This is a genomic window from Myxococcus sp. CA023 (assembly GCF_010998615.1).
Classification (GTDB): Bacteria; Myxococcota; Myxococcia; order Myxococcales; family Myxococcaceae; genus Myxococcus.
Genome location: NZ_JAAEAH010000043.1, coordinates 1 through 57,041, shown reverse-complemented (window position 1 = coordinate 57,041; position 57,041 = coordinate 1). Strand labels below are relative to the sequence as shown.

The 57,041-nt window shown below is 68.5% G+C and carries 47 protein-coding genes; 20 read left to right on the top strand and 27 right to left on the bottom strand.

What is annotated here, in order from left to right; genetic code table 11:
• Positions 1-6: 6 nt before the first annotated feature.
• The 6 genes from F8M74_RS19865 (at position 7) to hemH (ending at position 8,352) form a co-directional block, all read left to right on the top strand.
• Positions 7-324: an SWIB/MDM2 domain-containing protein gene (locus F8M74_RS19865; protein WP_011551643.1), complete on the top strand. Its 318-nt coding sequence runs from the start codon at positions 7-9 to the stop codon at positions 322-324.
• 165 nt (positions 325-489) lie between these two features.
• A complete protein-coding gene (gene treY / locus F8M74_RS19860; RefSeq protein ID WP_141255557.1) occupies positions 490-3,591 on the top strand; it encodes a malto-oligosyltrehalose synthase in 3,102 nt (1,033 codons plus the stop codon).
• Complete coding sequence (glgX, locus tag F8M74_RS19855; RefSeq protein ID WP_141255556.1) at positions 3,588-5,729, top strand: glycogen debranching protein GlgX; 2,142 nt, start codon at positions 3,588-3,590, stop codon at positions 5,727-5,729. The genes treY and glgX overlap by 4 nt, the downstream gene beginning before the upstream one ends.
• A gap of 127 nt (positions 5,730-5,856) precedes the next feature.
• The gene (locus F8M74_RS19850; protein ID WP_141255555.1) at positions 5,857-6,807 is read left to right on the top strand and encodes a TerC family protein; all 951 of its coding nucleotides are present in this window, start codon (positions 5,857-5,859) and stop codon (positions 6,805-6,807) included.
• A 70-nt stretch (positions 6,808-6,877) separates the two neighbouring features.
• Entirely contained in the window at positions 6,878-7,264 is a 387-nt protein-coding gene (gene apaG / locus F8M74_RS19845) for a Co2+/Mg2+ efflux protein ApaG (RefSeq protein WP_141255554.1), read from the top strand.
• Entirely contained in the window at positions 7,264-8,352 is a 1,089-nt protein-coding gene (gene hemH, locus F8M74_RS19840) for a ferrochelatase (protein WP_141255553.1), read from the top strand. The genes apaG and hemH overlap by 1 nt, the downstream gene beginning before the upstream one ends.
• On the opposite strand, the gene F8M74_RS19835 is transcribed toward hemH, so the two are convergent.
• On the bottom strand, positions 8,303-9,322 hold the full coding sequence (locus tag F8M74_RS19835; protein ID WP_141255552.1) for a hypothetical protein: 1,020 nt from the start codon (positions 9,320-9,322) through the stop codon (positions 8,303-8,305). The two genes, hemH and F8M74_RS19835, sit on opposite strands and share 50 nt — an antisense overlap.
• 48 nt (positions 9,323-9,370) lie before the next feature.
• Positions 9,371-9,961, bottom strand: a complete 591-nt coding sequence (locus F8M74_RS19830; RefSeq protein ID WP_228559845.1) for a hypothetical protein — start codon at positions 9,959-9,961, stop codon at positions 9,371-9,373.
• Between the two features lie 184 nt (positions 9,962-10,145).
• Between F8M74_RS19830 and F8M74_RS19825 the strand changes: the two genes are divergently transcribed.
• Positions 10,146-13,691, top strand: a complete 3,546-nt coding sequence (locus F8M74_RS19825) for a DEAD/DEAH box helicase (RefSeq protein ID WP_171410326.1) — start codon at positions 10,146-10,148, stop codon at positions 13,689-13,691.
• A gap of 759 nt (positions 13,692-14,450) precedes the next feature.
• On the opposite strand, the gene F8M74_RS19820 is transcribed toward F8M74_RS19825, so the two are convergent.
• The 4 genes from F8M74_RS19820 to F8M74_RS19805 all read right to left on the bottom strand — a co-directional run bounded on the left by F8M74_RS19820 (position 14,451) and on the right by F8M74_RS19805 (position 18,031).
• Positions 14,451-14,957, bottom strand: a complete 507-nt coding sequence (locus tag F8M74_RS19820) for a HEAT repeat domain-containing protein (RefSeq protein ID WP_141255550.1) — start codon at positions 14,955-14,957, stop codon at positions 14,451-14,453.
• A 660-nt stretch (positions 14,958-15,617) separates the two neighbouring features.
• Complete coding sequence (locus F8M74_RS19815; protein WP_141255549.1) at positions 15,618-16,361, bottom strand: double-CXXCG motif protein; 744 nt, start codon at positions 16,359-16,361, stop codon at positions 15,618-15,620.
• Between the two features lie 82 nt (positions 16,362-16,443).
• Positions 16,444-16,986, bottom strand: a complete 543-nt coding sequence (locus F8M74_RS19810; RefSeq protein WP_141279638.1) for a hypothetical protein — start codon at positions 16,984-16,986, stop codon at positions 16,444-16,446.
• An 82-nt stretch (positions 16,987-17,068) separates the two neighbouring features.
• Positions 17,069-18,031, bottom strand: coding sequence for an L-threonylcarbamoyladenylate synthase (locus F8M74_RS19805; RefSeq protein ID WP_141255547.1), 963 nt, complete (start codon positions 18,029-18,031; stop codon positions 17,069-17,071).
• A 31-nt stretch (positions 18,032-18,062) separates the two neighbouring features.
• On the opposite strand from F8M74_RS19805, the gene F8M74_RS19800 reads away from it, so the two are divergent.
• The 5 genes from F8M74_RS19800 (at position 18,063) to F8M74_RS19780 (ending at position 24,155) form a co-directional block, all read left to right on the top strand.
• The gene (locus tag F8M74_RS19800; RefSeq protein WP_141255546.1) at positions 18,063-19,484 is read left to right on the top strand and encodes a TIGR01777 family oxidoreductase; all 1,422 of its coding nucleotides are present in this window, start codon (positions 18,063-18,065) and stop codon (positions 19,482-19,484) included.
• Positions 19,485-19,556: 72 nt separating this feature from the next.
• Positions 19,557-20,486 (top strand): ABC transporter ATP-binding protein, encoded by a 930-nt coding sequence (locus tag F8M74_RS19795; protein WP_141255545.1) that lies wholly within the window; start codon positions 19,557-19,559, stop codon positions 20,484-20,486.
• Entirely contained in the window at positions 20,483-21,205 is a 723-nt protein-coding gene (locus tag F8M74_RS19790) for an ABC transporter permease (RefSeq protein WP_011551659.1), read from the top strand. Before F8M74_RS19795 ends, F8M74_RS19790 begins: the two co-directional genes overlap by 4 nt.
• Positions 21,202-23,070: a Gldg family protein gene (locus tag F8M74_RS19785; RefSeq protein ID WP_141255544.1), complete on the top strand. Its 1,869-nt coding sequence runs from the start codon at positions 21,202-21,204 to the stop codon at positions 23,068-23,070. The genes F8M74_RS19790 and F8M74_RS19785 overlap by 4 nt, the downstream gene beginning before the upstream one ends.
• Positions 23,067-24,155, top strand: a complete 1,089-nt coding sequence (locus F8M74_RS19780; protein WP_141255543.1) for a hypothetical protein — start codon at positions 23,067-23,069, stop codon at positions 24,153-24,155. The genes F8M74_RS19785 and F8M74_RS19780 overlap by 4 nt, the downstream gene beginning before the upstream one ends.
• Before the next feature lie 17 nt (positions 24,156-24,172).
• On the opposite strand, the gene F8M74_RS37920 is transcribed toward F8M74_RS19780, so the two are convergent.
• The 4 genes from F8M74_RS37920 to F8M74_RS19760 all read right to left on the bottom strand — a co-directional run bounded on the left by F8M74_RS37920 (position 24,173) and on the right by F8M74_RS19760 (position 27,290).
• Positions 24,173-24,361 (bottom strand): GvpL/GvpF family gas vesicle protein, encoded by a 189-nt coding sequence (locus F8M74_RS37920; RefSeq protein WP_239004966.1) that lies wholly within the window; start codon positions 24,359-24,361, stop codon positions 24,173-24,175.
• Between the two features lie 220 nt (positions 24,362-24,581).
• Positions 24,582-24,992 carry a response regulator gene (locus F8M74_RS19770; protein WP_011551663.1) on the bottom strand — a complete coding sequence of 137 codons (411 nt, stop codon included), beginning with the start codon at positions 24,990-24,992 and terminating at the stop codon, positions 24,582-24,584.
• Positions 24,989-27,109, bottom strand: coding sequence for an ATP-binding protein (locus F8M74_RS19765; protein ID WP_163884495.1), 2,121 nt, complete (start codon positions 27,107-27,109; stop codon positions 24,989-24,991). The genes F8M74_RS19770 and F8M74_RS19765 overlap by 4 nt, the downstream gene beginning before the upstream one ends.
• The gene (locus tag F8M74_RS19760; protein ID WP_141258543.1) at positions 27,099-27,290 is read right to left on the bottom strand and encodes a hypothetical protein; all 192 of its coding nucleotides are present in this window, start codon (positions 27,288-27,290) and stop codon (positions 27,099-27,101) included. The genes F8M74_RS19765 and F8M74_RS19760 overlap by 11 nt, the downstream gene beginning before the upstream one ends.
• 215 nt (positions 27,291-27,505) lie before the next feature.
• Here F8M74_RS19760 and F8M74_RS19755 point away from each other — a divergent pair, with 215 nt between their 5' ends.
• The 3 genes from F8M74_RS19755 (at position 27,506) to F8M74_RS19745 (ending at position 30,215) form a co-directional block, all read left to right on the top strand.
• Complete coding sequence (locus F8M74_RS19755) at positions 27,506-29,020, top strand: FAD-dependent oxidoreductase (protein ID WP_141258544.1); 1,515 nt, start codon at positions 27,506-27,508, stop codon at positions 29,018-29,020.
• Positions 29,021-29,095: 75 nt separating this feature from the next.
• Entirely contained in the window at positions 29,096-29,470 is a 375-nt protein-coding gene (locus tag F8M74_RS19750; protein ID WP_228560799.1) for a hemerythrin domain-containing protein, read from the top strand.
• Positions 29,471-29,540: 70 nt separating this feature from the next.
• A complete protein-coding gene (locus F8M74_RS19745) occupies positions 29,541-30,215 on the top strand; it encodes a DNA-3-methyladenine glycosylase (RefSeq protein WP_141258546.1) in 675 nt (224 codons plus the stop codon).
• A 21-nt stretch (positions 30,216-30,236) separates the two neighbouring features.
• Here F8M74_RS19745 and F8M74_RS19740 read toward each other — a convergent pair whose 3' ends face one another.
• The gene (locus F8M74_RS19740) at positions 30,237-31,502 is read right to left on the bottom strand and encodes an MFS transporter (RefSeq protein ID WP_141258547.1); all 1,266 of its coding nucleotides are present in this window, start codon (positions 31,500-31,502) and stop codon (positions 30,237-30,239) included.
• Positions 31,503-31,742: 240 nt separating this feature from the next.
• Between F8M74_RS19740 and F8M74_RS19735 the strand changes: the two genes are divergently transcribed.
• Positions 31,743-33,140: an APC family permease gene (locus F8M74_RS19735; RefSeq protein ID WP_228560797.1), complete on the top strand. Its 1,398-nt coding sequence runs from the start codon at positions 31,743-31,745 to the stop codon at positions 33,138-33,140.
• Positions 33,137-33,742, top strand: coding sequence for a cyclopropane-fatty-acyl-phospholipid synthase family protein (locus F8M74_RS19730; RefSeq protein WP_141258549.1), 606 nt, complete (start codon positions 33,137-33,139; stop codon positions 33,740-33,742). The genes F8M74_RS19735 and F8M74_RS19730 overlap by 4 nt, the downstream gene beginning before the upstream one ends.
• A gap of 59 nt (positions 33,743-33,801) precedes the next feature.
• Here F8M74_RS19730 and F8M74_RS19725 read toward each other — a convergent pair whose 3' ends face one another.
• From F8M74_RS19725 to F8M74_RS19705, 5 genes are all read right to left on the bottom strand, one after another.
• Entirely contained in the window at positions 33,802-35,091 is a 1,290-nt protein-coding gene (locus F8M74_RS19725) for a pyridoxal phosphate-dependent aminotransferase (protein WP_141258550.1), read from the bottom strand.
• A 54-nt stretch (positions 35,092-35,145) separates the two neighbouring features.
• Positions 35,146-35,952 (bottom strand): hypothetical protein, encoded by an 807-nt coding sequence (locus F8M74_RS19720; RefSeq protein WP_228560795.1) that lies wholly within the window; start codon positions 35,950-35,952, stop codon positions 35,146-35,148.
• A gap of 177 nt (positions 35,953-36,129) precedes the next feature.
• A complete protein-coding gene (dps, locus tag F8M74_RS19715; protein ID WP_239005001.1) occupies positions 36,130-36,606 on the bottom strand; it encodes a DNA starvation/stationary phase protection protein Dps in 477 nt (158 codons plus the stop codon).
• Between the two features lie 131 nt (positions 36,607-36,737).
• Positions 36,738-37,262, bottom strand: coding sequence for a carboxymuconolactone decarboxylase family protein (locus F8M74_RS19710; protein WP_141258552.1), 525 nt, complete (start codon positions 37,260-37,262; stop codon positions 36,738-36,740).
• A 6-nt stretch (positions 37,263-37,268) separates the two neighbouring features.
• Complete coding sequence (locus tag F8M74_RS19705) at positions 37,269-37,823, bottom strand: peroxiredoxin (protein ID WP_141258553.1); 555 nt, start codon at positions 37,821-37,823, stop codon at positions 37,269-37,271.
• Between the two features lie 562 nt (positions 37,824-38,385).
• Between F8M74_RS19705 and F8M74_RS19700 the strand changes: the two genes are divergently transcribed.
• A complete protein-coding gene (locus tag F8M74_RS19700) occupies positions 38,386-39,981 on the top strand; it encodes a sigma 54-interacting transcriptional regulator (RefSeq protein ID WP_141258554.1) in 1,596 nt (531 codons plus the stop codon).
• Positions 39,982-39,998: 17 nt separating this feature from the next.
• Here F8M74_RS19700 and F8M74_RS19695 read toward each other — a convergent pair whose 3' ends face one another.
• The 4 genes from F8M74_RS19695 to F8M74_RS19680 all read right to left on the bottom strand — a co-directional run bounded on the left by F8M74_RS19695 (position 39,999) and on the right by F8M74_RS19680 (position 45,391).
• Positions 39,999-41,363 carry a hypothetical protein gene (locus F8M74_RS19695; RefSeq protein ID WP_141607837.1) on the bottom strand — a complete coding sequence of 455 codons (1,365 nt, stop codon included), beginning with the start codon at positions 41,361-41,363 and terminating at the stop codon, positions 39,999-40,001.
• Positions 41,364-41,417: 54 nt separating this feature from the next.
• Positions 41,418-42,311 carry a biotin-dependent carboxyltransferase family protein gene (locus F8M74_RS19690; RefSeq protein WP_141258329.1) on the bottom strand — a complete coding sequence of 298 codons (894 nt, stop codon included), beginning with the start codon at positions 42,309-42,311 and terminating at the stop codon, positions 41,418-41,420.
• Entirely contained in the window at positions 42,308-43,597 is a 1,290-nt protein-coding gene (locus F8M74_RS19685; protein WP_171410583.1) for a LamB/YcsF family protein, read from the bottom strand. The genes F8M74_RS19690 and F8M74_RS19685 overlap by 4 nt, the downstream gene beginning before the upstream one ends.
• Before the next feature lie 252 nt (positions 43,598-43,849).
• Positions 43,850-45,391: a cytochrome c gene (locus F8M74_RS19680; RefSeq protein ID WP_141258333.1), complete on the bottom strand. Its 1,542-nt coding sequence runs from the start codon at positions 45,389-45,391 to the stop codon at positions 43,850-43,852.
• 139 nt (positions 45,392-45,530) lie between these two features.
• On the opposite strand from F8M74_RS19680, the gene F8M74_RS19675 reads away from it, so the two are divergent.
• Positions 45,531-46,667 (top strand): aminotransferase class V-fold PLP-dependent enzyme, encoded by a 1,137-nt coding sequence (locus F8M74_RS19675; RefSeq protein WP_141258335.1) that lies wholly within the window; start codon positions 45,531-45,533, stop codon positions 46,665-46,667.
• 12 nt (positions 46,668-46,679) lie between these two features.
• Here F8M74_RS19675 and cysK read toward each other — a convergent pair whose 3' ends face one another.
• Positions 46,680-47,600, bottom strand: coding sequence for a cysteine synthase A (gene cysK / locus F8M74_RS19670; RefSeq protein ID WP_141258337.1), 921 nt, complete (start codon positions 47,598-47,600; stop codon positions 46,680-46,682).
• Between the two features lie 21 nt (positions 47,601-47,621).
• Complete coding sequence (gene epsC / locus F8M74_RS19665; RefSeq protein WP_011551683.1) at positions 47,622-48,467, bottom strand: serine O-acetyltransferase EpsC; 846 nt, start codon at positions 48,465-48,467, stop codon at positions 47,622-47,624.
• Positions 48,468-48,676: 209 nt separating this feature from the next.
• Here epsC and F8M74_RS19660 point away from each other — a divergent pair, with 209 nt between their 5' ends.
• The gene (locus F8M74_RS19660) at positions 48,677-50,326 is read left to right on the top strand and encodes an AMP-binding protein (RefSeq protein ID WP_141258339.1); all 1,650 of its coding nucleotides are present in this window, start codon (positions 48,677-48,679) and stop codon (positions 50,324-50,326) included.
• On the opposite strand, the gene F8M74_RS19655 is transcribed toward F8M74_RS19660, so the two are convergent.
• The 5 genes from F8M74_RS19655 to F8M74_RS19635 all read right to left on the bottom strand — a co-directional run bounded on the left by F8M74_RS19655 (position 50,313) and on the right by F8M74_RS19635 (position 56,930).
• Positions 50,313-50,828, bottom strand: a complete 516-nt coding sequence (locus tag F8M74_RS19655; RefSeq protein WP_141258341.1) for a TfoX/Sxy family protein — start codon at positions 50,826-50,828, stop codon at positions 50,313-50,315. The two genes, F8M74_RS19660 and F8M74_RS19655, sit on opposite strands and share 14 nt — an antisense overlap.
• Positions 50,829-50,900: 72 nt before the next feature.
• Positions 50,901-53,924: a collagen binding domain-containing protein gene (locus F8M74_RS19650; RefSeq protein WP_141258343.1), complete on the bottom strand. Its 3,024-nt coding sequence runs from the start codon at positions 53,922-53,924 to the stop codon at positions 50,901-50,903.
• A gap of 9 nt (positions 53,925-53,933) precedes the next feature.
• Positions 53,934-54,305, bottom strand: a complete 372-nt coding sequence (locus F8M74_RS19645; RefSeq protein ID WP_141341900.1) for a hypothetical protein — start codon at positions 54,303-54,305, stop codon at positions 53,934-53,936.
• Positions 54,306-54,559: 254 nt separating this feature from the next.
• Complete coding sequence (locus tag F8M74_RS19640) at positions 54,560-55,744, bottom strand: serine/threonine-protein kinase (RefSeq protein WP_141258346.1); 1,185 nt, start codon at positions 55,742-55,744, stop codon at positions 54,560-54,562.
• Between the two features lie 28 nt (positions 55,745-55,772).
• Positions 55,773-56,930 (bottom strand): hypothetical protein, encoded by a 1,158-nt coding sequence (locus tag F8M74_RS19635; RefSeq protein WP_141258348.1) that lies wholly within the window; start codon positions 56,928-56,930, stop codon positions 55,773-55,775.
• Positions 56,931-57,041 lie beyond the last annotated feature (111 nt).

Genomic DNA, 57,041 nt, shown 5'->3' with positions numbered 1-57,041 from the left:
AGACGAATGGCCGCCAAGAAAGCTGCTGCGAAGAAGGCTCCCGCCGCGAAGAAGGCTCCCGCTGCGAAGAAGCGCACGCCGAACGCGTCGTTCATGAAGGAGATGACGCCGTCTGCCGCGCTCGCTGAGATCGTCGGCGCGAAGCCGCTGCCGCGCACCGAGGTTGTCAAGAAGCTCTGGGCCTACATCAAGAAGCAGGGCCTGCAGGACGCGAAGAACAAGCGGCAGATCAACGCCGACGACAAGCTCAAGCCCATCTTTGGTGGCAAGAAGAGCGTCACCATGTTCGAGATGACGGCGCTGGTGAACAAGCAGCTGAGCTGAGCATTGGCCGGGGCCTCCCGGTGGCCGTACTCGGGGCTCGCCGCGACAAGCGGCGGGCCCTTTGCATTTCCAGGGGGTGGCGTGTCGGCGCGGAGCGTTGGATAGAGGGCGGACGCGTTTCTGCGTGCTGGCGGTCGGCGCGCGGGCGGCCTACCTCTGCGCCACATGTTGCTCGACGCCTTGGAAGAAGAGGGGGCCGCCTCGAATGGGGCGGGTGGCGCCACGATGACGGCGGAGGCCCTGGCCGAAGGGCTCTACGCGCGCGTCCAGTCGGAGTTGGATGCGCGTCCGCACACACCCCTGTCCACGTACCGAGTGCAGTTCCACCAGGGCTTCACCTTCGAGGACGCGCGGCAGGTGGTGCCGTACCTGGCCCGCCTGGGGGTGAGTGACCTTTATGCCTCGCCCTATTTGAAGGCCACGCCGGGAAGCACGCACGGCTACGACTGCGTGGACCACCAACAGTTGAATCCCGAAGTCGGGACGCCCGAATCGCACGCGGCGCTCTGCGCGGCGCTGCGTGAGCAGGGCATGGGGCAGGTGCTGGACGTGGTGCCCAACCACATGGGCATCGAGCGGGACAACCGCCTGTGGTTCGACGTGCTGGAGAACGGCCCGTCCTCCGTCTACGCGAAGTTCTTCGACATCGACTGGTCGCCGGTGAAGGAGGAGCTGCGGGACAGGGTGTTGCTGCCGATTCTGGGGGACCAGTACGGCATCGTCCTGGAGCGAGGGGAGCTGAAGCTGTCCTTCCGCGACGGCGCCTTCTTCCTCCATTACTACGACCACCTGCTGCCGGTGGCGCCGCGTCAGTACTCCCGCATCCTCCGCCATGGTCTGGAGCGGATGGAGTCGCGGCTGGGGGGGGAGCACCCCGGCATGCTGGAGTTCCTGTCCATCCTCACCGCCATCGACTACCTGCCCTCGCGCACGGAGGTGGAGCGGCCGAAGGTGGTGGAGCGCCACCGGGAGAAGGAGGTCGTCAAGCGCCGGCTGGCCGCGGTGACGGCGGAGTTCCCAGAGATGCTGGCCTACATCGAGGACAACGTCCGCGTCTTCAATGGCGAGTCGGGCAACCCGCGCTCATACGACCTGCTGGACTCGGTGCTGGCGGCGTGCAGCTACCGGTTGGCGCACTGGCGGGTGGCGGGCGAGGAAATCAATTACCGGCGCTTCTTCGACATCAACGGCCTGGCCGCGCTGCGCGAGGAGGACCCGGACGTCTTCCAGGAGGCGCACGCGCTCATCTTCCGCTGGCTGCGCGAGGGGCTCGTCACGGGGCTGCGCATCGACCACCCGGACGGCCTCTTCGACCCGACCGCCTACTTCCTGGACCTGCAGGAGGCGTACTTCGTGGAGCGGGCCCACGCGCTCTTTCTCCAGACGCATGCGGAGGATGACACGCGCTGGCCGGCGGTGGAGTCCACGCTGCGCGAGCGCTGGCGCGCGGAGGTGACGCAGCAGCCGGACAGCCGGCTGCGCAAGGCGCTGTACGTGGTGGTGGAGAAGATTCAGGGCGGCCGCGAGCGCATGCCCGAATCCTGGGCCGTGCACGGCACCACGGGCTACCGCTACGCCAACGCGGTGAGCGGCCTGTTCGTCCAGCCGGACGCGGAGAAGGCGCTGACGGAGACGTACGAGCGCTTCGTGGGAGGGCAGGCGGACTTCGCCGAGCTCGTCTATCAGCAGAAGCTGCTCATCATGCGCGTGTCCATGGCCAGCGAAATCAACGTGCTGGCGCACGCGCTCAACGGTATCTCGGAGATGAACCGGCGCACGCGCGACTTCACGCTCAACTCGCTGCGTCGGGCGCTGGTGGAGTTCATCGCCCTGTTCCCCGTCTACCGCACCTACGTGGACGGCTGGCGCCCGGAGCTGGACGGGCGCGACGTGCAGTACATCGAGTGGACCATCCAGCGCGCCAAGGAGCGCAACGCCACCACCAACGCGTCCATCTTCGACTTCCTGCGCGACATCCTCCTGCGCCGCTACCCGGAGCACGCGGACGTGCGCGAGCGGGCGGACATGCTGCGCTTCGCCATGAAGCTGCAACAGGTGACGGGGCCCGTCATGGCCAAGGGCCTGGAGGACACCGTCTTCTACATCTACAACCGGCTGGTGAGTCTCAACGAGGTGGGCGGCGAGCCGGAGCGCTTCGGCGTCCACGCCAACACCTTCCACCTGCGCAACCAGGAGCGCTCGGAGCGGTGGCCGTCCAGCCAACTCACCTCCAGCACCCATGACACCAAGCGCAGCGAGGACGTGCGCGCGCGCATCAACGTGCTGACCGAGGTGCCGGAGGAGTGGCGCAAGCGGGTGAAGAAGTGGGCCCGCCAGACGGAGAAGGCGGTGTCTCAGCTGCCGTCCGGTCCGGCGCCCACGGCCAATGACATGTACCTCTTCTTCCAGACGGTGGTGGGGGCGTGGCCCATGGGCGACTCCCACTCCGCGGAGGAGATGGCGGACTTCCAGCGCCGGGTGCGCGAGTACATGGGCAAGGCCATCAAGGAGGCCAAGGTCCGCACCTCGTGGACCAACCCCGACAGCGCCTATGACGACGCGGTGGCGCGCTACGTGGACGCTTGCTTCGACTCGAAGGTGGCGGGCTCCTTCCTGGCGGACGTGCGGGACTTCAAGCGCTTCATCGAGCGCGCGGGCCAGTACAACGCACTGGGGCAACTGCTGCTGAAGATGGCCTCGCCCGGCGTGGTGGACACCTACCAGGGCTGTGAGCTGTGGGACTTGTCGCTGGTGGACCCGGACAACCGGCGGCCGGTGGACTTCGCGCTGCGCGCGCGGCTGCTGGAGACGCTGGACGCCGAGGCGGAGAAGGACCGGGCCGCGCTGAGCGCACGGCTGGCGGCGAACCTCGATGACGGCCAGGTGAAGCTCTACGTCCTGACGGAGTCCCTGCGGCTGCGCCAGCGGCAGGCGGCCCTCTTCCGGAAGGGTGGCTACCGGGCGATCGAGCTGACCGGCGCCCGGGCGAAAGCGGCGGTGGCCTTCGCCCGCGAGCACGGCGACACGGTGTTGGTGGCCTGCGCGCCGCGTTACACCCTGTCCGCCCTGCAGTCCCCCGAAGGGCTGGCGGGCGCTTACGGCAGCACGTTCCTGGACCTTCCGGAGGCATATGCGGGCATGATGTTCCGCGATGTGTTCACCGGACGTCAGGTGCGGCCCGAGCGTGGACCGGGTGGTGCGGTGTTGCCCCTGGGGCCGCTCCTGGCGGAGTTTCCGGTGATTCTGCTGGAGAGGAGCGCCGGATGAGGAGGGCCGAGGTGCTTCCAGGGAAGCCGTATCCCCTGGGCGCCACGTTTGATGGGCAGGGCGTCAACTTCGCGGTTTTCAGCGAGCACGCGAAGAAGGTCGAGGTCTGTCTCTTCGACCCGGAGGACCCCGCGAAGGAGACGCGCCGCTTTCCCTTGCTGGAGACGACGCACCAGGTGTGGCACGGCTACGTGCCTGGCCTGGCCGCGGGCGCCCTCTACGGACTGCGCGTGCACGGGCCCTACGAGCCGAAGAAGGGGCTGCGCTTCAACCCCCACAAGCTGCTGGTGGACCCGTATGCCCGAGCCATCCACGGCCAGGTGGACTACCAGGCCCCCATCTACGCCTATACGCCGGGCACCAAGGAGGACGACCTCGCGTTCGACACGCGCGATGACGCGGCCGCCGTGCCCAAGGGGGTGGTGATGGGCGCGGACACCTTCGACTGGGAGGGCGATGCCCCGCCTCGCGTGCCGTGGCACGACACGCTCATCTATGAAGTCCACGTGAAGGGCTTCACCAAGCTGCACCCGCGCGTCCCGGAGGCGCTGCGGGGCACCTACGCGGGGCTGGCGCACCCGGCCAGCATCGAGCACCTGAAGAAGGTGGGCGTCACCGCGGTGGAGCTGCTGCCCATCCAGCACATCGTTGACGAGCCCTTCCTCATCCAGCGCGAGAAGGTCAATTACTGGGGCTACAACACGCTGGGGTTCTTCGCGCCGGACGCGCGCTACAGCGGCTCGGGTTCGCTGGGCGGGCAGGTGGACGAGTTCAAGCGCATGGTGAAGCAACTGCACCGCGCTGGCATCGAGGTGCTGCTCGACGTCGTCTACAACCACACCTGCGAAGGCAACCAGTTGGGCCCCACGCTGTCCTTCAAGGGCGTGGACAACGCGGCGTACTACCGGCTCACGGAGAAGGACCCGCGCTACTACCTGGACGTCACCGGGTGCGGGAACTCGTGGAACGCCACGCACCCGTACGCGCTGAAGCTCGTCGCCGACTCCCTGCGCTATTGGGTGGAGGAGATGCACGTGGACGGGTTCCGCTTCGACCTGGCCACCACGCTGGGAAGAGACAGACACGGCTACGACACCCGCGCCGCCTTCTTCCAAATCATCCACCAGGACCCGGTACTCAGCCGGGTGAAGCTCATCTCCGAACCCTGGGACGTGGGCGACTTCGGCTACCAGGTGGGCAACTTCCCGGTGCTGTGGAGCGAGTGGAACGGCAAGTACCGCGACACCATCCGCCGCTACTGGAAGGGCGATGACCGGCAGGCGGCGGAGATTGGCTACCGCCTCACCGGCAGCTCGGACCTGTTCTCACTGTCCGGCCGCATGCCCTCCGCGAGCGTGAACTTCGTCACCGCGCACGACGGCTTCACGTTGCACGACCTCGTCACGTACAACGACAAGCACAACGAGGCGAACGGTGAGGAGAACCGCGACGGCGCCAACGACAACCACTCCTGGAACTGCGGGGTGGAGGGCGAGACGACCGACGCCAAGATCAACGCGCTGCGCGAACAGCAGAAGCGCAACTTCCTGGCCACGCTCTTCTTGTCCCAGGGCGTGCCCATGCTGGTGGCCGGCGACGAGATGGGCCGCACGCAGAAGGGCAACAACAACGCCTACTGCCAGGACAATGAGCTGTCGTGGGTGGACTGGGCGCTGAACGACACGCAGCGCGCGCTGCTGGACTTCACCTGCGCCCTGACCAAGCTGCGGCGCGAACAGCCGGTGTTGCACAAGCGGCGCTTCTTCCGCGGCGCCCATATGTGGGACAGCGAGCTGAAGGACCTGGCGTGGTTCCGGCCCGACGGCAAGGAGATGTGCAAGGACGACTGGGAGAAGCCCTACGTGCGCTCCCTGGGGTTCCTGCTGGGCGGTGACGCCATCACCGCGCCGGACGATGAAGGGAACCGGATTGTGGGGGACACCATCCTGGTGCTGATGAACGCCCACCACGAGCCCATCACCTTCATGCTGCCCCCCGTCGAATGGGGCGCGGACTGGGAGCTGGTGGTGGACACGGCGTTGGCGGGGGAGTCGCCTCGTACGCATACGCCGGCGGGGGGCACCGTGCAGGTGGTGGGCCGCTCCCTGGCGGTGCTGCGCCGCCCAGCGACGGAGTAGCCCCCGCGGGGCCGGAAGGGGCCCGCTGGACGAAAGGAGGAGGTCTAGCGGGTTTCACGCGGGGGTCGACGCCCAGGCATCCCGCCGGTAGGGTGCGCCCCGTCGTACCCTGCAACAGGATTGCTACGTGAACACGCAAGTCGCGCTCTGGGTGGGTTTCAACGTCTTCGTCCTCGCGATGCTCGCGCTGGACCTCGGGCTGTTCCATCGCAAGGACCATGCGGTGACGCCGAAGGAGGCGGGCCTCTGGACGCTGGTGTGGATTACCCTCAGCCTGATTTTCTGCGCGGGCATCTGGCACTACCAGGGGCCCACCGTGGGGCTCCAGTGGTTGACGGCGTACGTGGTGGAGTACGCGCTCTCCGTCGACAACCTCTTCGTCTTCCTGATGGTGTTCAGCTACTTCCGGGTGGCGCCCGAGCACCAGCACCGGGTGCTCTTCTGGGGCATCCTGGGCGCGTTCGTCATGCGCGCTGGCCTCATCATCGCCGGCACGGCGCTGGTGAAGCAGTTCCACTGGCTCATCTACCTGTTCGGCGCGTTCCTCGTCTTCACCGCGGTGAAGATGCTGGTGTCCAAGGACGAGGAGATTGACCCGGAGCAGAAGGGCATCGTGAAGTTCGCGCGCCGGGTGCTGCCGGTGGCCCGGTTGGGTGAAGGCAGCCGCTTTCGGGTGACGGAGGATGGCCGGCGCAAGTTCACGCCGCTGTTCATCGTGCTGCTGGTGGTGGAAGCCACGGACCTGCTCTTCGCGCTGGACTCCATCCCCGCGGTGCTGGGCATCAGCCAGGACGCCTTCATCATCTACACGTCCAACGTGTGCGCCATCCTGGGCCTGCGCTCGCTGTTCTTCGTCGTGGCCAGCCTGATGGAGAAGTTCCACTTCCTGAAGGTGGGCCTGAGCGCCATCCTGGGCTTCGTGGGCGTGAAGATGCTCATCACCTTCTTCGACATCCACGTCCCCATCGGCATCTCGCTGGGCGTGATTGCCGGCGTGCTGGTGGCGGCCATCATCGCCTCGCTGGTGTGGCCGAAGCAGCCCGAGCCCGGACAGGACCGGGAAAGCGCCAAGACCTAGGCAGGGCGCTGGGGCTCCCAACCCAGCGTTTTCCTTGCAAGTGGCCGCCGTTGCCGCCAAATCTGGGGGCATGTCCTCCAGCGCCACCACCGACGGCATCCGCATCACCGTGAAGCCCGCCTACTGGCCGGAGCGCAGCGCTCCGGAGTCCGGGCAGTTCGCCTTCATGTACACGGTGGAGATTGCCAACGAGGGCGACGCGCCGGCGCAGCTCAAGGCGCGCCATTGGGTCATCACCGATGCCACGGGCAAGGTGGAAGAGGTGAAGGGCGAGGGCGTGGTGGGCCGCCAGCCCAACCTGGGGCCCGGAGAGCGGTTCGAGTACACGAGTTGGGCCATGCTGCGCACGCCCTTCGGCACCATGCGCGGCACCTATGACATGGTGCGGCCGGACGGCACGCACTTCGAAGCGCGCATCGCCGAGTTCGCGCTCACCCTTCCCAACTCCCTGCACTGATGCCAACGCCCACTTCGAAGCGAGGGCTGCTGCTCGTCAACCTGGGGACGCCGGATGCCCCGCAGACGGGGCCCGTGCGCCGCTACCTGCGCGAGTTCCTCAATGACCCGCGCGTCATCGACATCCACCCGCTGGGCCGCTGGGCGCTGCTCAACTTCATCATCCTCCCGATGCGTCCCGCGAAGAGCGCGGAGGCGTACCGCAAAATCTGGATGAAGGAGGGCTCGCCGCTGCTCGTGTACAGCCAGGCCCTGGCGGCCCAGGTGGCCGAGCGGCTTGCGGGGGAGTACGAGGTGGTGCTGGCCATGCGGTATGGCTCGCCCTCCATCCCCGACGGCATCGCGGCGCTCAAGGCGCGCGGCGTGTCGGAGTTCACCGTGCTGCCGCTGTACCCGCAGGAGGCCGCGTCCTCCACCGCGTCCTCGCTGGCGCGCACCTACGAGGTGCTGGCCCAGTCGTGGGACGTGCCCTTCGTGCGCGCGGTGCCGGCCTTCTTCGAGCACCCAGGCTTCCTGGATGCCTTCACCGCAGTGGCGCGGCCGGTGATTGACGACGCGCGCGCCGACTACGTCCTCTTCAGCTTCCATGGCCTGCCGGAGCGGCACATGCGCAAGAGCGACCCGACGGGGACGCACTGCCTGTCCACCGCCTCGTGCTGCGACGCCATGACGGACGCCAACCGCCACTGCTATCGCGCGCAGAGCTACGCGACGGCGCGGGGGCTGGCCCAGCGGCTGGGCCTGCCAGCGGATGGGTGGAGCGTGTCCTTCCAGTCGCGGCTGGGCCGCACGCCGTGGGTGAAGCCGTACACGGACGTGGTGTTGCCGGAGCTGGCGAAGAAGGGCGTGAAGCGCTTGGCGGTGATGTGCCCGGCCTTCGTGGCGGACTGCCTGGAGACGCTGGAGGAGATTGGCCTCCGCGCGCGGGAGCAGTTTGTGGAGGCGGGAGGGGAGTCGCTGACGCTGGTCCCCTCCCTCAACGCCCACCCGGCCTGGGTGGACGCCGTGGTGCGCATGGTGCGCGAGTCGGACGGGCCGCCTACTGCTGTGGCTGGGCCGTCGGCGCCGGCGCCGATTCCACCGCGGTGAGGCGCAGCTTCAGGGCGCCAGTGGGCACCTGGACCGCGGCGGTGGGGAAGCCGCCCTTCGTCACCGACGTGACGGTGCCTTCCCAGGAGCGCCACCGCCCGGCCTTCACCAGGAACTCGCCGCGGCCGGTGATGTTCACCTCGGCGCTGGCGCTGGTTTCGGGCGTGGCCCGGGGCCGGGGGCGTTCCGAGTCGTCCGCCTCCGCGTCTTCCTCCGCGGCGCGTGCGGGCGAGGTGGGGGGCTCATCCTTCGCGCGGACCTTGCCGGCCAGCTTCTCGGAGATGTCGTACTCCAGCGTGGCCACCTGCTCGCCCCCGTCGGCGGGCGTCAGGCTGGCGAGCTTCACGCGGTTGCTCCGCTCGGGCTGGCCGGCCTGGAACTGGGGCCCCAGCGCCTCCATGAGGATCAGCTCGGTGCCGAGCGACCACGTGTCACCGGTGCCCACCGGATCTCTCGGCAGCTCCAGGACCAGGGTGGCGGTGTTGCGGGTGGCGCCCTGCAGGCCGTCGAGCACGAAGCCGCGCTCGCTCAGCGTGGCCGTGTCCGCGTCGGCGTTGCTGCCCACGGGGACGACGCGGAGGCGGTAGTCACCCGAGTCGGTCCGCTCCATGAAGTAGGTGACGGGCCCGGGCAGGGCCGCGGGGGCAACGGCGACGGGCGCGGGCTTCTCCTTGCCCTTGCCCTTGGCGCTCTTGGGGGACGTGACTGCCTCGGTGCTGGCGGGCGCGCCGCCGGTGCGCTCGATGTCGAGCCGGTACGACGTGGGCGCGCCCTGGGGAATCTTCCACCGGAGGACCACCTTCGACGGGTCCACGGGCGGCTCCGCGGCAGCCGCGGGAGCGGCCTCCGCGGGAGGCGGGGCGTCCTTCATCCCCGGCGGGCGGGGAATGGGCTCCATCTTCCCACGAGGCTCTTCCTTGCAGGCGGTCAGTGACAGGGCGACGACCAGACCAAACACGCTTTGCTTCACGCGGGGACGCTCCTTGGCAGCCCTCGCGGGATATCGAAGCAGGCGAGGTCATTCAAGTACGTCACCCGGCCGCTTCGAGGACGAATGGGCGAGATACACGTCGACCTGCGTCTTGACGCGTCCGGCGAAGTCTGGGTCGAGCCGCTCCATGATGGCCCATTCGAGTTCAAGGTCCCTGCGGAGGTTGGGCCTGGCGGAGCGCACCAGCACGGGCTCGGTGGAGAGCAGGACCGTGGGCATGATGTTCTGCTTCTCCTCGGGGGCCGTCATGGTCGTCGTCTCCGGCGTCGGCAGCGACTGCGTCCGGGCGGGCATGTTGGCGGCCATATGGTATGCGCGCACGGTGAACCGGCCGTCGGGACGCTTGTGCCCCTCGACGTAGACGCGGGACCAGTGGGTGAAGACGTCGTAGTTGCCGGAGACCTTCCACGGCGTGATGAGGAACATCGGGTCCGTGCTGGGTAGCAGGGCATAGCCGCGCTCACTCAGAATCGCCTCGGCGGCCTTCATGACCTGCCGTGCGGGCATGTCGTACACCACATAGCTGCTCGTGCGCTCCAGCAGCGTCTTGCGTTGGTTCGTGCAACCCACCAGTGCGAGCAGCGTGAGGATGCTTACGAACGCGGGGGTCATCGTCATCGGCGGGCCTCCGTGTGGGACGCGGGACGTGTGTCGTTGGGTGAAAACGCCACGGCCAGGGGGGCCATATCGGCAGGGACATACGGAAAGTGGAGCGGGGCCGTGCAGGGGCAGCCAGCCGTCTTGCGTCCTCGCGTCACGGGTCTGCTTGCGTTTCGTGCGTGCTTTGCGAAGAAGCGGGTGCATGTCCGAGCCGCCTGAGAAGCCCGTGACTCCCTTGTTCGATACGACCCGTGACGCGCTGGCGTGGCTGCGGGCGCAGGGGCTCGAGCACTTGTCGCGGCTGAGCCTGGCGGTGCTGATGCCGCTGGTGGAAGCGGCCTGGTTGCCCCAGGCACGTCCCGTGCTCGCCCGCCGAAGGCTCGTGGAGTTGCTGAGCACGGACTCGCTGGCGCGTTGGATGACGGAGGCGATGCCGTCTCCTCGGATGAAGGAGCTGCTGCCCACGCTCGCCTGGCGCTTCGTGGAGGCGGAGCGGCTCGGCGCGGAGGCGTCGCGGGCTTCGCTCGAGGAGCGGCTCGCTCCGCCCGCCGAGTCCCGCACGCACCGCGTCCATGGTCTGCTGCTGGCGCTGCGTGCGCGCGTTCCAGCGTCCGTCGCTCCCCGGCCCATGCACGCGCTGGTGCCGGATCTGATGCAGTACGACGCTCCGCTCCCGGGCTTCCGCCTTCGCGAGACGCGCATCTCCGAGCTGCCAGTGGGGGCGCATGCGGGCTTCATCCTTCCCGAGGCCCGGCTGATTTTCGCTCCCACCGAGGTGACGGGGGACTGCTCCTGTGGCGCGACGTTCTGCGTCCACCTGTTGGCGGCCATCGACACGGCGTTGCTGTGGTTGCGCCAGCCCTGGTCCGAGTCCTTTGGAGAGGAGCTGGAGGAACTGGTCCGTCCCGGTTGGGAGCGCGCGCTGCGGGCGCTGGAGCGAGCCGTTGACGACAGTCCCGGTGGGCCCGGAGGCGGCGAGGTCTCCTGGCGGCTGGACGTCATCAACGGGTACGGCGTGGAGCTCGCGGCCTACGTGCACAAGCGCAACAAGAAGGGACAGCGCAGCACGGGCGCGAAGGTGAGCCGGCGCAAGCTGCTGCAGGACCATGGCTCGCAATTGTCGGCGGCGGACGCGCGCCTGGCGGCGTTGCTGCCGGAGTCGGAGGCCCCCGCGTCGCGCGCGCTGCTCTTCGAACTGGTGGGGCATCCCCGCATCCACCTGGATGAGAACCCGGACCTGCTGGTGCGCATCGAGCGCGCGAAGGTCGGGCTCGTCGCCGAGGACCGGGGCGGCGTGGTCATCGTGAGCGCGGGGGTGGATGGCGCGATGCTGCCCATGGCGATGCTGGACCGGGTGCGCAAGGCTCAGCCGGAGGAGGGGCTCTACATCTGGGATGACAGCCAGCGGCTGCTGACGGTGCTGGACGCGGGCCCCGAGGTCCGCGCGCTGCTGACGGCGCTGAACCGCCACGGCAATTCGTTTCCGCCGGAGAGCCACGTCGCGCTGCTGGACCAGCTGTCGAAGCTGTCCCTGCGCGTGCCGGTGGCGCTACCTCGGAGCGTCTTGGGGGAGTCGGTGCCGCTGCGCTACGCCCCCGTGGTGCGCATGGAGGCGCATGCGAGCGGGGCGGTCCGTGTGGAGCTGCGCACGCGCCCGTTGCCGGACAGTCCCACGTTCATTCCGGGCGAGGGGGCACGCGACGTCCACGTCCGGCGGGGGGCGGGGGCCGTGCACGCGGTGCGTGACTTCATTCAGGAGCGCGACGCGGCGGAGTTGCTTCAGGCCCGGTTGCCGCTCGACACGGCGGAGCCCGAGGAGCTGCCCTTCACCTTCCGCTTCACCAGCGCGCAGGGCGGCCTGGCGGTGCTCTCGGCCTGTGTGGAACTGGAGCCGAAGCCGGAGCTGGAGTGGGTGGGGGCGCCGGTGCGGCTGTTCCACGCCGCCGCGCCTCCGGCGCTGAAGGTCATCCTGGAGCGGAAGCGGGACTGGTTTGGCGTGCTGGGTGGGCTCTCCGTGGAAGGCGAGCGGGTGGAGTTGGCGCGGCTGCTCGATGCGGCGCGGCGGAAGGAACGTTTCGTCCAGGTGGACTCGACGTCCTACGTGGAGATTGAAGGCGCGCTGCGAGAGCACCTGGAGCGGCTGGCGGACCATGCGCATGCCACGCGCCATGGCCTGGAGGTGGGGCCTTCCGCGGTGGAGACGCTCACTGCGCTCCAGGACGCGGGCGCCGAGGTGGAGGCGGACAAGACGTGGCAGTCCCTGGTGGAGCGCATCTTCGCGGCGAAGGAGCTGAAGCCGCGGGTTCCCACGGGACTGAAGACGGCGCTGCGGGATTACCAACTGGAGGGCTTCCGCTGGCTGACGCGACTGGCTTCGTGGGGCGCGGGTGGGGTGCTCGCGGACGACATGGGCTTGGGCAAGACGGTGCAGGCGCTGACGGTGCTCCTGGACCGGAGCAAGCTGGGGCCCGCGCTGGTGCTGGCGCCGACGTCGGTGGCCTTCAACTGGATGGACGAGGCGAAGCGCTTCGCGCCGTCGCTGCGGATGAGGCTGTTCTCGGACGCGGCGGACCGGGGCCGGACGTTGGAGCAACTGGGGCCCAAGGACGTGCTGGTGCTGAGCTATGGCCTGCTCACGCGGGACATCGAGCGACTGTCGAAGCTGCGCTTCTCCACCATCATCTTCGATGAAGCGCAGACGTTGAAGAACGCGACGACGCACCGGTTCCGGGCGGCGCGGGCGCTCCAGGGGGACTTCAAGTTCGCGCTGTCGGGCACGCCGCTGGAGAACCACCTGGGCGAGCTGTGGAGTCTCTTCGCCGTCGTCTTCTCGGGGTTGCTCGGGAGCTGGGAGGCGTTCCGTTCGCGCTTCGCCGCGCCGATTGAGCGGGGCGTGGACCCGACGGCCGCGCCCGCGTTGGCTCGGGTGCTCCAGCCCTTCCTGCTGCGCCGGACGAAGGCTCAGGTGGAGGCGCAGCTTCCTCCGCGGACGGACATCCGGGTGCCCATTGTCCTCTCGTCGGAAGAGTGGGCGCTCTACGAGGACGCGCGGCTGGCGGCGCTCTCTGATTTGGAGACGCGCAAGCCGAAGATGAAAGAGCAGGAGCGGCGCATCGAGATTCTGGCGGCGCTCACACGGCTGCGGCTCCTGGCTTCACATCCGCGGCTGTATGACGCCGGGTCGAAGCTGGAGTCGGCCAAGCTGGAGCGGTTCATGGAGTTGGTGCGGGAGCTCCGCGCGGAGGGGCATCGCGCGCTCGTGTTCAGCCAGTTCACCTCCCACCTGGCTCTGGTGCGCGGGGTGCTGGACGCGGAGGGGATTGATTACGAGTACCTGGATGGGCAGACGCCCGCGGGGGCTCGGGCCGAGCGGGTCCGCGCGTTTCAGGAGGGGGACGTGCCGCTGTTCCTGATTTCGCTCAAGGCCGGTGGTTTCGGGCTCAATCTCACGGCGGCGACCACGGTGATTCACCTGGACCCGTGGTGGAACCCCGCCGTGGAGGACCAGGCCTCTGACCGCGCGCACCGGATTGGGCAGGAGCGGCCGGTGACGGTGTACCGCCTGGTGACGCGGGGGACCATCGAGGAGCAGATGCTGTCGCTGCACGAGCACAAGCGCGCGCTGGTTGCGGGTGTGCTGGAAGGGAAGGATGCGGCGGGACGGCTGTCGACACAGGAGTTGCTGGGGCTGTTGTCCCAGCGGCTGGCTCCGCCTGGGGAAGAGGAAGGGCCCCGGACTCGGCACTGATTCATGGGGGATGCAGGGGCCGACCCTGGTTCTCGTGCTCCGACGTCGAACACCCGTCCATCACATCGAGGGCGTCTAATGAAAAGGGCGACTCTCACGGGGTTCGAACATGATCAAAAGGCTATCGGTTCTCCAGGGGAGCGCGGCATTGAAGGAGAGCTCCCTGTTCAATAGGCTTAATGCCCCGAGGATCGTGAGGCTTGCGAGCAGCGACACGGCCAGCGAACTCTGTCGGTCTTGCTTCATGCATAGCCAGATGACGGCCACGGCTGAAATGATGCCTCTTAATGGCCACCAGAAAAGGGCGGAGCGAAGCAACGTCTCAAAATCGGGCGGGGGCGAAGCACTGGACCACGCGATGAGGGTGGCGGTAGGGACGAATCGGATGAATTCAGTGGTGACGATGCCAGTCCAGAATGCTCTCGGACCCGTTCTTCCAATCATGAAAACAGCCACAAGTTGCGCAAGGCCTGTCATGATGTCTGAGACCCCGTCGCCGAAGTACATGCAGTCCCCTGGCCCTCCCGTCATGGAGTAATGCCACTCGTCCGATACCCGTCTGCTCGCGAATTCGAAGACCTGGACTGCGAAGAGCGCCGCCCAGGTCCATCCGAAGATTCGAAGCCATTCAGGACGGGGCCTTGCCAGCGCAGCGCTCGCAGTCGCAGAAGGTTCCATTTCAAAAGCGTACTGTATTTCTCCTGTCGATGCGGAGCGGAGGCCTTTCGGCGGCATGCGTCAGGCCTGATTCAGGTCGCGTCACGACGACTTGCTCCACGTCAGCCATTCAATCGCATCGGCGGCCTTCTTCCCGATGGTGTCATCCCAGCCGGGCACCGGAGTTGAATCGCCGAGCAGTGCTTCGAGTGCCGGGATGAGCGGGGGATGTTTCGTCGCGCCGATTGCGAAAATCGCGTTGTAGCGGACCTCAAGCGACGGGTCTGAGAGTGCCTCCAGCAACGTCTTGACCGCGAGTTCGAACTCAGGCGAATCGGCTTTCACCAGGTCGAACATGTAGGCGAGTCCCTCCGCGGCTTGTCCTCGTACCTTGGGGGCCTCTTTGTCGTCGGCGAGGATTCGCACCATGAGGCCCCATGTCCTGAGGTCGCCGTGCCAGGAGAGCGCATGGAGGATTCCCTGTCGCGGCTCGGCCCTGTTTTCGGCCTTGAGCAGCTCCAGCAGTTCCCCTGTCGTTGTTGGGTCCCCCGAAAGGAGTGTTGCCGCGTTGACGATGGCGTGCTGGTCGGAACCCACGATGTCTTTCATCGCGGCTCTGCGTTGCTTGCCGGAGAGTGGCTCTTTCTTGTTCTTGCTCAGTGTGGAGGTCCTCGTAAGGCCAGTTGCAAGAGGAGGTCAGTTCTCCATGGGAGGATGAAATTGACGGGGAAGTCATCCCACCGCAGGCTCAGGAGCATTAGCAGTGTGACACTCGCGAGCCCCGAGACGACCATGTCATGCGGGCCTGGACCTTCTCGCTTCATGCAGAGCCAGATGGCGGCCCCCGTCGCGATGAGTGACCTGGACGTCCACCAGAAGATTGCGGAGTGGTGCAGTGTGCCCATTTGGATGGGAGTGACCGCGATGACCCACGCCATCAGCGCAGCTGAGGGGACGTACCGAACGAATTCGGTGGTCACGACGCCAGTCCAGAAGGCGCTTGGGCCTTTTCTGCCGAACAGGACTACGGCCAAGACTGGCGTCATGCCAAGGACGACATCGGAAGTTGCCGACCCGATGGAAATGCAATCGCCCTGTCCGCCGGACGTCGTGTACCTCCCTCCGAAAGAGGTCACCGCCGAGAGTACAAAGTTCACCACGACCGCGACGACGGTCCAACCGACCCAGCGGCCCCATTCCAGGTAGCGTGTCCTCAGTGAGGACGCTGCGCTCGGTGAATACTCCATTCGCGGAGCATATCGCCTTTCTCTAGGTTACGGAGACGGACGGTCCTTGGCGGGTCGCGAATTCGCTGAAGCGAATGCCACGCAAGGAGAGGTGCTGCACTGCGGCCACCATGCGTTCGCTCGCCACGATGAGAGTGGGCCAGTTGTAAAGCCGGAAAAGATCTGGAGGATCGGGCATCGAACGAACATCGAGAATTGGCGGCCGAGGTAACTCGTGTCGGGACACCCCGCATGTCAGGCAGACAGGGCTCTCTCCTGGCGGCACGCCATCAATGTGCAGTCGGCCATGGAGTTCCAACTGCATGGCGAGCAGCTCGGGCGGGTTCTTTCCTCGGAACCGCACGTTCAGCGGGCAGCCTGACAGGCCATGAATGCCCGCGCCCTGAAGGCGCTCCACGGCTTCACGGCGGATGTAGAGCGACCATGGGTTCTGCAGGAAGAGGTCGCCAAAGGTGCCGCTGCCCGTACCGGTGGGCGGACCGAAATCGGCGCCTGGTTCCAGCCGAGCCCAGTCGGGCGCGAATGGACGAACCAAGTCCCTCAATCGGGAGAATTCCTCGAAGCTGACCTGCCGGCCTGGGTTTTCGAGCGCCTTGCGCTGCTGGAGGCCCGACAGGTCGACACACGGGTACTGGAGGCCAGCCCAGCCGCCTGCGGCTCCACATGTGTCGCAGGGGCTGACGCCTGGGAGTCCCCAGGGCGGCACGGCTCGTAGGTTTCCGGTGAACCCAGCGGCCCTGTCTTCTTCAACCACGTAGAGTTTCAAGAGCCCTGCTTCCTTGCCGTGACCTTGCCGGCAGACGTGCTCGGGATTCACCAACATGAATGCCGTGCGCCTTGATGCCGGGTCACTGCGCGAGCAGTTCCCAAAGGAGTTGGCTTCTCCCTGGAAGGATGAGGTCGATGCCGAACCCGTGGTGTTGCATGCTGACCATCCACAGCAGTGAAACGCTGGTGAGTGCCGAGACGAACACAAGGCCCACGCTTGGACGCGCTCGTTTCATGCACAGCCAACCGAGGCATGCGGTTGCGACAAGGGCCCTCACTGTCCACCAGACGAACGGGCTGTAGTGCAGCGTTCCAATTTCGAATGATGTGGTCGCAGCAATCGCAGCGAGCAGTGCTGCCCCGGGGGCAAATCGAACGAATTCGGTGACGATGATGCCAGTCCAGAAGGCAGGTCGGCCCTTCCTCCCGCACATGAAGACGGCCAGGTACTGCGCAACGCCAGCCGATACATCCGAAAGGATTTCGCCAGCATAAAGGTGGACGCGTGGAAATCCATTCAGGTTGTAGGCCGTCGCAGCCCCCAGCCCCTTGGTTATAATCGCGAAAACGAGGCTGGCTAGGACTGCGGCGCAGGTCCAACCGAACCATCGGACCCAATCCATGTGAACGGACGAACTGCTGGATGCGCTGCGCGCTGTCTCCATCCGCCCACTGTACCGAAGGTGGGCCCCGATTGCGTAATCGCTACCCCCGCGGCGCGGCGGCCCGCGACAGCCGGTCCCGGACCGCGATGCCCAGCCCACTCTCCGCCGGGAGGCACGCCACCAGCACGTCGTGCCCCTGGGCATCCGCTTCACGCAGCCGGGCGTACAGCACACGCGCTGCCCCAGCAGGCTCATCCGGTACATCGAAGCGCGGCACATCGGGGGGCAACGCAAGGCTCGCCGGTCCGAGGACACCCACGCGCAATCCCTGTCCACGCAGTTCCTGGACGCGCGCCACCGCCTGTCCAGGCTCGGTCAGCACCACGCCAGCACGCGGCGCGTAGTGCGACTCCAGTGAACCCGACACGCGCACCGTCGACGACGTGCGCACCGGCACCTTGCGCCCCAGCACCCGCTCCACGTCCTCCGCCGCCAGACCGCCGGGCCGGAGAATCGCGGGCTCATCCGAGCTCAAGTCCACGATGGTCGACTCCACCCCCACCGTGCACGGGCCTCCATCCAGGACGAGGTCTACGTCTCCGCCCAGGTCCTCCCGCACGTGTTCCGCCGTGGTGGGGCTCACCTTCCCGAACCGGTTCGCGCTCGGTGCCGCCAGGCCTCCGCCCAGCTTCTGGAGCACCGCGAGCGCCACCGGGTGATTCGGCACGCGCAGAGCCACCGTGTCCTGCCCACCCGTGACGGCATCCGTGGCCCGCGCCGTGCGCGGCAGCACCAGCGTCAACGGCCCGGGCCAGAAGGCTTCGGCCAGCTTCCGTGCGGCCTCCGGGACCTCACGTGCCCACGTGTTCAGGTGTTCGACGCCTGGGATGTGGACGATGAGCGGGTGGGTGGCGGGGCGTCCCTTGATGGCGAAGACGCGGCGCACGGCCAGTTCGTCCTCCGCGTTGGCGGACAGACCGTAGACGGTTTCCGTCGGCAGGGCGACGACACCACCGTGCCGCAGCAATTCCACCGCGCGTTCAAGGGACTCTGGAGCAATCATGCGCCGCCGCACTGTCGCCCCAGGAGGGAACATGGGCAAGTCGCACGTCTTCGATGCTCGCACTCGGATGCCCGTTACGGCCAAGGACCTCTTCGCCTGGCATGCCCGGGAAGGGGCGCTCGAACGCCTGACGCCCCCCTGGGAGCGGATGGAGGTCCTGGAGCGCACCGGCGATGGCATCCGCACCGGCGCCCGCGTCGTTGTCCGCATGCGCGTGGGCCCCATCCCCCAACGCCTGGTGGCCGAGCACACCGCCTACGTCGAAGACGCCATGTTCCAGGACACGCAGATGTCCGGCCCCTTCGCGAAGTGGGTCCACACCCACCGGATGTGGCCCGAGCCCGCCATGGGCACGTCCATCCTGGATGACGAAGTGGAGTACGTCCTCCCCGTGGGCCCCCTGGGCAGCCTCTTCGGCGGAGGCTTCGCCCGGCGCACCCTGGAGCGGATGTTCGCGTACCGCCACCGCGTCACGCTCGAGGACTTGACGCGTCACGCCGCCTTCGCGGGGCAGGGGCCGCTCACCATCGCCGTCACCGGAGCCTCGGGGCTGGTGGGCTCGTCGCTGGTGCCCTTTCTCACCACGGGCGGCCACGCGGTGAAGCGCATGGTGCGCGGCAAGGCGGACTCCTCGCGGAACGAGGTCACCTGGGCGCCTGACAAGGGCGAGGTGGACACCGACGCGCTCGAAGGCGTGGACGCCGTGGTGCACCTCGCGGGCGTCAACGTGGCTGGCCAGCGTTGGACCCCCGAGTACAAGGACGCCATCCTCAAGAGCCGCACCCAGGGCACTCGCACCCTGGCCGAAGCCCTGGCGCGGATGAAGCGCAAGCCGAAGGTGCTCGTCTCCGCGGGCGGCAGCAGCATCTACGGGGACCGCGGCGACGAAGTCCTCACCGAGGAGAGCAGCACGGACGGGAAGGGCTTTCTCTCCCAGGTATCACGCGAGTGGGAAGCCGCCGCCGCGCCTGCCGAGGCCGCGGGCATCCGCGTGGTGCACCTGCGCATCGGCCCCGTCCTGGACGCGCGCGAGGGCGCCCTGGCGAAGATGCTGCCAGCGTTCCTCGCGGGAGGCGGCGGGCCCATCGGCTCTGGGCAACAGTGGATGAGCTGGGTATCGCTGGAGGACGTGCTCGGGCTCATCCACTTCTCTGTCTTCACCGACGCCGCGCGCGGCGCCATCAACGCCGTGGCGCCGGGGGCGGTGCGGCAGGCGGACTTCGCCCGGACGCTGGGCAAGGTGCTGCGGCGTCCGGCTGTCTTCCCGGTCCCCGCGCCTGTCGTGCGGACCCTCTTCGGACAGATGGGGCAAGAGGCGCTGCTGGATGGTGCGCGAATCGTGCCTCAGGCAGCCCAGCGGCTGGGGTTCGCCTTCCTCCTTCCCGACCTGGAAAGCGCGCTGCGCTTCACGCTGGGGCGCACGACGAAGGGCCCTGAATACCGCCATTCTTAGCAAGTCCGGCGCTTGACAATCCCCTCCGCTGCGACAGAAGGAACGACGCTTTCGAAGGGGAGAGGACTCCTGATGATTCAGGTCGAAGGGCTGACCAAATATTACGGTGAGCACGCGGCGATCCGGGACCTGGCCTTCACCATCAGCCAGGGAGAGGTCATTGGCTTCCTGGGCCTCAATGGCGCTGGAAAATCGACGACGCTGAAGGTCCTGGGGTGCGTGCTGCTGCCGACCTCGGGGCGTGTCGTCATCGACGGCCATGACGTGGTGAGCAATGCCCACGAGGTCCGCCAGCGCATCGGCTACCTGCCGGACGTGCCTCCGCTCTACGAAGAGATGACGGTGGGTGAATACCTGGCCTACGTCGCGCAGCTTCGCGGCGTCACGTCCCGGGACACCGCCAGCCGCGTGGGCGAGGCCGAGGAGAAGACGGGCCTGCGTGACGTCCACGGCGAGCTCATCTCCACGCTCAGTCACGGCTACCGCCAGCGCGTGGGCGTGGCGCAGGCGCTGGTGCACAAGCCCGCCCTGCTCATCCTCGACGAGCCCACCAGCGGGCTCGACCCCCGGCAGATTGTCGAGATGCGCGACGTCATCCGGGGGTTGAAGGGCGCGCACACGGTGCTCGTCTCCAGCCACATCCTCCCGGAAATCTCCCAGACGTGTGACCGGCTGCTCATCATCCACAAGGGGATGTTGGTGGCGCAGGGCACGGAGGAGGAGTTGGCGGCGAAGATGGGCGGCCGGGGCACCATCGAGCTGGAGGTGCGCGGCGACAAGGCGCGCGCGGTGGAGGTGCTCCAGCGCTTTGGCGCGGTGGAGGTGGACCGCGTGTCGGACGGCCTGGTGGCGCTGACGGTGCGGGCCTCGCCCGACCAGCGGCCCCTGGTGGCGCAGGCGGTGGTGGGCGCGGGTCTGGAGTTGTTGCGGCTGGACCAGGGAGCCGGTCAGCTCGAATCCATCTTCTTGCGGCTGACGCACGGCCAGGAGGCGCGCGCGTGAAAGCGCTGCTCATCGCCCGCCGCGAGCTGTCCGCCTATCTGCGCACGCTCAGCGGCTACGTCATCATCGCGGTCATCCTCGCGTTGAACGGCTTGTTCTTCAACGCGTATGCCCTGGGCGGCGCCAGCAAGCGCTCCGCCGAGGTGCTGTCGCAGTTCTTCTATTACTCGAGCGGCTTCACCGTCGTCGCCTCGGTGTTCATCTCGATGCGCCTGCTGGCCGAGGAGCGTCAGACGGGCACGCTGTCGCTGCTGTACTCGTCACCGCTGCGCGACCGCGACATCGTCCTGGGCAAGTTCCTCGCGGGATTGGCCTTCCTCGCGTTGTACCTCCTGTGCACTGTCTACATGCCGCTGCTGGTGATGGTGAACGGCAAGGTGTCCTTCGGTCACGTGGCGGCGGGGTACTTCGGTCTGCTGCTGCTGGGCAGCGCGTCGCTGGCGGTGGGGACATTCGGCTCGGCGCTGGCGCGCAACCAGTTGCTCGCGGCGATTACGTCCGCGGTGATGCTGGTGGCCCTCATCCTGTGCTGGCTCCTGGCGCGCATCACCGAGCAGCCGCTGGCGGATGTCTTCAGCGCGATGTCGCTGTGGAATCAGCACTTCCCGCCGTTCCAGGCGGGGCTCATCCACGTGCGTGACGTCGTCTACTACCTCGTGGTCACCTACGTGGCGCTGTTCGCGGCCACGCGGGTGCTCGAGGCGCGGAGGTGGCGATGAGCGCGCGTCCTTCGAGCGGGGGGCTCCCCGTGACGCTGGCCTTCGTCTCGGGCCTGCTGGCGGTCTTCCTCGGTGAGCGGCTCTTTGGCATCGGCACGGGCCGCACTGTCCTGTCTGGCCTGGGGGGGGCGGTGGCGGTGGGCGCGCTGGTCTGGCGCTTCGCGCGCAGGCGGTCGGCCAGCGCGGACCGGCGCGCCGTCGAGGCGTGGGTGTCGGGCCTGTACTGCGTGGGCCTCCTGGCCCTGGGGCTCTACTTCGTCCAGTCGGACGTGGGCACCGGGCTCTTCGGCGGCCCCTTGTCCCAGAAGGCGCCTCGGCTGGCGGTGTCGCTGGCGGCGCTCTTCCCGGCGTTGCTCGCATGCTGCCTGCTGCCGCTGGCGATGGTGGAGGTCGCCGCCGCGGCGATGACGCGCGCACCCGTGCTGGAGACAGGCCGTGTCCGCAGCGCGCTGTACTCTGGGCTGGGGCTGGCCTTCGTGCTCGTCTTCGCCTTCGCGTCCATGTTCGTCGCCACCCAGGCTGACGTGACGTGGGACCTGTCCTACTTCCGCACCGCGAAGCCCGGCGACGGCACGCGCAAGGTGATTCGCGGGCTCAATGAGCCGCTCCAGGTGACGCTCTTCTTCCCTCCCGCGAACGAGGTGGGCGAAGCGGTGGGGCAGTATTTCCGTGACCTGTCGGTGGAGAGTCCAGGCCTGCTCAACGTGGTGCGACTGGACCAGGCGGTGGAGCCGGCTCGGGCGAAGTCGCTGGGCGTCCACAACAACGGCACCATCGTCCTGGCGCGCGGCGACCGGAAGGAGCCGCTCACAGTGGGCCTGGAAGTCGAGCGGGCGCGCGGCCAGCTCCAGCGGTTGGACCAGGAGGTCCAGCGCCGCCTGCTGACGGTGGCCCGGCCTCGCCGGGTCGTCTACTTCACGTCCGGCCACGGTGAGCGCGCCGAGTCGCGAGCGGTGCCGGGCGAGACGACCCGCCCATCCGTGGAGAAGCTGAAGGAGTTGCTGCGCGCGCAGAACGTGGACGTGCGGCCGCTCGGTGTCTCCGAGGGCCTGGGCACCGAGGTGCCGCGTGACGCCTCCGTGGTGGTGGTGGCGGGCCCGACGCAGGAGTTCCTCCCCGAGGAGCTGAATGCCCTGCGCGAGTACTCCGCGCGCGGCGGTCGGCTGTGGCTGGCGCTGGAGCCGGAGGGGCCTGACTTCCAGCCGCTGCTGGAGTCCCTGGGCCTGAAGTACCTCAAGACGCCGCTGGCCAATGACCAGGTGTACTTCCGCACGTCGCGGCAGCAGAGCGACCGCGGCAACCTGGGCACGGCGACGTTCTCCTCGCACCCGTCCGTCACGTCGCTGTCGTCGTTGGCGGGACAGGCGCCGGTCGTCTTCCTGAGCGCGGGCGCCCTGGAGCAGATTCAGCCGTTGCCGGGTGGCATTGCGCAGGACGTGTCGGTGCGCGCGCACGGCGCCACCTTCGCGGACGCCAATGGCAACTTCACGTTGGACGCGGGCGAGATGCGGCGGCCCTGGCCCCTGGTCATCGCGGTGGAGAAGCCCGCGCCGGCTGGCCAGGAGGCGATGCGCGCCGTGGTGATGGCGGACGCGGACGCGGTGAGTGATTTGCTGATGGGCAACATGGGAAACGCGTACCTGGCGGTGGACACGCTGCGGTGGCTCACCGGTGAGGAGTCCATCTCCGGCGCCGTGTCCTCGGAGGAAGACACGCCCATCCAGCACACGCGGGAGCAGGACGTCCTCTGGTTCTACGCGACGGTGTTCCTGGGGCCGGCCCTGGTGCTGGCGGTGGGCTTCGTGACGACGCGCCGGCGGGGACGCCGCGCGCCGCGCCCCGCGGTGGCGGGAGGTGAGCGATGAAGGTTCGGGACCTGGCCCTCCAAGGGGCCCTGGCGGCGGCCGCGTTGATTGCGGCGTTCGTTGTCTGGCAGCGCGAGCCCTCCGCGGGCCCGGGTGAAGTCACGGTGGTGGATGTCCCGGCGCGCGCGCTGGACAGCATCCGCTACGAGGACGACTCCCGCTTCGTGGACGTGTTCCGCGATGCCAGTGAGCGTGACCGGCTCTGGGTGCGTCTGGGCTACAAGGCCTCCAGGGCGGCTTCCGGTGGTGCGAACGCGGGCGCCACCGACGCGGGCGTGGCCACCGCGGCCGTGGGCACGGACGCGGGCACCGGCGCCGCCGCGGGACAACCGCCCGTGGCCGTGCGCGAGGAACCGCCACCGCCGCGCGAGCTGCGCGCCAACGAGGTGGCGGACAAGCTGTTCTCCCGCTTCGCGCCCATGCGCGCCATGCGGGCGCTGGGTGAGCTGGACGCGAAGAAGCTGGAGGAGGTCGGCCTGGCCACGTCTCCGCGCAAGCTGACGCTGACAGTGGCCGGCAAGGCGCGTGTGTTCGCCCTGGCGTCGCCTCCGGGCGGCTGGGGGACGCCGTACCTGCGCAGCGAGGAGGACGGCCGCGTGTACCTGCTGGGCCCGGCGATGCTGCCGGACCTGGAGAACGCGAACAGCCGTCTGGTGGACCGCCGGCTGCACACCTTCGACCTGGGAGACTTCGACGCGGTGACCATCAGCGCGGGTGGCTCCACCCGTGCCTTCCGGGCCACGGGCAAGGCGCCCGGCCCGGTGGTCCTCGCGCCGGAGGCCGCACCGGAGCGGCCGGACGACTTCGCGCGCAACTGGCATGACCGCGTGTGGCGGATGATGCCGGTGGACCTGCTCGGCCGCGACGAACCGCTTCCCGGGGGCGAGCCGCAGGAGTCCTTCCGCGTGGACTACCTGCGCGCGGGCCGGGCCGTTGGCCACGTCATGGTGGTGAAGAGCGAGGGGGGCTTCTACGCCCGGACCGAGCACACCTCGGGCTGGGCCCAGCTCCACGCCGGGATTGACGCGCTGGCGGAAGAGGCGGTGCGGGTGACGGCGCCCGTGTCCTCCGCTTCAGGGAAGTGACCCGCGGGGACCTGGGCTCAGGTCCCCAGCTCGTCCTCGTCACGCAGGCCCAGATGCACGTCCACGAAGCTGTACGGCGCCCAGGGACCGGTGAAGCGGAACGTGTACGCGTCCAGCACGCCGGACAGTTCGCCATGGGCCGTGCGCAGCACAGCTCGTACCTGGGCCTCGGACGCCATGACGGTGCCGAAGGCCACGGGGAGCACGATGTGCTCACGGAGCAGGGTTTCGGTGACGCGCTGGTGCCCAATCCGATGCGCCCGACGTCCAGGGGCGCGGTGGCACGGACGATGCCGTAGAGATACCGGAGCCCGTCGGGCGTCACCGTCTCCGCCGTGGGAGGCGAAGGCCGGGCGGCCTGGGCCGTGCGGCTGTCGCCGCGAGCCGCCCCCTTCCGGGGCCGTGTCCTCCGGGACATGGTGCGCTTCACCTCGCCGATGCGCCTCCGTGGGTGGCGAGCACGCGGCGGACTTCATCCACCAGCGCGTCCGGCAGGCAGGGCTTGGTGACGAAGGAGTCGCAGCCCGCGCCCTTGGCTTCGTCGGACTGCCCCGTCATCGCATGGCCCGTGAGCGCCACCACGGGGATTGCGCGCGTGCGGTCGTCGCCCTTCAGCCGCCGTGTCGCCTCCCAGCCGTCCATGATGGGCAGCGACAGGTCCATGAGGATGATGTCGGGCCGCAGCTCGAAGGCCTTGTCCAGCGCCTCCTGGCCGTTCTTGGCCTCGGCGACGCGGAAGCCCGAGAACTCCAGGTACTCGGCGTACATCTCCCGGGCATCTTGATAGTCGTCAACGACCAGCACGAGGGGCTTCGGGGTCTCAGATGGGTTCATCATGCGCGCCTCGCGCGTCGGGGAAAGTGCAGGGTGAATGTCGAACCCTCGCCTTGGGTGCTTTGGAGGGTGACGCGCCCCCCCAGCATGGCAGCCAGGCGACGGCAGATGGAGAGCCCCAGACCCGTGCCTCCATAGGCCCGGGTCGGAGAGCTGTCCACCTGCTGGAAGTCCTCGAAGATTTTTTCCTGGTTCGCTGGGTCGATGCCAATGCCCGTGTCCGTCACGGAGATGGTGAGCGTGGACGTAGCAGCCACGTACTCCGCCTGCACCTGCACTGAGCCTTCGTGCGTGAACTTCAACGCATTCGACAGGAGGTTGAGGACGATTTGTTTCACCTTCTGCCGGTCACTGTACACCGCCGGCACGCGCGGGCCGAGGTGGGCGCTCACCGTCAGCTTGCTGCGCGCGATGATGGGGTCCATCTCCGCCATCACCTCCTGGAGCAGCTCCGGGATGCCGAAGTCCGACAGGTTCAAGGGCATGCGGCCCGCTTCGATGCGGGTGATGTCCAGAATCTCGTTGATGACCTCCAAAAGGTGTCTGCCGTTGGAGTCAATGCGCGTGAGGTTCCGCTTCTGCGACGGGTTCAGTTCGCCGGACACGCCCTGCAGTAGCATGTTCGTGTAGCCGAGGATGGCGTTGAGCGGCGTGCGGAACTCATGGGACATGTTGGCCAGGAACTGGGACTTGGCCGCGCTGGCCTGCTCCACCTGGATGGCCTGCCGGCGCAGCATCTCGTTCTGTTCGGCCAGCTCCGCGGTGGCGGCCTGCACGCGCGCCTCCAGGTGGACGGAACCTTCCTTCACCCGCTCCAACAGCCGCGCCTTCTCCAGCGCCTCGCTGCGGTCGTGGAAGAGGGTGACGATGCCCGTCAGCTCACCGGAGTCGCCCAGGACCTTGCTGGCCACGGCCTCCATGGGGAGCGTGGCGCCCGTGGCCGGGTCCACCAGCCCGAGCTGTCCGCGCCAGCGGGGCCGACCTTCCGCGTCCAGCAGGTTGGCGAGGAACGATGAGAAGCTCGCGTTGTTGGAGCGTAGCCGCCGTATCACCGCCTCCCCACTGTCGGGGTGCGTGGCGAAGAGCTTCTCCGCCGGGCCGTTCATCATCACCATGCCGCCCGCAGGGTCGGACAGGATGATGGGGTCCGGCACGGAGTCCAGCACGCGGTCCAGCCGGTGACGCTCGCTGCGGGCCTCCCGCTCCGTGTCGCGCAGGCGCCGGTAGCTCTCACCCAGCGCCTGGGTGGCGCGGCCCAGGTCCGTCACGTTGCGCAGCACGCTCACCAGGGACTCGCGGCCATCCGGCTCGAGCACGGGCGTGCTGACGACCTCGAAGAGCAGGTCGATTCCCTCCACCGGGTCCACCAGCGGGACTTCCCGGCGGCGCACGGTGGACGTGTCACCGCTGGCGAAGCTGGCCAGCGCGGAGGAGAACACCTGCCGGTTGAGCTCCGTCGCCCGGCGGCGGCCTTCGCTCGCATCCGGCCCGGCCACCAGCAGCACCTCCGCGCGGGTGTTGGCGATGTGGGGCCGTCCCTCCAGGTCCGTCAGCAGCACGGGGTCCGCCACGGTGTCGATGATGCGACGGAGCAACTCGCCGCCCGCCACCTCGCGGCGCTCCGTGGGGAGCATGGCGGCCAGCCGGGGGCCGACGTGCGCGCTCACCCAGGCTGCGTCCGGCGTCAGCGTGGGGCCGTCCGCGGACAGCAGCAGCAGGCCCGCGGCGGGCGCTCCGGGGCGGCCCAGGGGCACCGCGATGCACCCCACTGCCGGCAGCGGGGCCCGGGGGGCGGCGAAGAAGCAAGGTGCCCCCTGCGTCAGCGCCTCGGCCAGGGGATGGGAGGTCTCATCGGGCTGGAACGCCAGGGCGCCACGCTGGGCCTCGGAGAGGTTCCGGGCCGCGAGGCAGACCCACCTTCCCGTGCCGCTGTCGCGCACGAGCCAGGCGGCGATGTCCGACGGCCGCTCGCGGGTGAGCCACGCCACCACGTGCTGCGCGCACAGACGTGGCTCGTCGCAGGCGAGCAGGTGCTCGGCCAGGGCGAGCCGTGCTTCGACGTCTGGCTCGGGGGTTGGGGTGGGCAGTGCGGTGGGGGGGACCACTGCGTCAGGCTCCACGGGAATGAGGAGTGGGCGTTCGCACCTCCACGAACTTCACCACGATGGTGCGTGTGGATGCGGGTGGCCAGTCCTGGAGCGCCTGCCCGTGGACGTTCGCGTCCCAGCGCAGACCTCGGTCCAGCACCCGGTCCAGGACGTCGACGAGGCTGGCGCTTCCAGCCAATCTTTCCACGGGCATCGTCGAAGCTCCTCGGCTCCTGGGGCCGCGTTTTTGTAACGCGCGTCGGCGAGCCACCCCAGAGCAGGCTTGCCCGCACCGTGATTTGCGAACACGAGAGGGCCGGCAGTGTTCGCTCGTGTACATCTGCAACGCCTTGGTGTTGGGTAGGCAGCCAGCCTTGCAGTCCGCTCCCGTGGCTTATCGCTCCGGGGCGCCGTTCCTAGCCTTGGGCCATGGACGACGAGCAGCGGGCGCACAGGTCGCTTTGGACGGTGACGGCCCCCCCGCGCGACTTCCCGGCGCTGCCGGGTGACGTGACGGTGGACGTGGCCATCATTGGCGGGGGGATGGCGGGGCTGACCACGGCGTGGCTCCTGAAGCGCGCTGGCAAGCGCGTGGCGGTGCTGGACATGCACCGCATCCTGTCGGGGCAGACGGGCCAGACGACCGCGCACCTCACCGAGATGCTCGACACGCCCTACGCCACGCTGCGGCGCGACTTCGGTGAGAAGGGGGCTCAGCTCGCGGCGTCCTCCAGCCGCGCGGCCATCGAGCAGATTGCCGCGTTGGTCGACGAGCTCGGCATCGACTGTGACTTCCAGCGCGTGCCCATGTACCGCTACGCGGAGACGGCGCGCGAGCTGGCCGACCTGCACCACGAAGTCACCGCCGCGCGCGAGGCCGGCTTGCTGGCCACCTTCACCCAGGACGTGCCCTTGCCGTATCCCGTGAAGGGGGCCCTGCGGGTGGAGGACCAGGCGCTCTTCCATCCTCGCAAGTATCTGCTGGCGCTGGCGGACCGGATTCCCGGCGACGGCAGCCACCTCTTCGAGAACACGCGGGTGACGGAGGTCCACGACGGCGCGCCCTGCCGCGTCGTCACCGACCGCGGCACCGTCACCGCCGCGGCCGTGGTGGAGGCCACCACCACGCCGCTCAACCGCGTGGCCATGCACACCAAGCTCTACCCCTACCGCACCTACGCGGTGGCGGGGCCGCTCAACGGGCCGCTGGAGCCGGGCCAGTACTACGACAGCCAGGTGCCCTATCACTACATCCGCACGCAGCAGGTGAACGGGCGCACCTACGTCATCGTGGGCGGCGAGGACCACAAGGTCGGCACCGACGAGGACACCGCCCGGCGCTACGCCGCGCTGGAGGCCTACGCGCTGCGGCGCTTCCCGGTGACGGACATCACCCACCGCTGGTCCGGCCAGGTCATCGAGTCCGCGGACGGGCTGGCGTACATCGGTCGCAACACGGCCAGCCGCCACGTGTACGTGGCCACCGGCTTCTCCGGCACGGGCATGACGTTCGGCACGCTGGCGGGGATGATTCTCTCCGACGCCATCCTCGACAGGCAGAACCCCTTCGCCGCGCTCTACTCGGCGACGCGGGTGAAGCCCCAGGCAGGCGCGAAGGACTTCATCCAGGAGAACGCGGAAGTCGCCTTCCGCTTCGTCGCGGACCGCCTGTCCCGGCCGGCCGGGAATCGGCTGGCGGACGTGGCGCCCGGCGAGGGCAAGGTCCTGGAGGTGGCGGGACAGAAGGTCGCGGTGTACCGCGCGGAGGACGGCACCACGCACGCGGTGTCCCCGGTGTGTACGCACCTGGGCTGTCACGTGCACTGGAACGGCGCGGAGCGCTCCTGGGACTGTCCCTGTCACGGGGGGCGCTTCAGTCCCACCGGCAAGGTGCTCAATGGCCCAGCCGTGAAGGACCTGCCGGCGAAGAAGCTGCCGACCTGAGCCACACGCCTTCACACCTCAACACGACACACATCATCCACACGGAAGCGGGCGCGCAAGGACGCTATCGAACTGTTGAAGCAGCAGCACGACGAGGTGAAGAAGCTGTTCAAGAAGGACGAGAAGTTCTCGGAGGGGGCGGAGGCGAAACGCCAGGAGCTTTTCGAGATGATTTCCGACCGCTTGAGCGCGCACGCCTCCATCGAGGAGCAATACTTCTATCCCGCGGCGAAGGCGCAGGACACGGAGGCCCTCTTGCGCGAGGCCGCAGAGGAACAGCTGTCCGCCAAGCGCCTCATCGCCGACCTGCTGGACCTGGAGCCGTCGGACGAGGAGTTCGACGCGAAGATGCAGGTGCTCCAGGAGCAGATCGAGCACCACGTCGAAGAGGAAGAGGGCGAGCCGCGCACCCAGGTGCCGGCCGAGACGGAGCACGCCGCGCCGATTTGAGCGGCGGCGGCTTGGCGCAAGAATCGGGTTGCGTGAAGGGGGCTGGGCGGCGGCATCATGGTCGCCGCCCATGCCGCGTCCTCCTCCCGACGTCATTCGATACCCCAGCTACTACACGCCCTCGGTCCGCCGTGCCCTGTCCCGTGCGGACCCGACGCTGGGCGCGTTGATGAAGCAGGTCGGTCCCTTCCGGCTCCAGGTGCGCCCGCTGCACAGCCCATTCGGCGCGCTGGCGGAGTCCATCGTCTACCAGCAGCTCCACGGCAAGGCGGCCGCCACCATCTTCGGGCGCGTGTGCGAGCGCGTGGGCTCGGGACGGAAGTTCACGCCCCAGGCGCTGCTGGCGGTTCCGGACACGTCGCTGCGCGAAGCGGGACTGTCCGCCAACAAGCTGGCCGCGCTCCAGGACCTGGCGCGCAAGACGCTGGACGGCACCGTGCCGCCGCTGGCCAAGGTGCGGCGCATGGATGACGCCGAACTCATCGAGCACTTCACCCAGGTGCGCGGCATTGGCCAGTGGACGGTGGAGATGCTGCTCATGTTCCAGCTCGAGCGGCCCGACGTGCTGCCCGTGGACGACTACGGCGTGCGCAAGGGCTTCATGAAGGCCTATGGCCTGCCGGAGATGCCCAAGCCCAAGGTGCTGCTCGCTCATGGCGAGCGCTGGAGGCCCTGGCGCTCGGTGGCCAGTTGGTACATGTGGCGCTCGGCGGAGCTCCCCGACGCGCCACCCGTGGAGGGCTGACTGCGTTCCAGGGCTGTGGCCTCATGCGGTGTTGAGCGCGGTGCTCGGGGCGTGCTTCTGGCGCCGCATGGGCACCAGCAGCACCAGGAAGGCCACGGACAGGACGATGCCCAGCAGGAAGACGGGCGCGTAGCCCAGGCCGAGCCCGTGCTTCGCGTCCGCGAGCCAGCCCGCGAGCGGGCCCGCGGGCGCCTTGCCCCAGACCTCCATGCTGGCGAGCAGCGTGTAGTGCGTGGCGCCGATGCGCCGGTCCACGCGCGACATCATGAAGGCGAACATCACCGTGGTGAGCGCGCCGCCGAAGAGCTCCTCGGCCATGGTGACGCCGATGATGCCCGCGTCGGTGACGCCTCCCGTGGCCAGCAGCCACCGCCCCACCAGGGGAATCACCCGCAGCGACGCGGTGAGCCCCACGGCGCCCAGCAGCGGCATGCGCGAGGCCAGAAGTCCTCCGGCCAGTGAGCCGACAATGGACGCGCCCGTGCCCCACGTACCCACCCACAGGCCAATCTGCGCGGCGGTGAAGCCCGCGTCGACGAGGAACGGCTTGAAGAGCACGTCGGACATGCTCTCGCCCAGCTTGTACGTGGTGATGAAGAGCAGCAGCCAGCCCGCGCCCGGCAGCAGGAGCGCCTTCTTGAGCCGCTGGAACAGCTCGCGCCAATCCGGCTCCTGCCGGGCGGTGGGCGTGGACGGCGTGGCATGCGTCTCGGGGGGAGACTCCCGGGCGAAGAGCATCACCGTGAAGACGGCCAGGCACAGCAGCGCCATGGCGACGAAGAGGCCGGACCAGCCGATGCGCGCGCTGGCCCACACCAGCAGCCCGCCGCCCGTCAGCATTCCCAGCTTGTAGCCCACCACCTGCGCGGTGTTGCCCAGGCCCAGCTCACTGGGGCGCAGGGTGTCCACGGCGAAGCCATCCACCGCGATGTCCTGCGTGGCGGCGAACAGGTTCATCAGGAAGACGAGCGCCAGCAGGGCGGGGAGCGCGTCCCGCGAAGCCGCGACCGCCGCCGCGGCGCAGCTGGCTGCGAGCCCCGCCTGCATCGGCAGAATCCACGACTTGCGCCGGCCGATGCGCGCCGAGCCATACCGGTCCACCAGGGGCGCCCAGAGCGCCTTGAGGGCCCAGGGCAACCACAGCGCGCCGAGCAGTCCAATGGTGGTCAGCGAGACGCCCTGCGAGCGCAGGTACACCGGCAGGGCGGTGGCCTGGAAGCCGAAGGGCAGGCCCTGCACGAAATAGAGCATGCACAGCAGGGCGAGCCGGGACGACGGAAGTCTCATTGACACCCAGCATAGAGCCATCGTGTCGGGGACGAGGAAGTGTCCGCTCGCCAGTCCGGATGTGGGGCTCTGTCCACGGAAATGCAGAGGGGCCCTCCGTCTCATGGACGGGGAGGGGACGGTCCCTAGGCTCATCCTCCCCATGGCCGGGTCCCGGCCTCATCTTGCGCCGGACGGCGGAGGCTGCCGAGGCGCGTGGAGCACGTCACCATGCAGGAGCAGCAACCAGGAGTCGAAGTCTTGAAGCGTGGTGAGTCCGCGCCGTCGCCGTCGTTGCGTGTGCTGGATGTGATGGCCCTGACAGTGGGCATCGTCCTGGGGGCAGGCATCTTCAAGGCGCCCTCGCTGGTGGCCGCGCAGTCCGCCAGCGGTGAGGCCATGCTGCTCACGTGGCTGCTGGGCGGTGTCGCGTCGCTGGTGGGCGCGCTGTGTTACGCGGAGCTGGCCAGCGCCTGGCCACACCCGGGCGGGGACTACCACTACCTGTACCGCGCGCTGGGCAAGGGGCCCGCCTTCCTCTTCGCGTGGGCGCGGCTGACCGTCATCCCCACCGGCTCCATCGCACTGCTGGCCTTCGTCTTCGGGGACTACGCCACGCAGCTCTTCCCCCTGGGCCCGTATTCGTCGCCCGTCTATGCGGCCATGCTGGTGGTGGGGCTAACGGCGGTGAACATCGCCGGACTTCGGCAGGGGACCCGTACGCAGAACCTGCTCACGGCCCTGGAGGTTCTGGGCGTGGGGGCTGTCGTCATCGTGGGGCTGCTGTTCACGCCCGCTCTGGTGCCCGCGGAGGCGGCGCCGGCACCGGCCGCGTCGTCAGGGACCGCCTGGGGCCTGGCCATGGTGTTCGTGCTGCTGACGTACGGCGGCTGGAACGAGGTGGCGTACCTGTCCTCGGAGGTGCGGGGTTCGCGGCGCACCATCGCCTGGTCGCTGTTGGCGAGCATCGGGCTGGTGACGGCGCTGTACCTGCTGGTCAACGTGGCCTACCTGCGCGGCCTGGGGCTCGAAGGCATGGCGCGTTCGGAGGCGGTGGCCGCGGACCTGATGCAGCGCGCGGTGGGCAGCGGGGGCGCGCTGGTGCTGAGCGTCATCATCGCCATCTCCGCGCTGACGTCCGCCAACGCCACGGTGCTGACGGGGGCTCGGACCCACTATGCCTTCGGGCGGGACAGCGTGCTGTTCAACGGGCTGGGGCAATGGCACGCGAAGTCCAATGGCCCGTCCCGCGCGCTGCTGGTGCAGGGGGCCATCTCCCTGGCGCTGGTGGGGCTGGGGACGCTGACGCGTCAGGGCTTCGAGACGATGGTGGAGTACACCGCGCCCGTCTTCTGGCTCTTCTTCCTGCTGACGGGCGTGTCGCTGATGGTGCTGCGCGTGCGTGAGCCGGATGCGCCGCGGCCGTTCCGCGTGCCGCTGTATCCGCTCACGCCGCTGCTCTTCATCGGCATCTGCGCCTACGTCCTCTATTCCAGCCTGGCCTTCACCGGCCTGGGCGCGCTCGCGGGGCTGGCAGTGCTGGGCACGGGCGGCGTGCTGCTCGCCGTGGAGGTGGTGCGCACCCGCAGGGGCTCGCAGGGGACCTCCCCCAAGGTCACTTCCTCTCCCAGATTGCAACGAACGAAGGAGGCGACATGAAGCGAATGATGGTGGTTTTCGCGTTCACGGCGGCGATGGCCTCGAACGCCGCAAGCGTTTCGACGGCGCAGCAGACGGTGACGGTGCAGGTCCGCGGACCCTCGGGCAGTTCGATTCAGTCGCCCGAGGTTCCCTTCGTCCCCACACCGGAAGGTGCCGTGGACGGGATGCTGGCATTGGCTGGCGTGAAGCCCGGGGACACTGTCTATGATTTGGGCAGCGGAGACGGTCGCATCGTCATCTCCGCTGTCCAGAAGCACGGGGCGAAGCACGCCGTGGGCGTGGACATCAACCCGGAGCGCATCGCCGAGGCCAACCAGAACGCGAGCCAGGCGGGCGTGAAGAACAAGGTGGAGTTCCGCCAGGGTGACCTCTTCGACGCGGACATCCGTGACGCGTCGGTGGTGACGCTCTACCTGCTGCCCTCCGTCAACGAGCGGCTCAAGTCCAAGCTGCTTTCGGAGCTGAAGCCAGGCACGCGCATCGTGTCGCACAGCTTCGACATGGGGGACTGGGCGCCGACCAAGACGGTGCAGAGCGAGGGACGGACGCTCTACCTCTGGGTCGTCCCGGAGCGCGGCACGGGCGGCGCGCCCCGCTGAGCAGGGCTGGAGGCGTCCGGGTCCGGCAACCTCGCATGGAGGGGCCGGGCCATTTCACGTCAGGGTGCCGGTGGCGGCTGACCCGGCGTGCGCGAGTAGTGGAGCACCATGGCCTCCAGCCGCGACAGGGCCTTCTCCAGCGTCTCCATGGACGGGCCGAAGGACAGGCGTACGTAGCCGCGGAAGCGCGAGGGGCGCGCGCGGCGCTTGCCGGGATTCACGTCGAAGAACTCGCCTGGAACGGCGATGATTTTCTGGTCCAGTGCGGCGCGGAAGAAGCCCATGCCGTCGTTGAGTGGCGGCGGCAGCCCGGACACGTTGCCCCAGACGTAGAAGGTGCCGTCCGGTGCGCGGTCCGTGCGGATGCCGATGCGCTCCAGCCGGGAGTGGAAGCGGTCCCGCTTCTCCCGGAAGGTGTTGTGGATGGCCATCGTCTCCGCCACCACGGGTTCCTCCTGGAGGAGTTGAATCGCCGCGCGCTGGAGCGGCCGGCTCCCACCGCCATCCAGGAAGCTACCCGCGCTGGAGACAGCATCGATGACCTGGCGCGGCCCCACCGTCCACGTCATGCGCCAACCCGGGTAGCGCCAGTTCTTGGTGAAGCCGTCGAACAAGACCACCGGGTCCTTGTTCACGTCCTCCACGTAGCGGGCGGCGCTCTCCACCGGCAGGTGTCCGGGGCGGCCCGTCCAGATGTAGTGCGAATAGAACTCGTCGACCAGCAGCGCGCACTCATGCTCGCGGGCCACGCTCACCCAGCGCGCCATCTCCTCGCCGTGCACCAGCTTGCCGGTGGGGTTGCAGGGGTTGGAGAAGAGCAGGGCGGACAGGCCCCGGCCCTGCACCTCGCGCCGCAAGTCCTCGGCGGTGAAGGCATAGCCGCGCTCACCCTCCAGGAGGATGGGGATGGCGGTGAACGCCTTGAAGACGTCCAGCAACTCCTCGTAGGCCGTGTAGTCCGGCAGGAAGTGGCCCAGGTTGACGGCGCCCAGGCTGGCCGCGGCGCGGGTGAGTGCCGCGCGGCCACCGCCAGACAGGCTCACGTTCTCCGCGCTGTACTGGCTGGGCATGCCCCGGCGGTAGAGCCGGTTGTAGAGGCTGGCGATGGACTCGCGCACCTCCCAGAGCCCGGCGACGGGGGCGTACTCCATGTCCGCCACGTTGATGGTGACCTGATTCAGCCGGGGCGGCGCGCCGGGGAGGTCTCCCGTCTCCGGCTGGCCCTGGCCCAGGTTGCACCACTCCGGGTCGCTGGAGCGGTAGCCGCGGCGGGTGGCCTCGGCGGTGACGAAGATGACGCCGGTGCGGGGCACGGCGCGGAATGCCGGAAGGGGGACGTCGTCGCTCACGGCGTCACACCCTAGCGGAAGTCCGCGCCGTGCGCGCTGCCTCCGCGCGCCTGCTCAGCGGACGATGGGCACCGTCACCGGCTCCAGGTCGTCGACCGTCACCTCGGCCTTGCCCAGGCGCCATAGGACGGGCTGGAAGCGGGCTTCCACGCGCCGCCCGTCCGCGGTCTCCAGCACCGCGGTGCCTTCCTTCGGCAGGTATTCACCCACCTCGTAGTGCAGCCCCGTCAGCGTGAGGCGGTCGGTGCCATGAGGGCCCGTCAGCTCGCCTGGACCGTCCAGCACCAGCGACGTGCCACCAATCACGGGCATGCCGGCTCGCATGCCCACGCGGCCATCGACTCGGAACGTGTGGCCCTGCCGTCCAGGGACGCCGCCCTGCACATCCGCCCACAGGCGCGTCTCGTCGCCGCACGTGCCGTAGCCCACCTCCGCCTGGAGCGAGTGTCCGTCCACAGTCAGTCCGCGCAGGTCCGCCTCCACTTCCATGAGGTCCTCGCCGCCGCGGTAGAGGAACGCGGCCTGGCCGGCGAAGCGCAGGCCGTGCACGTCACAGCCGCCTTTATCGAAGGTGAGCACCACGCGGTCCGTCACGCTGTCATGGGGCTCCACCGCGGCGCCGGCGCAGGCCCACCGCTTGCGCACGTCATGCGCGGCGGTGCTGAGGAAGGCGCGACGGGGCTCACCGCAGGTGTACACCGGCAGCACGCCCAGGGCTTCCAGCGCGCCGCGCACCTGATGCGAGGCCGCCACCACGCGCTCCACGCGCTGACGGGCGGCGTCCACTTCTTCTTGCGTGGGGGCTCCACCGCCACAGGCGGTGACGAGGACGGTGAGGGCAAGACAGGTGATGCGTCGCATGGGCGCTTCTCCAGGGGGTGCATGACACCGCGGCTTCGCGGCGGAGCATGCCCCCGTGGAGAGCAACCGTCATGCCCGGTGCAACCTCGCGAGAACACGAGGCTCGGCCGGAGCAGGGCCCGGGATGTGCGTGCAGCGGGGTGCACAGCCCCGGCGGGCCCGTCCGGGTAAGGCGGTTCAGCCTTCGAGCGAAGCGCGCAGGAACCACGCGTGCTTCTCGAACTCGGTGATGATGTCCGTGGTGAGGCCTTCGGAGTCCGAGTCCCCGTTCTCGACGAAGAGGGCGCGGCTCTTCCGCAGGCCGTCCAGGTAGATTTCGATGCGCTCGGCCAGCAGCTTCACGTGCTCCATGTCGCGCGTCGTCTCCTGCGGATACTCAGGCAGGCGGCTCGTCTTGCCCACGTGGCGGCTGGTGCCGTAGGCCTTGCCACCCAGCGTCACCGCGCGCTCGGCGATGGAGTCGTTGTGCGTGGCCAGGCTCACCGCGAACGTCTCGAACAGCGGGTGGAGCGAGGCGAACTGCGGACCCTTGATGTTCCAGTGCGCGACCTTGATTTGCGAGTGCAGGTCGAGCCCGTCGGCGAGCCGCTCGTTGAGTGATTCAGCGATGGCGGCGCGGGCCTGCTCGGGAAGGGGGCTGGGGCTGCGGTACATGGTGTCTTCCTTTCGGCTGTGTGTTTGTCGGTGTCGGCAGGTTGGATGCGCGGCGGCCAAAAAGGGAGCGCCCCCCGGTGTTTCCACCGGAGGGCGCTTGAAACTTCGGCGATGCCTCGCGACAGAGGGGCTTAAGACTCCAGTCCCACCGCCGCCGCGTGGATGACCGACGCGATGCGAACCGCGTCGTGCACCTGGTCCTCGGAGAGGCCGCCCTCGAGGACGACCTTCTCGTGGGACTGCATGCACATCTCGCAGCCGTTGATGGCGCTGACGGCGAGGCAGACCAGCTCGAAGTCCACCTTGTTCGTCAGCACCTGCGCGAGCCGGTTCATCCGCAGCCCGGCGCGCTTGGTCGAGTAGGACTCCTTCCCGATCATGTGCCGGAAGCGGTAGTACACATTGTTCATCGCCATCAACGACGCCGCCGCACGCGCGTCCTCGATGACAGGCTCGGGATTCGCGAGGGCCTTCTTCGCCTCGTTGAGCATGGCCTCCTTCAGCCGCTCATTCCGAGCGGCGAAGGCGCATGCCACGGCCACACCCCAACGCTGCTCCGCGGTGAGGCTGCCACCTTCCAGGACACCCTGGAGGTTGAGGCGGGTGTCCTTGTGGGAGTCCGCGAGTTCAGAGCGGACGACTTCGAGCGAGGCCATGGTGGATTACCCCGCCTTCGACAGCTTCTGGGTCAGGGTCTCCTCACCCTTGGTCCAGTTGCAGGGGCACAGCTCGTCCGTCTGGAGCGCGTCCAGCGTGCGAACCGTCTCGGAGACGTTGCGGCCCACGGACAGGTCGTTGACCGTCACGTGGCGGATGATGCCCTCGGGGTCCGCGATGAACGTCGCGCGGAGGGCCACGCCCTCTTCCTTGTGGAGGATGCCCAGCGCGTTGCACAGCTCGTGCTTGATGTCCGCCAGCATCGGGAAGGGCAGGTTCTTCAGGTCCGGGTGGTGCGTGCGCCACGCGTGGTGCACGAACTCGCTGTCGGTGCTCAGGCCGAGGACCTGCGCGTCACGGTCAGCGAAGTCCTTGTTCTTCTTGCCGAACTCCGCGATCTCCGTCGGGCAGATGAAAGTGAAGTCCTTCGGCCACGCGAACAGGATCAGCCACTTGCCCTTGAAGGTCTCGTTCGTGATGTCCTGGAACTCCTTGCCCTTCTCCAGGGACACGGTGGCCTTCACCTTGAAGTTCGGGATCTTGTCGCCAACGGTCAGCATTACGGCTCCTTGGGATGGGGGGCCCGGCGGTGAGCCGACCCCAGTGAACGTGTTCTGTCCTACCGCTTAGCAGTCACCGTGCCAGAACCTCGAATCAATGATTCCAGGGGTTTGGATTTCACCCCCACTGGGTCGGTGCCACTGGGCCGGTGTCTAACGAAATCTCGGTGCGTTTCGCCACTGCAATTTCGGTGGATCGACGAACCGGGGGAGACTGGCCGCTCGTGGTCCTCACGAGCGGGCGGAAAATACGAGAAGTGCCGCGTGGTTGCACCCACTCCGGACAGGCAATGGCTCGAATGTACGGCCGCGAACGCGTGCTCCGTTCACCTACAAGGGGCGATAGTCCTCGTCGCGACGCATCAGGGCCGGGCCATGGGCTCACCTCGACAGCCAATCGCCCGCGTTCGCGCGGGCCCTCCCCGAATGTTCAAAAGAATCTCTTTGTGTTCCGGGGGTTGCGACGGATCTTCCGGCTTGGAGCGGCTGTCTGGACGGTAGGTCACGAAATCTCGGTGCCTGCCTCACTGCAATTTCGGTGGAACCCTATTATTTCGTAGGTATGCAGGACGACTTTTCAGGCGCCATCGACGGTGCGAAGGACGCTCGGGACCTCCTCGAGCTGGCAACGGCGGAGGATTCCGTCGGGGATTTGCTGCGCCGTGGGCTCGACTGGCTGACGCGGGTGGTGCGCTTCGACCTGGCGACGGTGTTCCTCCTGAAAGAGGGCCGGCTGGTGTCGGTGGCCGCGCGAGGGCCGTTGGCCAACGCGAAGGTGCGGCAGCACTCGTTGCAGCTGTCGGAGTTCCCCTCGCTGCGGCAGGCCCTGGAGACGCGGCGGGCGAAGGCCTTCACGGAAGAGGACCATGCCCACGGGGATGGAGACCCTTTCGACGGCGTGCTGGATTTGCCGCCGGGGCATTCGTGCATGGTGGTGCCGCTGTGCGCGGGTGAGCGCTGCTACGGCGTGCTCTCCTTGGACCGCGCCGAGTGTGAGACGTACCCCCAGCCGGTGGTGGACCTGGTGGAGGTGTACGGGCAGATGCTGGCCACGGCCATCCAGGCTGCCGAGCAGCGCGCCACCTTCGAGCGTCTCCACCGTCAGGACCACGAGCACGCGAAGCTGCTGGAGGCGCAGCTCGGCGGAGACTCGGAGGGCATCCTCGAGACGTCGAAGAGCCCGGTGATGCGAGACCTGGCGCGGCGGGCGCGGCAGGTGGCGGAGACGGACACGCCGGTGCTGATTACCGGTGAGACGGGCACGGGCAAGGAGCGGCTGGCCCGCGCCATCCACCGTTGGAGCGCCCGCGCGGACCAGCCCTTCGTCACGCTCAACTGCGCTGCCATTCCGGCGGGCTTGCTGGAGAGCGAGCTGTTTGGCCACGTGAAGGGCGCCTTCACCGGCGCCACGAAGGACCGGGCCGGACGCTTCCAGATGGCGCATGGCGGCACGCTGCTGCTGGATGAAGTGGGCGAGCTGCCCTTCGACCTCCAGGCGAAGCTGCTGCGGGCGCTGCAGGAGAAGACATTCGAGCCGGTGGGCAGCGACAAGACGGTGCGCGCGGACGTGCGCATCCTGGCGGCCACGCACGTGGACCTTCAGCAAGCCATTGCCCAGAAGCGCTTCCGCGAGGACCTCTACTACCGGTTGAGCGTGTTCCCCCTGCGCCTGCCGCCGCTGCGCGAGCGCCGCGAGGACCTGCCGCAGCTGTGCGCCTTCCTCCTGGAGGAACAGGCGCGCCGGACGGGACGGCGGGGCATGCGGGTGACGCCAGCGGGCCTGGTGCGGTTGGAGGCCTACGAGTGGCCGGGCAACCTGCGCGAACTGGCCAATGCGCTGGAGCGGGCCACCATCCTCACGCGAGGGACGGAGCTGGGGCCGGAGTCCTTCGACGTTCCCACGCGCGGCGCGGCCGCGGTGGCGGCCCTGCCGGAGGAGCCGGCGCCCGCGGCGGGAGGGCCGAAGCTGGCCCCCGTGCTGACGCTGGCGGCCGTGCAGCGCGAGCACATCATGCGAGTGCTCACGCTCACGCGGGGCCGCGTCTACGGTGCCAATGGGGCCGCGGCGCTGCTGGGGCTCAAGCCGTCCACGCTCCAGAGCCGGATGAAGAAGCTGGGCATCGCCCGGCTGGAGCAGTTCGTCGTCGACGAGGCGTGAGCCTTGAAACCGCGCGCCTAGGAGACGCGCGGTGCCGAGGGCGCCACCGGGTAGGTGCCCCGCTGACCGAACGGCGGGTCGAACAGCGCCGGGTCCGACTGCCGCGAGCGGAAGAGGTCGACGATGTAGTTCATCCGCTGGTCCAGCTTGCTCCAGTCCTTCGCCCCGGAGCCCTTGAGGCTGTCCTGGCTCTTGTCGAGCTGGCCCAGCAGCGCGCGCAGCTCGGGGTTTTCGATGGAGCGCAGGTGCGACGGGAAGAGCGTCGACTCCATGCCCGGCGGCGGCGGCAAATCATTGCCCAGCTTCAGCGCGCCGCCCGGCACGGCCAGCTTCATCATGTGCTCGGTGGCGACGCGGCGGAACACGTGCGCCACGCCATCCACCACGGGGTTCAGCGCCGCGTCCACCAGGCCCGTCTTCAAGGCCGCTTTGCCCGCGAGGTTGGCGGGGAAGGGGAGCGCATTGATTTGCGCCTCGACGGTCTGCTTGAGGATGTCGCGGAAGGTGTCCTTCACCGGCGAGTTGAGCCCCTTCTCGACGTAGGGCTGGAGCTGCGTCTGCTCGTGCAGGCCCACCTTGTCGTTGGCCAGGAGCATCAGCTCGGCCTTCTTGTTCGAGTCCTTCTCAAACATGGCCTGGGCGTAGTGGCCGAAGGCCTCCTTCAGCAGCGGCTTGTCCGCGGGGAAGCCGCTCAGGTACTTTTCCACCTTGGCGGCGTCATACTGGGTGTCGCCCTGGAAGGTCTCCACGAAGCGGGCGAACTCCTGGCCCACCTCCTCGAACACCAGCTTGTTGCCGTCGGCGATGGCCTTGCTGACGTTCTGGAGCGCCTGATTGCCCGCCGCGGCGATGTCACCCAGCGGCAGCGAGGGGAGGCCCAGCTTGCGCAGCAGGTCGTCCACCTTGGACATCGGCCCCATGACGCCGTCGGCGCCCTTGAGCGCGTCCGTGAAGAACTTGGGCATGTCCTCGCCACGGATGCTCACGCCGGCTTGCTTCGAGGCCCAGGTCGCGAAGGTGGACCAGTTGGCGTTCTCCGTGCCCAGCAACTGCCCCATGGCGTTGGACAGGTCCGAATAGCCCTGGGTAATCGCATGGTTGCGCGCCACCGGGTCCTGCATGGCGGCGATGTTCCGCACATCCGCGGCGGTGGGATAGCTGCCCGGCGCGACGCTCGGGCCGCGCGCCAGGGCCGCGGGGGCGTTCAGCGCCACGGGCTGTTGCCGGGCGGGCGGGGACTCGAACTGGGACACCCCGGACATGCCGGGCCGGGTCACCTGGGCCTTGGCCTGGGGTTTGACCTCGTTGCGAGCGGGGCGGGGCGGCTCGCGGAGCTCGGTGGGACGGGCGGGGACGCGGGAACCGATTTTTGGGGGACTCATCTTCTCCAGTATCGGTTGAAACCGGAAAAAGTTGCGTCCCCTGGATGCTGGAACTCAGGGGGGCGGGGTCGGCCTTCCGCTGATACCGAAGTGCTCCGCGTGTTGTCGCCACGCCTCCCGTGCCTCTTCGAGGCTCACTTCCTGGAACCGGACAGCGGCTCCTGGACGGCGGGCGCACAGCCGGCCCCAGTCGGTGCGAATGACTGTCGCGATGAGTGGATAGCCACCGGTCGTCGGATGGTCGGGGCCCAGCACGATGGGCGTTCCTGAAAGCGTCACCTGGATGGCCCCACGAACCATGGGGCGCGACGTGCCCGTACCTTCGTCGCCATGGGTGAGCGATGGCCCTTGGAGCCGCATCCCCACGCGGTCGGTTGCCGCGGACACGGTGAAGGCGCCTGACAGCAGGGTGGCCACGGTTGCTGGTGCGAAGCGGCGGTTGTCAGGTCCGAGCGTCACGCGGATAGGCGCCGCTGCATCCAGTGACGCACCGGGCGCTCGCGCCTCGGCGCGCTTGTTCGCGTCACCCAGGGGCAGGCTGTCTCCCGAACGCAGCAGGCGGCCTTCGTGTCCGCCCAGGCGCGCGACCAGCAGTGTGCCGCGTCCTCCCAGCACTTCCGGCACGGCGAGCCCGCCGTCCACCGCGACATAGCGCACGCTCGTCGACTCGGGCGCGGGGACGGTGAGGCGCTCTCCATCCGCCAGCGTGAAGGCGTGTCCGTCCATGGACACGCGAACGCTTCGGCCTCGGGCGCGCAGCTCCAACCGGCCGAAGGCTTCCAGCGCCGCCGTTCCACTCGCGTTGCCCACGGCGAGATTGGCCAGGGCGAGCAGCTCCGGGACCAGCGGTCCTCCCGGAGGCACGCCGTGGTGCATCTTTCCCGGCCGTCCCGCGTCCTGCACCGTGACGGGCGCACCCACGCCCGTGATGTCCAGCCAGCCCGTCATCGGTCCACCCGCTCGAAGCGCACCCGGTCCCCGAGTTGAAGCACCGAGCCCTCCTCGGGTGTGAAGGCGGTGAAGTCCAGCGCGGTGCCGATGAGGTTCCAGCCGCCAGGTGATGCGAAGGGATATACCCCCGTGCGCCCACCCGCGATTCCCACCGCGAGGGCAGGCACTCTCGTGCGGGGCGTGGCCAGCCTGGGGACCGCGATGCTCGGGTCGACTTCGCCCAGATAGGCAAACCCGGGGAGGAATCCCACGCAGCGTACCGTGTACTCGCGAGCCGTGTGGCGCCGCGCCACTTCGTCCTCGGTGAGGCCCGCGCGTTCCGCAACCGCGCCCAGGTCCTGCCCGTCGTAGCGCACGGAGATGGTCGTGAGGGGCCGGCCGGCCACTGGGGCTGGGACGCGAAGCAACCGCGCCAGCGCGAGCCGAGGCTCCTCGGGTGGTGCATCCGGGGCGAAGTACACGCAGGCGTGCTCCTCGGTGATGACGGCGTCGAGGACGCCGGGCATGGCACAGAGGGCCTCGCGCGTGGCGCGTCGCTCCAGTCCCTCGGGAAGGACCAGTCGCAGGGCGCCTTCACCCAGAGGCTCGGCGCGAAGCGCGAGCGCGTCCAAGGTGGCGCGGACCTCGCGCGCCAGCTCCACCGCGCCGGGCGTGTCGCCGTGAACGCAGACGGTGTCCACGCTGCCGCTGGTGGCCAGGCGCACGGTGTTGGCCCGCGCCTGGGCGTGGTCGGTCAGCACCGCGCCGGGCTGGCCTCGGGGAATCAGCGAGCCGTCTGGCCGGGTGCCTCGGTCCGCGAAGCCTTCGCGGGCGTAGGCCAGTCCCGCCGCCAGGGCCGCGTTGTGCAGCGCGCCCGTCCCGGGGCCAATGAAGGTGACGGCGGCCCCCAGCGCTTCCACGATGCCCGCCACCACCGCGCGGGCCAGGGCCGGTGTTGCATTGGCGGCGTGGTACAGGGCGCCGTGGGGCTTGGCGTACGTCACGGGCAGATGACGGTCAGCCGCCAGCTTCGCGAGCCGGCCGCACTGCGTGGCCACTTGCGCCCGGAGGTGCTCCGGCGTGACGTCGAGCGCGCGGCGGCCGAAGCCCTCTCGGTCCTCGTAGGACGGGTGCGCGCCCACGCGCGTGCCGTGCCGCTCGCACCGCTCCAGCGCCCGGCGCATGGAGGCATCGTCCCCGGCATGCCCGCCGCAAGCGATGTTCGCCACATGGGCCAGCGCGTAGAGCTGTTCGTCTTCACCCGGAAGCTCGCCCAGGTCGACGTTGAGGAGGCACTCCGTCATGCGGCGCACCGTACGCGAGCGGCGGCGCGGGTGCAGCCGTCCCTGTAGCCGGAGACGCTGGCGTGCCAGCCGACGGTGCGGTGGGAAGTCCCACGCACCACCCCGGGGCTGGGGCCGGTTGGCACCGGGGTGGTACGCGCCCAGCGAGTGCCTCGACGAGGTGCCCGCTGAGAACTTCCAAACGGGATACGCCAGCAGGGGTTTTCCTCGGTCATTTCCGGGACGTTTTTTCCGCGTGCTTCGGGGCGCGGCTCAGCGCGTGGTGGAAGTCAGCGTGGCCGGGCCTCCCGCCTTCACCCAGCGCACCAGTGCACGCGCGGTCTTCTCGTCAATCAACTCCGCGTAGGTGGGCATGGGCGTGCCGGGGAGGAACTGCTCGGGGTTTCGCACCCACCGGACCAGCTCGGCCTCGCTGCGCGAAGCGACCTTGGCGAGCCGGTCGTGATACCGCGCGCCAGGAGCGTGGCAGCTCGCGCAGCCGAGCTTCACGAAGAGGGCGGGGGCGTCCACCTTGGGCGCAGCGGGGCGCGGCTTACGGGTGGGGGCGGGCTTGCTGGCCAGCGTCGAGGGACCGGGAGCACCGGTGTTGGCCGCATCGGGTTTCGCGGGCGGTTCCGATGCCGCACTCTTGTGGGGGGCGCCGGGCCCTGTGCGCGTGGCCGCGCCGGAATCGGTCGTCGGGGCTGAAGATGTCACGCCGGCATGGGCGTCTTCTTCCGGTGTGGCCTGAGGGATGGCTGGCGTTTGCGCGAGGGGCGCTGGCGGAGCCGAGGCTTCTTCCTCTGCTCCCTTCTCGGAGGTCTTGGCACCGGGAACATCTCCCTCGCTCTGCTCCTCCGCGACCCAGTCCGGGCGCACCGACGCCGAGGTGAGCCGCGGCCGCGCGCCCTTCACCGCGTTCTTCTTGAGCGGCACCGAGCGCAGATAGTCATAGAGCGCTCGCGCCTCCACCTCGTCCATGCCCCGGAAGCGAGGCATGGGCGAGCGCAGCACGGAGCCATCCGGTGCCAGTCCGTCACGCACCGCGCGGGTGAAGTCCTCCAACGTCCAATGCGCCAGCCCCGTCTCGTGGAACGTGATGTTGCTGGAATGAACGTTCCTTCCCTCCGGGTCGACGAACGCCATGCCACCCGCGAACACGTCATCGCCCTCTGTCTTCCGAGGGCTGAAGCCATCCGTGTGACACGAGGCGCAGTCATAGACGTCATGCGCCATGTAGTGGCCGTACTCCCGGGTCGCCGCCTTGGGCGGCACGGGGATGCCCGAGGCGGGCCGTTCCACCGGCTCATTCCCGGTGATGAAGCGGAAGCCGATACCGCCGAAGAAGCTGAACTTCGACGGGGGCGCGGGCACTGAATCCGGCGTGAAGAGCGGGTGCCCGGAGCGCATGAAGCCCAGCACCGCCGCCAGGTCCGCGTCGCCCATGCCGTAGCTGGGCATCACCATCAACCGCCCGTCGCGGCTCACGGCGTAGCGGATGGCTCGCGCCAGCGCTTCATCCGTCATGGCGCCGATGCCCGCCTCGGCATGCGACGTGAGATTCGCCGCGTAGAAGCGCCCCATGTACGAGGGCAGTTCGCGCAGCGGCGCGCCCGACGCCGTCTCCGCGTCGCCCCCGCGGTGACATGACTCGCAGCTTGCGTGGAAGATGGCGGCCCCTCGCTCCAGGGCGGCGGGGGACAGGTCCGCGCGGATGGGCGGGTAGGGCGCATGAACGGTTCCCGCGCAGCCCGCCAGCAGGGCGGCGCCCACGAACAACGTGTTCCTCATGGCGTCCAGGATGGTGCGGCGCATGGGTCCTCCGCGTCGAGCAAGACCCGACGCATATCGCATCCGCGAGAGGGACGGAAAAACCGCCCCGTCTGTCCAGGGCGGACACCCGGCCTTCACGAAGTACGGCGCGGCGCGGCGACGTGGCTACACTCCGGGCACCATGACGCGCTCGCTCGAGTCCTACCGAGACCTCTTCCCCGTGCTGAGGGAGCAGCTCTACCTCAACCACGCTGGTGTGGCCCCCACCAGCCTGCGCGCCGCCGAGGCCGTGCGCGGGTGGATGGAGGACATCGTCCACCACGGCATCAAGCACGAGCGCGGCTGGGAGGCCCACTGCGAGCGCGTGCGGGGCTTGGCCGCCCGCCTCATCAACGCCGAGCCCGGCGAGATTGCCTTCGTGCGCAACACCAGCCACGGCCTGGGCCTGGTGGCCGAGGGGCTGGACTGGAAGCCCGGCGACGAGGTCGTCGTCGCATCCTCGCTGGAGTACCCCTCCAACGTCTATCCCTGGCTGCACCTGAAGGACCGCGGCGTCACCGTGCGCGAAATCCAGACGCCCGAAGGGGGCGTTACGCCGGAAGCCGTGGCTGCCGCGCTCACCCCGAGCACCCGGCTGGTGGCGGTCTCCTCCGTGCAGTTCGCCACCGGCTACCGCACGGACCTGGACGCGGTGGGCGCCCTGTGCGAGCGGGCGGGCGTCCTGTTCTGCGTGGACGGCATCCAGAGCGTGGGCTGCATCCCCGTGGACGTGAAGAAGAGCCGCATCCACTTCCTCAGCGCGGACAGCCACAAGTGGATGCTGGGCATCGCCGGCATCGGCTTCCTCTACGTGGCCAAGGACGTCCTGCCCAAGCTGCGGCCCGTGCTGGTGGGCTGGCGCAGCACCACCGACGCCTGGAACTTCAACCGCAGCCACTTCGAGCTGCGCCCGGACGCGGGCAAGCTGGAGGAGGGCAGCGCCGCGTACACCGGCATCTACGCCCTGGGCGCCGCGCTGGAGCTGCTGCACGAGGTGGGGGTGGACGCCATCTCCGCGCGCATCCGCGAGCTGCTGGGCCAACTGGAGGCAGGGCTGCGTGGGCTGGGCTGCGACGTGGGGCCCGCGCCGGAGCACCGGGCGGGCATCCTCACGTTCCTGCCTCCGGAGGGCGAGGCCCGCGCGCTCGGCGAGTGGCTCGCCGGACGGGAGGTGGCCCTCTCGGTGCGCCGCGGGCGCGTCCGCCTCTCACCCCACTTCTACAACCTGCCCGAGGAGATGGAGCGGTTGGTGGAGCTGGTGCGGACGCACCGCGGCTGAGGGCCCTTTGGACTACTGGGCCGGGAAGAGCGGCTCGATGGAGAGGTAGCGCTCGCCCGTGTCGTAGTTGAAGACGAGCACGCGGCTGCCGTCGGTCATCTCGCCCAGCTTCTGATTCACGGCGGACAGCGCGGCGCCGGAGGAGATGCCTACGAAGATGCCCTCCTCACGCGCGGCGCGGCGGGTGAACTCGAAGGCGTCCTCCTCGGTCACCTGAATCGCGCCGTCCAGCGCGTCCTTGTGCAGGTTCTTCGGGATGAAGCCGGCGCCAATGCCCTGGATGGGGTGCGGGCCCGGCTGGCCGCCGCTGATGACGGGCGACTTGGTGGGCTCCACGGCGAAGACCTTCAGCTTCGGCCAGACCTTCTTCAGCTCCTCGGCGCACGCGGTGATGTGCCCGCCGGTGCCCACGCCGGTGATGAGGTAGTCCAGCCCGTCCGGGAAGTCCTTGAGGATTTCCTGCACCGTCGTGCGGCGGTGGACCTCGATGTTGGCCTCGTTCTCGAACTGCTGCGGCATCCACGAGTTGGGCACCTGCGACAGCAGTTCATTGGCGCGAGCGATGGCGCCCTTCATGCCCTGCGCGCGCGGGGTCAGCTCGAAGGTGGCGCCGTAGGCGGCCATCAGCCGGCGGCGCTCGACGCTCATGGACTCCGGCATGACGAGCACCAGCTTGTAGCCCTTCACCGCTGCCACCATGGCCAGGCCGATGCCGGTGTTGCCGCTGGTCGGCTCGATGATGACGCTGTCCTTCTTGAGCAGGCCGCGCTGCTCCGCGTCCTCAATCATGGACAACGCGATGCGGTCCTTGATGCTGCCGCCCGGGTTGGCGCGCTCGAGCTTCACATGGACCGTCACGCGGGACGGAAACAGCCGGTTGATGCGCACGTGCGGCGTGTTTCCGATGGTCTCCAGGATGTTGTTCACCTTCATGTGGGGGGCCTCGTCGGTGGGTCAGATGTGGAATTCGAGTGCGTCCAGCGAGCCATTCTCGCCGCGCTGACGCACTTCGCTGCGGCGGGTAACCACGGATTGAGAGGGGATGCTCTGCGTGAGCCAGGCGTTGCCGGCGATGATGCTGCCCCGGCCCACCACGGTTTCTCCGCCCAGGATGGTGGCGTTGGCGTACACCACCACGTCGTCCTCGATGGTGGGGTGACGCTTCTTGTCCGTCAGCCCCTTCTCCACGACGAGCGCGCCCAGGGTGACGCCCTGATAGATTTTGACGTTGTCACCAATGAGCGTCGTCTCACCGATGACGACGCCGGTGCCATGGTCGATGACGAAGCGCCGGCCAATGGTGGCACCCGGGTGGATGTCCACGCCGGTTCGCTGGTGCGCGTACTCCGTGAGCAAGCGAGGCAGCAGCGGGAAGCCCAGGGCGTGCAGCGCGTTGGCCACCCGGTAGATGGCGATGGCGGTGAAGCCCGGGTAGGTGAGGATGACCTCGTCCACGGTGCGTGCGGCCGGGTCCGCCTCGAAGATGGCGTCCGCGTCCTGTCGCAGCCAGTCATAGAGGCCGGGCAGCCGCTCCATGAAGCGCGCCGGCAAGTCCCGTTCAATGCCCGGGTACAGGGGCGCCAGCGTGTCCCGGATGCGGTGGAGGCTGGCCTCCACGGTGGTGACGTCGCGGTGGACGGCCGCGGCCGTACACTCCAGGCGCTCGGCGAAGTGGGGGAAGAGCAGGCCGAGCACCTGGCCTACGAATTCGGGGGCAGCGCGCCGTACGTCCGCAGGGAAGCAGTGACGCTGCCGGGCTTCCAGCAGGGCCGCGACCAGCCTGGCGTTGGAGTCGTCCATGAGTCCCGGTTTCTAACGCGGTGCGTGGGCTGGCTGCACGGCGTAATGGCTGATTTCAGGGCTGACTGTCGTTTCCCAGGAGGGGACTGGCCCCCCGGGGGCCCTCGCTGGCAGTGCATGCCGCCTTCCCCCATGCCCCCCTGCCACGCGTTGGACAGCGGTGGTTCGCGGCGCTTGCCGCGTGTCCGCCTGGGCGGGACGATGACGCCATGTCCCAAAACCCGGTCCCATCCTACGCCCATGGCACCAGCACCACCCCGCTGCTGGGGGAGACGATTGGCCAGAACCTGCGCCGCACCGTCGAGCGCCACGGCGACCGGGAGGCCCTGGTGGTGGCGTCCCAGGGGTTTCGGGCCACGTATCAACAGCTCTGGGCGCTCACCTCGCAGGTGGCCCGGGGGCTGATGGCCCTGGGCGTTCAGAAGGGGGACCGGGTGGGGCTCTGGTCACCCAACCGCTTCGAATGGGTGGCCGTCCAGTACGCCACGGCCCGTATCGGCGCCATCCTGGTCAACATCAACCCGGCCTACCGCACCTCGGAACTGGAGTACGCCCTCAACCAGTCCGGCACCAAGGTGCTGCTTCATGCACGGGGCTTCCGGCAGACGGACTACCGGGGCATGGTGAAGGAGGTCCAGCCGCGCTGTGCAGGCCTGGCGGCGGCGCTCGTCCTGGAGGACGACTGGCAGCGGCTGCTCGATGGCGCGGAGGATGTTTCAGAGGACGCGTTGGCCGCCCGCGAGGCGTCGCTCCAGTTCGATGACGCCATCAACATCCAATACACGTCGGGAACGACAGGCTTCCCGAAGGGCGCCACGCTGTCGCACCACAATGTCTTGAACAACGGCTTCTTCATCGGGGAGGCCCTGCGCTACGGCCCCGAGGACCGGGTGTGCATCCCGGTGCCATTCTATCACTGCTTCGGCATGGTGATTGGCAACCTGGCCTGTACCAGCCACGGCGCCACCATGGTGATTCCCGCCGAGGCGTTCGACCCGCTGACGGTGCTCCAGACGGTGCAGGCCGAGCGCTGCACGTCGCTGTACGGCGTGCCCACGATGTTCATCGCGGAGCTGGACCATCCGCGCTTCGGTGAGTTCGATTTGTCGACGCTGCGCACCGGTGTCATGGCGGGCTCGCCGTGCCCGGTGGAGGTGATGAAGCAGGTGCAGTCGCGCATGCACATGCGCGAGGTGACCATCTGCTACGGCATGACGGAGACGTCGCCGGTGTCCACGCAGAGCGCGCTGGACGAGCCGCTGGACAAGCGCGTGTCCACCGTGGGGCGCGTGCATCCGCACCTGGAGGTCAAGGTCATCGACGCGGGCTCGGGCGAGGTGGTTCCTCGCGGCTCGCCGGGCGAGCTGTGCACGCGTGGGTACAGCGTCATGCTGGGGTACTGGGCCAACCCCGAGGCCACCGCAGCGGCCGTGGACGCCGCCGGGTGGATGCACACGGGCGACCTCGCGGTGATGGACGACGAGGGCTACGTGAAGGTGGTGGGCCGCATCAAGGACACCATCATCCGGGGCGGTGAGAACATCTCCCCGCGCGAGGTGGAGGAGTTCCTCCACACGCACCCGGGCGTCAGCGAGACGCAGGTCATTGGTGTGCCGAGCAAGAGGTACGGCGAGGAGGTCATGGCCTGGGTGCGCATGAGGCCCGGGGCGACGCTCACCGCCGAGGAGCTGACCCGGTTCTGCACGGGCCGCATCGCGTCCTTCAAGATTCCCCGCTACTGGAAGTTCGTGGAAGCGTTCCCGATGACGGTGACGGGGAAGGTGCAGAAGTTCAAGATGCGCGAGGCGTCCGTCGTCGAGCTGGGGCTGGAGGACGCCGCGGCCATCAAGACGGCTTGACGCGCGAGGTGCGCTTCTTCGCGGCGGGCTTCTTGGCCGCCGTGGTGGCCTGGGGCTTCCTCGGTGCTTTTTGGGCGGTCCGCTGCTTCGGTGCCGCGTCCTTTGCCTTTGCCTTTGCCTTTGCCTTCGCGTTCTTCGCGGGCGCCTTTCGCGGCGTCTTCTTCGCCTTCTTCAGCGCGGCCCGGTTCGCCGCGTCCACGGCCTTCCGGGCCCAGGGCAGGAGCGCGTAGGCGTCATCCGCCGCGTCCGCGGGCGGAGTCCAGTAGCCCAGCTCCACCGGGGTGCTCATGCCTTCGTAGACGAACGGCCGGCATCCGGCGGCCTGGAAGTCCGGCCTGGTGACGTCATCCACCTTCAGGAACAACTGACCGCCGCCGATGAGCCCGAACATCCGCCCGCCGAGGTAGAGCCCCCAGCCGCCGAACATCGACCGGGATTGCACGGCCCCGAGCTTCTCCAGCAGCTCCACTGTGTACTCAACGAAGCTGTCCGTCCGGGCCATGATGCGTCTCCGTGTCTCGCTTGGTGGGGCACGCCCTCGGCGGCGCGTGCCTGGCTCCCCCAGCGCCTCGTCTTAATACGTCTCGGCCTCGGCCAGGTCTGCCGCCTTGTAGAGGTCGACCCATGCGTAATCCGGGGCACCCGTCGGGCCTGCGCGGTTGACCTGGAGCTGGTGCTTGGGGATGAGGAGCGCGTACTGGGGGTCGAGGTCGTTCACGGTCTTGTCTTGCGGCGGACTCTGCGAGCTGTCCTTGAAGGTGATGGTCTCCTTGTTCGGCTGCGGCACGAGGTGGGAGACAGGGGTGAGGAGGCGAGTCGCCTTGGTGCTCGGGAGCTGGTCGTCCGTGCTCGGGTTGGCGTCATCGATGGTGCACGCGTCGCTCCCCGCCGGCCCATCCACGTTGAAGACGAGTGTGCCCTTCATCCCGCAGAGAGACTTGGGCTTGATATGGGCGCCCCACGAGGGGATGAGCTGGACTTGCACCTTGGCCGCCCCGGCGGGTGGCGCATTGAAATACTTGGACATGCGCCCGTCGAGGTGGTCGAGGCAGACCTCCAGACCGAAGGTGATTCCATCCATCGTGAAGATCGAGCCCCCGCCGAGCCCGGTCGAGGTGACCTCGCCCGAAACGGGGTTCTTCTTGCGACCGAGGGTCTCGTCCGCGCCCTCGGTGGGGAGGGCGATCACGTCCTTGTCACCGAGGTAGACGTTCCGCTGCCCGGGCGTGGCCCACATGTTGTCTTTGTTCCGGAGGAAATCGATGTGCGAGATCTTCTCCTTGTACACGAGGCTCTCGCGCAGCCCGGCCACCGCGTCCGGGCCGCCCCGCTGGACGAGCGCGTAATTGAGGATCTCGGCGGCGAGGGGCCCGTGGAGCACGAAAGGGTCGTCCTTGTCGACGCTCACCGCGGCGGGGAGCGTGATTTGATAGACGTCCGCGTCGACCTTGGTGACGGCCAGGACGACCTTCTCGCTCGACGTCTTGCCGCTGAGCTTCACCCGCCACTGGGCGACGAGTGGGAGTTGTGCGTTCTCGGCGGGGATCTCCTCGCAGGCGCCTGCTTTGTCCTTGCCGCCGTGGGTCACCTTGATCACGGTCGAGTTCGTCGCCGCCTCAGCCACCTTCAGCGCGTGCTGGGTGTGCTCCGAGGGGGCCTGGGGAATCTGGCCGATCGCCGTTCCGTACACGAAGAGCCAATCCTTGTATTTCGCGTCCTGGGTCTCCTCGCGCATCGTGGCCATGATCAGGTGAAGATCGTCCACCGGATAGGCGCCGTCCGCTCCGCGGAAGTAGAACTCGGGCGCCATGAAGATCTTCAGCTCTTCGGGCTTGTTATCCGTCTCCGCGGCGTGGGCCGTCTTGATGGCCGCCTTCATCAGGAGGCACCGCGCGAGGAGGTCCTCCTGGTTGTTCGGCAGGCCCATGTACTGTTGGTCGAAGGGCAGGGTCAGCTTGCAGCCGTGGTAACAGGGGCTCGGGCCGTTGATGGCATCGGTGTAGTTGTGCCCACTCTTCCAGCAGGTGTGTTGATAGAGGTCGTTGATGACGTGGAGGGAGGGACCGCACCCGCCGGTCGCCCAGGCACCGCATGTGGTGCACCAGGGGAACGGGCCAGCGGTGACGTTCGACACCACCGCGCACGTGGCGCAGTCCGTGGCCGCCGCGGGGAAGAAGGCTCTGCACTGAAAGCACTGTTTGTACAGGGCGTAGCCGCACGTACCGCAGTTCGTCGATGTCTTCGGGTTCTGCACGGAGCACTTGCGACAGCGGAGCCCCTCGGCATACCCCGGCATGACGTTGTACCCGATGAAGCGGGCCTTCTTGTAACGCGAGACGGTGAACCGCACCTCGGCGGTCTTCCCTGCCTCGACCTTGAGCGTGACCTTGCCCTTGCTGTTCGGGCCGAGCCGCCACGTCTCTGTCGCCTCCTGGTTCTTCAGGACCTTGTCGTCGAGGTCCACGATTTCGATCTGATAGTCGCCCGGATCGAGGTCGCCGACCTCCTTCCAATCCTCCTTGACCTTGACCTTGCGATTCCCCTCCCGCTCCACCTCGACTTCGCGCTCGGCCGTGGTGGGCGCGCTGACCGGGTTGCCGAGGTCGCTCGTCTTGGCGACCTTGAGCTTGACGCGCTCCTTGAGCGATTGACCGTCATAGCGGTTGATGAGGATCCGGACCGCTCCCTTGGGGAGCGCGACCTCGACGATGAAGGTCTTGTCGTCGCCTTCGGCCAGGGTGAGCGTGTCCGTGCTCTTCAGCACGGGCATGTAGCCGGCGGCTGAGACGGCGATGGCGTAGTCGCCCGGCAGGAGGCCAGGTTGGTCCTTGGTGACCTCGGTGATGCCGCTCGGTCGAGACTTGTCGAGATCGCGCTCTTTGTTGTCTTTCTTCGCCGTGAGCTTGACTGTGATTCCCTCGATCTCCCTCTGGGTCGCCTGGTCGACCACCTTGATTCTGGGCGCCGCGAGCGGGATGAGCTCGCAGACGACGGCCTTGTCCTCGCCAGGGGCGAGCCTGAAGGCGAGCGGCGCTTCGGGCGGTGCATAGCGCTTCTTGTCCTCCTCCGAGAGGACGACCGTGAGCTCGTATTGACCGGCCGAGCGCTCCTCGAACGCGGCCTTGCCGTCGCCCGCGGTCTTCTTTTGAAGCGTGTCCTTGGCGCCCTCCTTGAATTCGAGGGTGACCTCGGCGTCGTTGAAGTGCTTCTTCGCGTCTCCCTTCTTGACGACCTGGGCGGTCACCTTCGCCTTGCGGGAGAGCACGAAGGCCACGTATCCGATGTCGCGGCCGGACACGGTGAAGTCATGGGTCTTGGGGGTCGGCGGATCGTACTTCTTGAGGAGGTCCTCGTTGAGCACCGGGCCGACGGTATAGGTGGCCTTGTCGAGCGCACTGAAAGTGGCGAAGCCGGTCCTGTCGGTCTTCTCCATTCGGCCGGAGGCCCTGACCGGAATGTTCTTGAGGGACGTCCACGCGTCGTCCACGACCTGGGCCCAGAGCTCGCCCCGCTCCACCACGCACTTCGTCTTGACGGAGGGGTGCTGCTCGGATTTGGGGCACTCCTGCTCGTAGCCGCAGATCGCACACTTCATCATGGGTCTTTGTCACGGCGGCGAGAGCCGCCGCCCTCCCGTCATGGCGTCGAAGCGCGCGCGAATCGCGCGCACCTTGACGTCGCCTGGCAACGCTTCGTCGGCCAGCATCTGCTCCGCCCAGGCGCGCTCGGGTGCGCGCTCGAAGCGCTCGCCGAACTCCACCATCAGCTCGATGAAGGTGACGGCGGTGCCGTCGCCGACGATCCCCAGGCGGGTCCTCGCCTCCAGGCCTGTCTTCACGAGCGCCCGGAGGCGCGCCTCCCCGAGCGCTCTGGCGTGCTTCGGGTACGTGTGGGCGATGTGTGCCTCCACCCGCTCCGCGAAGTGCCTTTCGACCTCTGTCTGGAAAGCAGCCATCTGTTCGCGACGGATAAGCAGCACCTCACTGTCCGTATCACCGCCTTGAACACTCCGTCAATGATGGCTCAATGCGATATCATCCCGACTCTGAAGGTGAACGTCGCTTCGAGGTGCGCTCCCTCGGCGAGGTTGACGAGGAGCGCGGTGCCATGGCCCGTCGATTTGATTGAGCGCCGCCTTCTGCAGGGGAGAAGGCGGGAGCACGCACGGAACTTGTGTCGCGCCGTGGGAGCCGTGGTGCCTGTCGGCGCTGGTGGGGCTGGCGGCGCTCGGCCTCAGCCCGGGCCCGGCGCTCGGTCGCGCGCGAGGGGCGGCGCCGGTGCTCGTGCCGTCACCGACGCATCTCCATTCAGCGCGTGGGGCCACAGCTTCGCCAACGCGGTGCGGAGCTCGGCCGCGGTCCGGTAGCGGTCGTCGGGGCGTTTCTCCAGCAGCCGCAGCACGACGCGCTCGAAGGGCTCCGGCAGCGCCGGCCGTAACGTGCGCGGCGGCACGGGGCGCTCCTGGACGTGCAGGAACATCAGCGGCACGGGCTCCGGGTGGCGGAACGGAAGCTGTCCGGTGAACAGCTCGTAGGCCACCACGCCGAGCGCGTACAGGTCCGTGGCGGGTGACACCGTGGGGTTGCCCGTCACCTGCTCGGGAGCCATGTACTCCGGCGTGCCGAGCACCGCGCCCTGGGCCGTCGTTCCCATGACGTGCGTGCTCTTGGCGAGTCCGAAGTCCATCAGCTTGAGCACGCCGGTGCGGGTGATGAAGAGGTTGGCGGGCTTCACGTCGCGGTGGAGCACGCCCCGGCCGTGCGCGTGTTCCAGCGCCACCGTCGCGTGGGTGAGCCAGCGCAGCGCCTCCGCCAGCGTGGCGCGCCGCTCCAGCAGCCGCTGACGCAAATCCACGCCGTCCAGCAACTCCACGGTGAGGAAGTGCCGCTCGCCGTCCACGCCCACATCGAAGACACGCAGGATGTTGACGTGCTCCAGCGCCCGGGCGTGCTCCACCTCCTGGCGGAAGCGCGCCACCATCGAGGCATCCGCGTGGGGCACCGCGAGGACCTTGAGGGCCACGCGCAGGTCCTGGTGGAGGTCGATGGCCTCGTACACGGTAGAGCTGCCCCCGGCGCCCAGCCAGCGCTCCACGCGGTACCGCTGGGCCACCGTCTGGCCGGGCACCAGGCCTCGCATGACGCTGGAGGCCGCGGGCACCACAATGCCCTGGAGCAGCGTGCCGTGCGGCGACATGGGTGTCACCGGGCGCAGTGTCTCCCCGAGTGACAGGGCCGGAGGTGGCGTCACCGGATGGAACGTCGCGTCGGGAGGGGTTTCCGCCCGAGGCGGGACAAGGGGGAGGCCGGCGCGGGGCGGCGGCTTCACGATGGCCGGCGGCGGGGTCACCCGCAACTGTGGCTCCGGCGCGGCGCCCCCCAGGTACGCCACGCCTTCTTCGTCGTCGGTCGAGTGCACCTCGGCCTCCCTCGTCTGCTTCGTCGCGTCAGGGGTCGAGCAGCGAAACGTGGGACGGTGCCCCCACGCCCTCGATGTCCAGGTGCGGCGTGGGCAGGTTGTACTCGGAAGCGGCGCTGGTGGCCTCGACGATGATGGGGCCGGCAATCTCCGGCGGCTCGCCGTGGCACAGCAGGTCCACCACGTGCTCCACCGTCCATTTGCCCAGCCGGCTCACCACCAGACGCGTGCCGTCGTACTGCGCCGTGTCCGACAGGTCCCGGCTCGCGGCCAGCTTGGCCTCCACGGAGTCGCCCAGGTAGCCGCGCGCCAGCGACACCACCCGGTCCAACACGGAGTTCCAGGCCTGCAGGTGCGTGCGGTCCTGCGCCTCGTCCATGATGTCCAGGCCCACCTGGAGCTTCTCCATGCGGTCCAGGAACTGCTGCACCAGCGGCCCGCGGATGATGCGGCCGTGCTGCGGCGCAATCATCTCCACGCCCGGCTCCAGCTTGCGGATGGCCGCCACCGTGCGTTGCAGCGCGGAGTTCACCGGCATGTAGATTTGATGGAAGGCGCGGATGCCCGCCCAGTCGGATTCGTCCGCCCAGATGCCCTTGGCGTTGGAGTCCGTGAGCCCGCCGAAGAGGTCTCCGGTGAAGAGCACGCGCGTCTGCGGGTCATAGAGCATGACGGCGCCGCGGAAGTGGCAGAAGGGCGAGGGAACCGGCAGCAACCGGTGGCCCGTGGGCACGCTGAGGCCCTGCGCGAACTTCTCCGTGGGGATGAAGCGGTGGCGCGGCAGGTTCTGGTGGACGATGAGCCGCCAGGTGTCCTCCGAGCACAGCAGCCCGGCCCGGGGCGCGTAGCGCGCGGAGATGATGCTCGCCGACGAGCCCACGTCCGGGTCCTGGTGGTTGATGAACATGGCCGACAGCCGCTCCATGCCACCAATGAGGGACGTCACCTTGGTGTGGATGGTGGAGAAGTCGCTGCTCGAGCCCGGGTCGATGAGGAGGTTGAACTCCGTGGGCCGCTGTGTCTTCTTGTCCGCGCCGCGGAAGCGCAGCAGGTAGGGGTTGGCGTAGAAGATGTTGCCGGGCTCGCGCTTGCCCACCCAGAACGTCTCGGGGGCAATCTCCACCGGCACGAGGCGGAGGTCAGAGCTCTGGCTCGGGCTCGGGACTGGGGCAACGGTGCTGCTCATGGGCGCGGCGTTCCTTCCCTTTCGGGTGTATGCCCCTCCCCATAGCAAGCGCTGCGCCGTGGCTTGCTCTCCCCTGGGGCACCTGTCCGTGGGCTGTCTCTTATACACAAC

What these genes read in the sequence shown, in the direction of transcription:
- cysK (WP_141258337.1), bottom strand. Translation starts at nt 47,600, where the DNA reads ATGAAGGTGAACAACATCCTGGAGACCATCGGAAACACGCCGCACGTG.
- F8M74_RS19690 (WP_141258329.1), bottom strand. Translation starts at nt 42,311, where the DNA reads ATGACGGGCTGGCTGGACATCACGGGCGTGGGTGCGCCCGTCACGGTG.
- epsC (WP_011551683.1), bottom strand. Translation starts at nt 48,467, where the DNA reads ATGGACGACTCCAACGCCAGGCTGGTCGCGGCCCTGCTGGAAGCCCGG.
- F8M74_RS19685 (WP_171410583.1), bottom strand. Translation starts at nt 43,597, where the DNA reads ATGACGGAGTGCCTCCTCAACGTCGACCTGGGCGAGCTTCCGGGTGAA.
- F8M74_RS19820 (WP_141255550.1), bottom strand. Translation starts at nt 14,957, where the DNA reads ATGAAAGACATCGTGGGTTCCGACCAGCACGCCATCGTCAACGCGGCA.
- F8M74_RS19660 (WP_141258339.1), top strand. Translation starts at nt 48,677, where the DNA reads ATGTCCCAAAACCCGGTCCCATCCTACGCCCATGGCACCAGCACCACC.
- F8M74_RS19740 (WP_141258547.1), bottom strand. Translation starts at nt 31,502, where the DNA reads ATGAGACTTCCGTCGTCCCGGCTCGCCCTGCTGTGCATGCTCTATTTC.
- treY (WP_141255557.1), top strand. Translation starts at nt 490, where the DNA reads ATGTTGCTCGACGCCTTGGAAGAAGAGGGGGCCGCCTCGAATGGGGCG.
- F8M74_RS19700 (WP_141258554.1), top strand. Translation starts at nt 38,386, where the DNA reads ATGCAGGACGACTTTTCAGGCGCCATCGACGGTGCGAAGGACGCTCGG.
- F8M74_RS19760 (WP_141258543.1), bottom strand. Translation starts at nt 27,290, where the DNA reads ATGCCCGTGGAAAGATTGGCTGGAAGCGCCAGCCTCGTCGACGTCCTG.
- F8M74_RS19705 (WP_141258553.1), bottom strand. Translation starts at nt 37,823, where the DNA reads ATGCTGACCGTTGGCGACAAGATCCCGAACTTCAAGGTGAAGGCCACC.
- F8M74_RS19805 (WP_141255547.1), bottom strand. Translation starts at nt 18,031, where the DNA reads ATGATTGCTCCAGAGTCCCTTGAACGCGCGGTGGAATTGCTGCGGCAC.
- F8M74_RS19710 (WP_141258552.1), bottom strand. Translation starts at nt 37,262, where the DNA reads ATGGCCTCGCTCGAAGTCGTCCGCTCTGAACTCGCGGACTCCCACAAG.
- F8M74_RS19680 (WP_141258333.1), bottom strand. Translation starts at nt 45,391, where the DNA reads ATGCGCCGCACCATCCTGGACGCCATGAGGAACACGTTGTTCGTGGGC.
- F8M74_RS19780 (WP_141255543.1), top strand. Translation starts at nt 23,067, where the DNA reads ATGAAGGTTCGGGACCTGGCCCTCCAAGGGGCCCTGGCGGCGGCCGCG.
- F8M74_RS19865 (WP_011551643.1), top strand. Translation starts at nt 7, where the DNA reads ATGGCCGCCAAGAAAGCTGCTGCGAAGAAGGCTCCCGCCGCGAAGAAG.
- apaG (WP_141255554.1), top strand. Translation starts at nt 6,878, where the DNA reads ATGTCCTCCAGCGCCACCACCGACGGCATCCGCATCACCGTGAAGCCC.
- hemH (WP_141255553.1), top strand. Translation starts at nt 7,264, where the DNA reads ATGCCAACGCCCACTTCGAAGCGAGGGCTGCTGCTCGTCAACCTGGGG.
- F8M74_RS19655 (WP_141258341.1), bottom strand. Translation starts at nt 50,828, where the DNA reads ATGGCCCGGACGGACAGCTTCGTTGAGTACACAGTGGAGCTGCTGGAG.
- F8M74_RS19675 (WP_141258335.1), top strand. Translation starts at nt 45,531, where the DNA reads ATGACGCGCTCGCTCGAGTCCTACCGAGACCTCTTCCCCGTGCTGAGG.
- F8M74_RS19825 (WP_171410326.1), top strand. Translation starts at nt 10,146, where the DNA reads ATGTCCGAGCCGCCTGAGAAGCCCGTGACTCCCTTGTTCGATACGACC.
- F8M74_RS19695 (WP_141607837.1), bottom strand. Translation starts at nt 41,363, where the DNA reads ATGAGTCCCCCAAAAATCGGTTCCCGCGTCCCCGCCCGTCCCACCGAG.
- dps (WP_239005001.1), bottom strand. Translation starts at nt 36,606, where the DNA reads ATGTACCGCAGCCCCAGCCCCCTTCCCGAGCAGGCCCGCGCCGCCATC.
- F8M74_RS19720 (WP_228560795.1), bottom strand. Translation starts at nt 35,952, where the DNA reads ATGCGACGCATCACCTGTCTTGCCCTCACCGTCCTCGTCACCGCCTGT.
- F8M74_RS19635 (WP_141258348.1), bottom strand. Translation starts at nt 56,930, where the DNA reads ATGAGCAGCACCGTTGCCCCAGTCCCGAGCCCGAGCCAGAGCTCTGAC.
- F8M74_RS19810 (WP_141279638.1), bottom strand. Translation starts at nt 16,986, where the DNA reads ATGGATTGGGTCCGATGGTTCGGTTGGACCTGCGCCGCAGTCCTAGCC.
- F8M74_RS19795 (WP_141255545.1), top strand. Translation starts at nt 19,557, where the DNA reads ATGATTCAGGTCGAAGGGCTGACCAAATATTACGGTGAGCACGCGGCG.
- F8M74_RS19730 (WP_141258549.1), top strand. Translation starts at nt 33,137, where the DNA reads ATGAAGCGAATGATGGTGGTTTTCGCGTTCACGGCGGCGATGGCCTCG.
- F8M74_RS19745 (WP_141258546.1), top strand. Translation starts at nt 29,541, where the DNA reads ATGCCGCGTCCTCCTCCCGACGTCATTCGATACCCCAGCTACTACACG.
- F8M74_RS19755 (WP_141258544.1), top strand. Translation starts at nt 27,506, where the DNA reads ATGGACGACGAGCAGCGGGCGCACAGGTCGCTTTGGACGGTGACGGCC.
- F8M74_RS19650 (WP_141258343.1), bottom strand. Translation starts at nt 53,924, where the DNA reads ATGATGAAGTGTGCGATCTGCGGCTACGAGCAGGAGTGCCCCAAATCC.
- F8M74_RS19770 (WP_011551663.1), bottom strand. Translation starts at nt 24,992, where the DNA reads ATGATGAACCCATCTGAGACCCCGAAGCCCCTCGTGCTGGTCGTTGAC.
- F8M74_RS19785 (WP_141255544.1), top strand. Translation starts at nt 21,202, where the DNA reads ATGAGCGCGCGTCCTTCGAGCGGGGGGCTCCCCGTGACGCTGGCCTTC.
- F8M74_RS19800 (WP_141255546.1), top strand. Translation starts at nt 18,063, where the DNA reads ATGGGCAAGTCGCACGTCTTCGATGCTCGCACTCGGATGCCCGTTACG.
- glgX (WP_141255556.1), top strand. Translation starts at nt 3,588, where the DNA reads ATGAGGAGGGCCGAGGTGCTTCCAGGGAAGCCGTATCCCCTGGGCGCC.
- F8M74_RS19830 (WP_228559845.1), bottom strand. Translation starts at nt 9,961, where the DNA reads ATGACGATGACCCCCGCGTTCGTAAGCATCCTCACGCTGCTCGCACTG.